Annotated in this window: 47 protein-coding genes, 1 tRNA gene and 4 pseudogenes (1 of these 52 running past the window's edge); 26 read left to right on the top strand and 26 right to left on the bottom strand. The window is 68.9% G+C overall.

What is annotated here, in order from left to right:
- From ACFYXA_RS31775 to ACFYXA_RS31760, 4 genes are all read right to left on the bottom strand, one after another.
- Positions 1 to 544, bottom strand: the 5' portion of a protein-coding gene (locus ACFYXA_RS31775) for an MBL fold metallo-hydrolase (protein ID WP_389039437.1). The gene continues 305 nt to the left of window position 1, outside the view; the window shows 544 of its 849 coding nt (coding positions 1-544); it begins with the start codon at positions 542 to 544; its stop codon lies off the left edge, out of view.
- On the bottom strand, positions 541 to 1,434 hold the full coding sequence (locus tag ACFYXA_RS31770; RefSeq protein WP_351090442.1) for an NUDIX hydrolase: 894 nt from the start codon (positions 1,432 to 1,434) through the stop codon (positions 541 to 543). The genes ACFYXA_RS31775 and ACFYXA_RS31770 overlap by 4 nt, the downstream gene beginning before the upstream one ends.
- An 83-nt stretch (positions 1,435 to 1,517) precedes the next feature.
- Positions 1,518 to 1,985 (bottom strand): RidA family protein, encoded by a 468-nt coding sequence (locus ACFYXA_RS31765; protein WP_389039433.1) that lies wholly within the window; start codon positions 1,983 to 1,985, stop codon positions 1,518 to 1,520.
- Entirely contained in the window at positions 1,982 to 2,140 is a 159-nt protein-coding gene (locus tag ACFYXA_RS31760) for a DUF4177 domain-containing protein (protein ID WP_003967454.1), read from the bottom strand. Before ACFYXA_RS31760 ends, ACFYXA_RS31765 begins: the two co-directional genes overlap by 4 nt.
- A 173-nt stretch (positions 2,141 to 2,313) precedes the next feature.
- Between ACFYXA_RS31760 and ACFYXA_RS31755 the strand changes: the two genes are divergently transcribed.
- Complete coding sequence (locus ACFYXA_RS31755) at positions 2,314 to 3,291, top strand: ArsA family ATPase (protein WP_389039430.1); 978 nt, start codon at positions 2,314 to 2,316, stop codon at positions 3,289 to 3,291.
- Complete coding sequence (locus ACFYXA_RS31750) at positions 3,288 to 4,700, top strand: ArsA family ATPase (RefSeq protein ID WP_352244819.1); 1,413 nt, start codon at positions 3,288 to 3,290, stop codon at positions 4,698 to 4,700. The genes ACFYXA_RS31755 and ACFYXA_RS31750 overlap by 4 nt, the downstream gene beginning before the upstream one ends.
- Positions 4,701 to 4,716: 16 nt before the next feature.
- On the opposite strand, the gene wblA is transcribed toward ACFYXA_RS31750, so the two are convergent.
- Positions 4,717 to 5,055: a transcriptional regulator WblA gene (gene wblA, locus ACFYXA_RS31745; protein WP_207228732.1), complete on the bottom strand. Its 339-nt coding sequence runs from the start codon at positions 5,053 to 5,055 to the stop codon at positions 4,717 to 4,719.
- A gap of 409 nt (positions 5,056 to 5,464) precedes the next feature.
- Here wblA and ACFYXA_RS31740 point away from each other — a divergent pair, with 409 nt between their 5' ends.
- Entirely contained in the window at positions 5,465 to 7,768 is a 2,304-nt protein-coding gene (locus tag ACFYXA_RS31740) for a transglycosylase domain-containing protein (protein ID WP_352244817.1), read from the top strand.
- Between the two features lie 252 nt (positions 7,769 to 8,020).
- Here the strand turns inward: ACFYXA_RS31740 and ACFYXA_RS31735 are convergent, their stop codons facing one another.
- Positions 8,021 to 8,485 (bottom strand): GatB/YqeY domain-containing protein, encoded by a 465-nt coding sequence (locus tag ACFYXA_RS31735; RefSeq protein ID WP_130438556.1) that lies wholly within the window; start codon positions 8,483 to 8,485, stop codon positions 8,021 to 8,023.
- 142 nt (positions 8,486 to 8,627) lie between these two features.
- Between ACFYXA_RS31735 and ACFYXA_RS31730 the strand changes: the two genes are divergently transcribed.
- Both ACFYXA_RS31730 and ACFYXA_RS31725 read left to right on the top strand, forming a co-directional pair.
- Positions 8,628 to 9,554, top strand: coding sequence for a metallophosphoesterase (locus ACFYXA_RS31730; protein WP_389039425.1), 927 nt, complete (start codon positions 8,628 to 8,630; stop codon positions 9,552 to 9,554).
- Positions 9,555 to 9,700: 146 nt separating this feature from the next.
- Positions 9,701 to 9,774 (top strand) — tRNA-Pro (locus tag ACFYXA_RS31725).
- A 200-nt stretch (positions 9,775 to 9,974) separates the two neighbouring features.
- On the opposite strand, the gene ACFYXA_RS31720 is transcribed toward ACFYXA_RS31725, so the two are convergent.
- The 4 genes from ACFYXA_RS31720 to ACFYXA_RS31705 all read right to left on the bottom strand — a co-directional run bounded on the left by ACFYXA_RS31720 (position 9,975) and on the right by ACFYXA_RS31705 (position 13,335).
- Positions 9,975 to 10,514, bottom strand: coding sequence for a hypothetical protein (locus ACFYXA_RS31720; protein ID WP_389039422.1), 540 nt, complete (start codon positions 10,512 to 10,514; stop codon positions 9,975 to 9,977).
- Between the two features lie 567 nt (positions 10,515 to 11,081).
- On the bottom strand, positions 11,082 to 12,599 hold the full coding sequence (locus ACFYXA_RS31715; RefSeq protein ID WP_389039418.1) for a LacI family DNA-binding transcriptional regulator: 1,518 nt from the start codon (positions 12,597 to 12,599) through the stop codon (positions 11,082 to 11,084).
- A 51-nt stretch (positions 12,600 to 12,650) separates the two neighbouring features.
- Positions 12,651 to 13,007, bottom strand: a complete 357-nt coding sequence (locus ACFYXA_RS31710; RefSeq protein ID WP_389039415.1) for a helix-turn-helix domain-containing protein — start codon at positions 13,005 to 13,007, stop codon at positions 12,651 to 12,653.
- A gap of 70 nt (positions 13,008 to 13,077) precedes the next feature.
- Positions 13,078 to 13,335: a helix-turn-helix domain-containing protein gene (locus ACFYXA_RS31705; protein WP_389039412.1), complete on the bottom strand. Its 258-nt coding sequence runs from the start codon at positions 13,333 to 13,335 to the stop codon at positions 13,078 to 13,080.
- A 513-nt stretch (positions 13,336 to 13,848) separates the two neighbouring features.
- Here ACFYXA_RS31705 and ACFYXA_RS31700 point away from each other — a divergent pair.
- The 6 genes from ACFYXA_RS31700 (at position 13,849) to ACFYXA_RS31675 (ending at position 20,022) form a co-directional block, all read left to right on the top strand.
- Complete coding sequence (locus tag ACFYXA_RS31700; RefSeq protein ID WP_389039408.1) at positions 13,849 to 14,781, top strand: hypothetical protein; 933 nt, start codon at positions 13,849 to 13,851, stop codon at positions 14,779 to 14,781.
- Positions 14,778 to 15,479 carry an ATP-binding protein gene (locus ACFYXA_RS31695; RefSeq protein WP_389039683.1) on the top strand — a complete coding sequence of 234 codons (702 nt, stop codon included), beginning with the start codon at positions 14,778 to 14,780 and terminating at the stop codon, positions 15,477 to 15,479. Before ACFYXA_RS31700 ends, ACFYXA_RS31695 begins: the two co-directional genes overlap by 4 nt.
- A gap of 230 nt (positions 15,480 to 15,709) precedes the next feature.
- Positions 15,710 to 16,996, top strand: a complete 1,287-nt coding sequence (locus tag ACFYXA_RS31690) for a hypothetical protein (protein ID WP_389039405.1) — start codon at positions 15,710 to 15,712, stop codon at positions 16,994 to 16,996.
- A gap of 182 nt (positions 16,997 to 17,178) precedes the next feature.
- On the top strand, positions 17,179 to 17,670 hold the full coding sequence (locus ACFYXA_RS31685) for a mobilization protein (protein ID WP_389039402.1): 492 nt from the start codon (positions 17,179 to 17,181) through the stop codon (positions 17,668 to 17,670).
- Positions 17,667 to 19,400 (top strand): relaxase/mobilization nuclease domain-containing protein, encoded by a 1,734-nt coding sequence (locus ACFYXA_RS31680; RefSeq protein ID WP_389039399.1) that lies wholly within the window; start codon positions 17,667 to 17,669, stop codon positions 19,398 to 19,400. Before ACFYXA_RS31685 ends, ACFYXA_RS31680 begins: the two co-directional genes overlap by 4 nt.
- A gap of 232 nt (positions 19,401 to 19,632) precedes the next feature.
- Positions 19,633 to 20,022, top strand: a complete 390-nt coding sequence (locus ACFYXA_RS31675) for a hypothetical protein (RefSeq protein WP_389039396.1) — start codon at positions 19,633 to 19,635, stop codon at positions 20,020 to 20,022.
- 91 nt (positions 20,023 to 20,113) lie between these two features.
- Here ACFYXA_RS31675 and ACFYXA_RS31670 read toward each other — a convergent pair whose 3' ends face one another.
- Entirely contained in the window at positions 20,114 to 20,935 is an 822-nt protein-coding gene (locus ACFYXA_RS31670) for a DUF317 domain-containing protein (RefSeq protein WP_389039393.1), read from the bottom strand.
- Positions 20,936 to 21,100: 165 nt separating this feature from the next.
- A complete protein-coding gene (locus ACFYXA_RS31665; RefSeq protein WP_389039390.1) occupies positions 21,101 to 21,454 on the bottom strand; it encodes a DUF317 domain-containing protein in 354 nt (117 codons plus the stop codon).
- 191 nt (positions 21,455 to 21,645) lie between these two features.
- Here ACFYXA_RS31665 and ACFYXA_RS31660 point away from each other — a divergent pair, with 191 nt between their 5' ends.
- Positions 21,646 to 22,350 carry a nucleotidyltransferase domain-containing protein gene (locus ACFYXA_RS31660; RefSeq protein WP_389039387.1) on the top strand — a complete coding sequence of 235 codons (705 nt, stop codon included), beginning with the start codon at positions 21,646 to 21,648 and terminating at the stop codon, positions 22,348 to 22,350.
- A 48-nt stretch (positions 22,351 to 22,398) separates the two neighbouring features.
- On the opposite strand, the gene ACFYXA_RS31655 is transcribed toward ACFYXA_RS31660, so the two are convergent.
- Entirely contained in the window at positions 22,399 to 23,352 is a 954-nt protein-coding gene (locus tag ACFYXA_RS31655; RefSeq protein ID WP_389039384.1) for an FAD-dependent oxidoreductase, read from the bottom strand.
- A 10-nt stretch (positions 23,353 to 23,362) separates the two neighbouring features.
- Positions 23,363 to 24,808, bottom strand: coding sequence for a carph-isopro domain-containing protein (locus tag ACFYXA_RS31650; RefSeq protein WP_389039381.1), 1,446 nt, complete (start codon positions 24,806 to 24,808; stop codon positions 23,363 to 23,365).
- Between the two features lie 204 nt (positions 24,809 to 25,012).
- On the opposite strand from ACFYXA_RS31650, the gene ACFYXA_RS31645 reads away from it, so the two are divergent.
- The 9 genes and pseudogenes from ACFYXA_RS31645 to ACFYXA_RS31605 all read left to right on the top strand — a co-directional run bounded on the left by ACFYXA_RS31645 (position 25,013) and on the right by ACFYXA_RS31605 (position 34,262).
- Entirely contained in the window at positions 25,013 to 25,537 is a 525-nt protein-coding gene (locus tag ACFYXA_RS31645) for an ATP-binding protein (RefSeq protein WP_351890740.1), read from the top strand.
- Between the two features lie 44 nt (positions 25,538 to 25,581).
- Positions 25,582 to 26,892 (top strand): glycosyltransferase family 4 protein, encoded by a 1,311-nt coding sequence (locus ACFYXA_RS31640; protein ID WP_389039377.1) that lies wholly within the window; start codon positions 25,582 to 25,584, stop codon positions 26,890 to 26,892.
- Positions 26,889 to 27,887 (top strand): annotated as a pseudogene (locus ACFYXA_RS31635) (D-2-hydroxyacid dehydrogenase). The gene ACFYXA_RS31640 and the pseudogene ACFYXA_RS31635 overlap by 4 nt, the downstream one beginning before the upstream one ends.
- A 3-nt stretch (positions 27,888 to 27,890) precedes the next feature.
- Positions 27,891 to 29,000, top strand: coding sequence for a radical SAM protein (locus ACFYXA_RS31630; RefSeq protein WP_389039374.1), 1,110 nt, complete (start codon positions 27,891 to 27,893; stop codon positions 28,998 to 29,000).
- The gene (locus ACFYXA_RS31625; protein WP_389039371.1) at positions 29,000 to 30,118 is read left to right on the top strand and encodes a hypothetical protein; all 1,119 of its coding nucleotides are present in this window, start codon (positions 29,000 to 29,002) and stop codon (positions 30,116 to 30,118) included. The genes ACFYXA_RS31630 and ACFYXA_RS31625 overlap by 1 nt, the downstream gene beginning before the upstream one ends.
- A 16-nt stretch (positions 30,119 to 30,134) precedes the next feature.
- Positions 30,135 to 30,926 (top strand): radical SAM protein, encoded by a 792-nt coding sequence (locus ACFYXA_RS31620; RefSeq protein WP_389039368.1) that lies wholly within the window; start codon positions 30,135 to 30,137, stop codon positions 30,924 to 30,926.
- 17 nt (positions 30,927 to 30,943) lie between these two features.
- Positions 30,944 to 32,659, top strand: a complete 1,716-nt coding sequence (locus ACFYXA_RS31615; RefSeq protein WP_389039365.1) for a carbamoyltransferase C-terminal domain-containing protein — start codon at positions 30,944 to 30,946, stop codon at positions 32,657 to 32,659.
- A 5-nt stretch (positions 32,660 to 32,664) separates the two neighbouring features.
- Entirely contained in the window at positions 32,665 to 33,279 is a 615-nt protein-coding gene (locus ACFYXA_RS31610) for an HD domain-containing protein (protein WP_389039362.1), read from the top strand.
- Entirely contained in the window at positions 33,276 to 34,262 is a 987-nt protein-coding gene (locus ACFYXA_RS31605) for a glycosyltransferase (protein ID WP_053212850.1), read from the top strand. The genes ACFYXA_RS31610 and ACFYXA_RS31605 overlap by 4 nt, the downstream gene beginning before the upstream one ends.
- Positions 34,263 to 34,269: 7 nt before the next feature.
- Here the strand turns inward: ACFYXA_RS31605 and gltX are convergent, their stop codons facing one another.
- The gene (gene gltX, locus ACFYXA_RS31600; protein WP_389039358.1) at positions 34,270 to 35,643 is read right to left on the bottom strand and encodes a glutamate--tRNA ligase; all 1,374 of its coding nucleotides are present in this window, start codon (positions 35,641 to 35,643) and stop codon (positions 34,270 to 34,272) included.
- Between gltX and ACFYXA_RS31595 the strand changes: the two are divergent.
- From ACFYXA_RS31595 to ACFYXA_RS31585, 3 genes and pseudogenes are all read left to right on the top strand, one after another.
- Positions 35,642 to 36,088: pseudogene (locus ACFYXA_RS31595) on the top strand (serine hydrolase domain-containing protein); the annotation flags it as partial. The gene gltX and the pseudogene ACFYXA_RS31595 sit on opposite strands and share 2 nt — an antisense overlap.
- On the top strand, positions 36,025 to 36,723 hold the full coding sequence (locus ACFYXA_RS31590; RefSeq protein WP_389039680.1) for a serine hydrolase: 699 nt from the start codon (positions 36,025 to 36,027) through the stop codon (positions 36,721 to 36,723). The pseudogene ACFYXA_RS31595 and the gene ACFYXA_RS31590, both read left to right, overlap by 64 nt.
- A gap of 271 nt (positions 36,724 to 36,994) precedes the next feature.
- On the top strand, positions 36,995 to 38,302 hold the full coding sequence (locus ACFYXA_RS31585) for a restriction endonuclease (protein WP_389039355.1): 1,308 nt from the start codon (positions 36,995 to 36,997) through the stop codon (positions 38,300 to 38,302).
- A gap of 86 nt (positions 38,303 to 38,388) precedes the next feature.
- On the opposite strand, the gene ACFYXA_RS31580 is transcribed toward ACFYXA_RS31585, so the two are convergent.
- The 6 genes from ACFYXA_RS31580 to ACFYXA_RS31555 form a co-directional block, all read right to left on the bottom strand.
- Complete coding sequence (locus tag ACFYXA_RS31580; RefSeq protein WP_351945639.1) at positions 38,389 to 39,150, bottom strand: DUF6339 family protein; 762 nt, start codon at positions 39,148 to 39,150, stop codon at positions 38,389 to 38,391.
- Complete coding sequence (locus ACFYXA_RS31575; RefSeq protein WP_389039351.1) at positions 39,150 to 40,052, bottom strand: hypothetical protein; 903 nt, start codon at positions 40,050 to 40,052, stop codon at positions 39,150 to 39,152. The genes ACFYXA_RS31580 and ACFYXA_RS31575 overlap by 1 nt, the downstream gene beginning before the upstream one ends.
- Positions 40,049 to 41,929, bottom strand: a complete 1,881-nt coding sequence (locus ACFYXA_RS31570; RefSeq protein ID WP_389039348.1) for a hypothetical protein — start codon at positions 41,927 to 41,929, stop codon at positions 40,049 to 40,051. The genes ACFYXA_RS31575 and ACFYXA_RS31570 overlap by 4 nt, the downstream gene beginning before the upstream one ends.
- Positions 41,926 to 42,942 carry a PD-(D/E)XK motif protein gene (locus ACFYXA_RS31565; protein ID WP_389039345.1) on the bottom strand — a complete coding sequence of 339 codons (1,017 nt, stop codon included), beginning with the start codon at positions 42,940 to 42,942 and terminating at the stop codon, positions 41,926 to 41,928. Before ACFYXA_RS31565 ends, ACFYXA_RS31570 begins: the two co-directional genes overlap by 4 nt.
- A complete protein-coding gene (locus tag ACFYXA_RS31560; protein WP_389039342.1) occupies positions 42,939 to 45,521 on the bottom strand; it encodes a Z1 domain-containing protein in 2,583 nt (860 codons plus the stop codon). The genes ACFYXA_RS31565 and ACFYXA_RS31560 overlap by 4 nt, the downstream gene beginning before the upstream one ends.
- A gap of 272 nt (positions 45,522 to 45,793) precedes the next feature.
- The gene (locus tag ACFYXA_RS31555) at positions 45,794 to 47,083 is read right to left on the bottom strand and encodes a DNA cytosine methyltransferase (protein ID WP_389039339.1); all 1,290 of its coding nucleotides are present in this window, start codon (positions 47,081 to 47,083) and stop codon (positions 45,794 to 45,796) included.
- Positions 47,084 to 47,321: 238 nt separating this feature from the next.
- On the opposite strand from ACFYXA_RS31555, the gene ACFYXA_RS31550 reads away from it, so the two are divergent.
- On the top strand, positions 47,322 to 48,050 hold the full coding sequence (locus tag ACFYXA_RS31550; protein WP_389039336.1) for a very short patch repair endonuclease: 729 nt from the start codon (positions 47,322 to 47,324) through the stop codon (positions 48,048 to 48,050).
- On the opposite strand, the gene ACFYXA_RS31545 is transcribed toward ACFYXA_RS31550, so the two are convergent.
- Positions 48,031 to 48,219: a hypothetical protein gene (locus ACFYXA_RS31545; protein ID WP_255137930.1), complete on the bottom strand. Its 189-nt coding sequence runs from the start codon at positions 48,217 to 48,219 to the stop codon at positions 48,031 to 48,033. The two genes, ACFYXA_RS31550 and ACFYXA_RS31545, sit on opposite strands and share 20 nt — an antisense overlap.
- 366 nt (positions 48,220 to 48,585) lie before the next feature.
- Here ACFYXA_RS31545 and ACFYXA_RS31540 point away from each other — a divergent pair, with 366 nt between their 5' ends.
- Entirely contained in the window at positions 48,586 to 51,546 is a 2,961-nt protein-coding gene (locus ACFYXA_RS31540; protein WP_389039331.1) for an ATP-dependent helicase, read from the top strand.
- 182 nt (positions 51,547 to 51,728) lie between these two features.
- Here ACFYXA_RS31540 and ACFYXA_RS31535 read toward each other — a convergent pair whose 3' ends face one another.
- The 4 genes and pseudogenes from ACFYXA_RS31535 to ACFYXA_RS31520 all read right to left on the bottom strand — a co-directional run.
- A complete protein-coding gene (locus tag ACFYXA_RS31535) occupies positions 51,729 to 52,310 on the bottom strand; it encodes a hypothetical protein (protein WP_389039328.1) in 582 nt (193 codons plus the stop codon).
- 110 nt (positions 52,311 to 52,420) lie between these two features.
- Entirely contained in the window at positions 52,421 to 56,479 is a 4,059-nt protein-coding gene (locus tag ACFYXA_RS31530; protein ID WP_389039325.1) for a CHAT domain-containing protein, read from the bottom strand.
- A 393-nt stretch (positions 56,480 to 56,872) separates the two neighbouring features.
- Positions 56,873 to 56,995, bottom strand: a pseudogene (locus tag ACFYXA_RS31525) (site-specific integrase); the annotation flags it as partial.
- A pseudogene (locus tag ACFYXA_RS31520) lies at positions 56,995 to 57,447 on the bottom strand (Scr1 family TA system antitoxin-like transcriptional regulator); the annotation flags it as partial. The pseudogenes ACFYXA_RS31525 and ACFYXA_RS31520, both read right to left, overlap by 1 nt.
- Between the last annotated feature and the right edge of the window lie 224 nt (positions 57,448 to 57,671).

Raw genomic sequence — 57,671 nt, 5'->3', positions numbered from 1 at the left:
GATAGTCGCCCAGACGGCCGTCGGGATGCGCCACGACGGTCGTGCCGCGGCCGAGGATCGTGTCCCCGGTGAGGACCGCCCGGTCGGCCGGGAGGTGGAAGCACAGCGAGTCTGCGGTGTGTCCGGGCGTCGGGACGACCCGCAGCTCCAGTCCGCCGACGGTGATCACGTCGCCGGCGGCCAGGCCCTCGTCGCCGAGCCGCAGCGCGGGGTCCAGGGCGCGCACCTTGGTGCCGGTCAGCCCGGCGAAGCGGGCGGCGCCCTCGGCGTGGTCGGGGTGGCCGTGCGTGAGCAGGGTCAGGGCGACGCGCTTGCCGGCCGCCGCGGCGGTGTCGACGACCGTGCGCAGATGGCCGTCGTCCAGCGGGCCCGGGTCGATGACGACGGCCAGGTCCGAGTCCGGCTCGGAGACGATCCAGGTGTTGGTGCCGTCCAGGGTCATCGCGGAGGGGTTGGGCGCGAGGACGTTGACCGCGCGCGCGGTGGCGGAGCCGCTCAGGACACCGCCCCGGGGCTGGCCGGGAAGGGCTGCTGCGTCCGTCATGCGGTGGCTCCACCTGTGGGGATGTGCTTGGTGAACTCGTCGTGTCCGGGCCAGGACAGCACGACCGCGCCGTCCTCCAGCCGGGCCCGCGCCAGCACGGGGGTCATGTCGCGGCCGGGAGCCGCGGCGAGCGCCTCGGCGGCCGTGGCGCACCCGGTCAGCTGGCGCAGGGTGGCGATGGTGGGCGGCATCATCAGCAGCTCGCCCCGGTCGTAGGAGGCCGCCGCGTCCTCGGGGCGGATCCACACCGTGCGGTCGGCCTCCGTGGAGGCGTTGCGGGTGCGCTGGCCCTCGGGGAGCGCCGCGACGAAGAACCAGGTGTCGTAGCGGCGTGCCTCGAACTCCGGCGTGATCCAGCGCGTCCAGGCGCCCAGGAGGTCGGAGCGCAGGACCAGGCCCCGCCGGTCAAGGAACTCCGCGAAGGACGTCTCACGGGCCACGAGGGCCGCCCGGTCGGCTTCCCAGTCGTCGCCGGTGGTGTCGCCGACGACGCAGTCGGGGGCCGGACCGGCGAGCAGGACGCCCGCCTCCTCGTACGTCTCTCGTACGGCCGCGCAGACGATCGCCTGGGCGCTCGTGACGTCGACGCCGAGCCGCTCGGCCCACCACGCGCGCGTGGGGCCCGCCCAGCGCACATGCCGGTCGTCGTCCCGTGGGTCGACGCCGCCGCCCGGATACGCGTACGCGCCTCCGGCGAAGGCCATGGAGGCGCGTCTGCGCAGCATGTGAACGTAGGGGCCGCGGTCGGTGTCCTTCAGGAGCATGACCGTGGCCGCGCGCTTGGGGGCGACGGGCGTGAGGGCTCCGTCCGCGAGCGCACGGATGCGTTCCGGCCACTCCGGGGGAAACCACTGACCGTTCGCCTGCCCACGCGCGTGCCCACTCGCCATGGCCGCGAGGCTATCCCGTGGGGAGCGAATGTTCGAGAGGTCCCGAGGTCAGCGCACGGCTTCCGCGTTCACGATGTCCGCGTTCACGAAGCGGTGAGCTCCACCTGGATCTCCACCTCGACCGGCGCGTCCAGCGGCAGCACCGCGACGCCCACCGCGCTGCGCGCGTGCACGCCCTTGTCGCCGAGGACCTCGCCGAGCAGTTCGCTGGCGCCGTTCAGGACACCCGGCTGGCCGGTGAAGTCCGAGGCCGAGGCGACGAAGCCGACGACCTTCACCACGCGCGCGACACGGTCCAGGTCGCCCGCGACCGACTTGACGGCGGCCAGGGCGTTCAGGGCGCAGACGCGGGCCAGGTCCTTGGCCTCCTCGGCGGTGACCTCCGCGCCGACCTTGCCGGTGACCGGCAGCTTGCCGTCCACCATGGGCAGCTGGCCGGCCGTGTACACGTACGGCCCGGACTGCACGGCGGGCTGGTAGGCCGCGAGGGGCGGCACGACCGCCGGCAGCGTCAGACCCAGTTCGGCGAGCTTCGCCTCGACCGCGCTCACGCCTTCTCCCGCTTCAGGTAGGCGACGAGCTGCTCGGGGTTGTTCGGCCCGGGCACGACCTGGACGAGCTCCCAGCCGTCCTCGCCCCAGGTGTCCAGAATCTGCTTCGTGGCGTGGACGAGCAGCGGCACGGTTGCGTATTCCCACTTGGTCATGGGGCGACTGTATCCGCTGCCGGGGCGCGGTCCGCCGCAGGTGCCCGCGGTGCACGGCGGGGCCCGGCGGCGCATCCGGCGGGGCGTCGCGTCCCGGGCCATGTGGCCGATTGGAGCACCGTTGTCCACAGCCTCCCGGTTGGCTCGGCCGCCGACTGGTTACGCTCGAAGACGTGAGCAGGCTCCAGGTCGTCAGCGGTAAGGGCGGGACCGGAAAGACGACGGTCGCCGCCGCCCTCGCGCTGGCCCTCGCCACGGAGGGGAAGCGGACGCTTCTCGTCGAGGTGGAGGGTCGGCAGGGCATCGCCCAGCTCTTCGAGACGGAGGCGTTGCCCTATGAGGAACGGAAGATCGCCGTCGCGCCGGGCGGGGGTGAGGTGTACGCGCTCGCCATCGATCCCGAACTGGCCCTTCTGGACTATCTCCAGATGTTCTACAAGCTCGGGAGCGCGGGGCGGGCGCTGAAGAAACTGGGCGCGATCGACTTCGCCACCACCATCGCGCCCGGCCTGAGGGACGTGCTCCTCACCGGCAAGGCGTGCGAGGCGGTGCGCAGGAAGGACCGCGGCGGCCGGTTCGTCTACGACCACGTCGTGATGGACGCCCCGCCGACCGGCCGCGTCACCCGCTTCCTGAACGTCAACGACGAGGTCGCCGGCCTCGCCAAGATCGGCCCTATACACAATCAGGCGCAGGCCGTGATGCGGGTGCTGAAGTCCTCCGAGACGGAGGTGCATCTGGTGACGCTGCTGGAGGAGATGCCCGTCCAGGAGACCGCCGACGGCATCGCCGAACTGCGCGCGGCGAAGCTCCCGGTGGGGCGGGTCGTCGTCAACATGGTCCGCCCGCAGGTGCTGGACGCGCACGGGCTGGAAGTCGTACGGACGGTGGGTCGTTCCTCTGTCGCACGGTCGTTGTCGGCCGCGGGGCTCGGCGGGGCGCGGCGCGGCGGCCATGCCGAGCGGCTGGTGGACCCGCTGCTGGAGCAGGCCGAGGAGTACGCCGAGCGGTACGCGCTGGAGCAGGAGCAGCGGGCCGTCCTCGGCGAGCTGGGCCTGCCGCTGCACGAACTGCCGCTGCTCGCCGAGGGGATGGACCTCGCGGGCCTGTACGAACTCGCCACGGAACTGCGGAAGCAGGGGATGTCATGAGTCCGGACCAGGCGCAGGCGCAGGAGGGCGGCGCGTCGCAGGAGGAGGGCTCGCCCCTGACACCGGCGCAGGAAGGCGGTTCGGCGCGGGTGTCGGAGGGCGGCGGCCGTCGGCTCGCGTACGCGCGTGTGCTGGACGTCGATCCCCTGCTCGACGATCCGAAGACCCGCATCGTGGTGTGCTGCGGATCGGGCGGGGTCGGCAAGACGACGACGGCGGCGGCGCTGGGCCTCAGGGCGGCCGAGCGGGGCCGCAAGGTGGTCGTCCTCACCATCGACCCGGCGCGCCGGCTCGCGCAGTCCATGGGCATCGACTCGCTCGACAACACCCCGCGCCGCGTCAAGGGCGTCGAGGGGGACGGCGAGCTGCACGCGATGATGCTCGACATGAAGCGCACCTTCGACGAGGTCGTCGAGGCGCACGCCGACCCCGAGCGGGCGGCCTCCATCCTGGGCAATCCCTTCTACCAGTCGCTCTCGGCGGGCTTCGCGGGCACGCAGGAGTACATGGCGATGGAGAAGCTGGGGCAGCTGCGGGCGAAGGACGAGTGGGACCTGATCGTCGTCGACACCCCGCCGTCCCGCTCCGCCCTGGACTTCCTGGACGCTCCCAAGCGGCTCGGATCGTTCCTGGACGGCCGGCTGATCCGGCTGCTGACTGCGCCGGCGAAGCTGGGCGGACGCGCGGGGATGAAGTTCCTCAACGTCGGGATGTCGATGATGACCGGCACGCTCGGCAAGCTGCTGGGCGGCCAGCTCCTCAAGGACGTCCAGACGTTCGTCGCCGCGATGGACACCACGTTCGGAGGCTTCCGCACGCGCGCGGACGCGACGTACAAGCTGCTGCAGGCGCCCGGGACGGCGTTCCTCGTGGTGGCGGCGCCCGAGCGGGACGCGCTGCGGGAGGCCGCGTACTTCGTGGAGCGACTGGCCGCCGAGAAGATGCCGTTGGCCGGCCTGGTGCTCAACCGGGTCCATGGCAGCGGGGCCGCCCAGCTGTCCGCCGAGCGGGCGCTCGCCGCCGCCGAAAATCTTGAGGAGCCCCGCATTGTGGATCAGGACGGCGGGAAAGCTGGACTTCGTAACTCTCCCGAAACGCACGGCAGTTCAGAAGCTTCCGCAGCATCCCCCACACCCGGCGGCCAGCCGGGCGGGACGCACACAACCGACGCAGATCACAGCACGGACCAGAGCGCCGATCAGCTCACCGCGGGCCTGCTGAGACTGCACGCCGACCGTATGCATCTGCTTTCCCGCGAGCAGCGCACGCGGGACCGCTTCATCGCGCGCCACCCCGAGGTGGCGGTGGCCGAAGTGGCCGCGCTGCCCGGCGACGTCCACGACCTCGCGGGACTGCGGGACATCGGCGGCCGCCTCGCGGCCGGGCGCACGGAGCTGCCCGACGCCTGAGCGGGGGGCGTCGCCCTCAGCTCACGGCCGCGTAGTGCGCGTACACCTGGTCGTCGTCGAGCGGCACGATGCCCGCTCCACGCTCGTACTCCGAGCGTGCCGTCTCCAGGAGGCGGCGCCAGGAGGTCACCGTCGGCCGCCGGCGCAGCAGTGCGCGGCGCTCGCGCTCCGTCATGCCTCCCCACACGCCGAACTCGACGCGGTTGTCGAGCGCGTCGGCCAGGCACTCGGTCCGCACCGGGCATCCGGTGCACACCGCCTTGGCCCTGTTCTGCGCTGCTCCCTGAACGAACAGTTCATCCGGATCGGTAGTGCGGCAGGCGGCCTGCGCACTCCAGTCGGTAACCCAGCCCATACCGGCGCCGTCCTCTCCCGAATCGAGGCTCCCCCACGGCGGCAGCGGCATATTCACCGCCGCCAGTTGAGGACGTTACGGAAGGCGGGCACAGCGCAACACCCCCTTCGGGCCCAATCTTGAATGGCCCGAACGGACTATGGGTAAGCGGCAGATCACCCGGGGGAGTGAGCCTGCGACATACAGGACTATCCCGAAGCAAACGGGACAGTTCTATCGAGTCACAACGGATGCCTGGTGACACACAAGGCGAATTCGGACACGCCCCCGTCAAAAAAACCGGGGAACTTCCGGAACGATTCGGGGTCGCCGGACGTATTGATACGTAGCCCTGCTGCTGTGACAGTTGAGAGCAGCTTAGGCCAACGCCTATACGCGTGTCCGGCGAATGAGAACGTAGGCTGCCCCCATGCCAAAAAAGCGCTCGGGTGGTGGCCTGACGGCGACGCAGCAGGCCGCCAAGTTCCTCGGTGTCAGTGTGCTCTCGGGAGCCGTGCTGGCCGGCATCGCGCTGCCGGCGTTCGGCGCGCTGGGCCTGGCCGCCAAGGGGACCGTGGAGTCCTTCGACGAGCTCCCGGCCAACCTCAAGACACCGCCGCTGAGCCAGCGCACCTCGATCCTCGACGCCCAGGGCAAGCCGATCGCCACGGTCTACTCCCGTGACCGCACGGTCGTCGACCTCGCGAACATCTCGCCGTACATGCAGAAGGCGATCGTCGCCATCGAGGACTCCCGCTTCTACGAGCACGGGGCGGTGGACCTCAAGGGCGTCCTGCGCGCGCTCAACAAGAACGCGCGCAGCGGAGAAGTGGCCCAGGGCGCGTCCACGCTCACCCAGCAGTACGTGAAGAACGTCTTCGTCGAGGAGGCCGGCGACGACCCGACGAAGGTCGCGCAGGCCATCCAGCAGACCATCGGCCGCAAGATCCGCGAGCTGAAGTACGCGATCCAGGTCGAGGAGGAGCTCGGCAAGAAGAAGATCCTCGAGAACTACCTGAACATCACCTTCTTCGGGCAGCAGGCCTACGGCGTGGAGGCCGCCTCCCAGCGGTACTTCTCCAAGCGCGCCAAGGACCTGACCCTCCCGGAGGCGGCCCTGCTGGCCGGCATCGTCCAGTCGCCGAGCCGCTACGACCCGGTCAACGACGAGGCCGAGGCCACCAAGCGCCGCAACACCGTGCTGCAGCGCATGGCCGAGGTCGGCGACGTCTCGGCGGCCGACGCGGCCAAGGCGCAGAAGGCCCCGCTGGGCCTGAAGGTCACCAAGCCGAAGAACGGCTGCATCACGGCCGTCCAGGGCGCCAGCTTCTTCTGCAAGTACGTGGAGCGGGTCTTCCTCAGCGACCCGGTCTTCGGAAAGACGAAGGAGGAGCGGTCCAAGGTCTGGAACCAGGGCGGCCTGACCATCCGCACGACGCTCGACCCGCAGACCCAGAAATCCGTCCAGGAGTCGCTGAAGGACCACGTCTACAAGACGGACAAGGTCGCCGCGGCCGCCACCATGGTGGAGCCCGGCACCGGCAAGATCCTCGGCATGGGCCAGTCGAAGCCGTACGGCTACGGCAAGAACGAGACCGAGTACAACTACTCGGTCAACAAGGCGATGGGCGGTTCGAACTTCGGCTTCCCGACGGGTTCGACGTTCAAGCCGTTCGTGGCCGCGGCCGCGCTGGAGCAGGGCCGGCCCGTCAACCAGGCCTACCCCGCGCCGTACGAGATGCCGTACCCGGACACCGTCCAGACGTGCAGCGGCAGGCCCTGGGTCAACGACGGCAGGCCGAAGTACAAGCTGGAGAACGAGTCGGAGACCGAGGTCGGCCCGTTCGAGTTGAAGAAGGCGATGGAGCTCTCGGTCAACACCTACTTCGTGCAGATGCTCGCCGACATCGGCATGTGCCCGGTGGTGAAGATGACCAACGCCCTCGGTGTGGTCCAGGGCAACGGCGACAAGGTGCCCGAGGTGCCGTCGTCGATGACGCTCGGTTCGACCGGCCTCTCGCCGCTGACGATGGCGAGCGCGTACGCCGCGTTCGCCTCGCGCGGCATGTACTGCACGCCGATCGCCATCGAGTCCATCACCCAGACCGTGGGCGGCCAGAAGAAGTCGCTCGAGGTCCCGAAGTCGACCTGCTCGCGCGCGATGAGCGAGAAGACCGCGGACAGCATCAACACGCTGCTCAGTGGTGTGACGGACTCCGGCACGGGCCGTCAGGCAGGTCTGTCCGGCCGTGACAACGCCGGCAAGACGGGTACGACGGACGAGCGCAAGAACGCCTGGTTCGTCGGCTACACCCCGAACCTCTCGGGCGCCGTCTGGGTCGGCAGCGCCACCCAGAAGGTCAAGATGACCAACATCACCATCGGCGGCCGCTACCACTCCCAGGTCTACGGCGGCGACACCCCCGGCCCCATCTGGCGGGACGCCATGACCGGCGCGCTGGAGGGCAAGGAGGCCGGGCAGTTCACCATGGTCGACATCCCGGACCCCGCCCCCGAGCGGAAGGGCGACGGGAACGGCGACGGCCGCGGCAACGACGGGAACAAGGGGAACAACGGCGGCAACGGCAACGAGGGCTTCATCGGAGGCCTCTTCAACGGCGGCGCGTCGAACGGCGGTGCCGCGAACGGCGGCATCACCCTCCCGGACAACCTGTTCCAGGGACAGGGCAACGGCGGGAACCACGGACGCAACGGCTCCGGCGGACGCCGGTGAGGACACCGCCGCGCCCGGCTGAGCGGGCGGGCGGCTCCTGAGCCGCGGACCTGCTCACGCGTGACGAACGGCCCCTGCTTCCCTTACGGGAGGCGGGGGCCGTCGGTTTGGGCGGGGCGGGTGGCGTGCACCGGCTGGGCCGCACGGGCAGCCTGGTTGCCTACGGACGCACGGGCAGGCAGGTGGCCTAGGGCCCCAAGGACGGGCAGGTGGCCTACTGACGCACGGACAGGCTGGTGGCCTACGGACCCGTCAGCCGGCGAGAAGCTTCTTGACCGCGGCGGCGACACGACCGCCCTCGGCCAGGCCGGCCACCTTCGGGTTCACGATCTTCATGACGGCGCCCATGGCCCGCGGACCCTCGGCCCCGGCGGCCTTCGCCTCCTGGACGGCCTGGGCGACGATGCCGTCCAGCTCCTCGTCGCTGAGCTGCTTGGGCAGGTACTCGGCGAGGACCTCGCCCTCCGCCTTCTCCCGCTCGGCCGACTCGGCGCGACCACCCTGCGCGAAGGCCTCGGCGGCCTCCCGCCGCTTCTTCGCCTCGCGGGTGATCACCTTCTGCACCTCGTCGTCGGAGAGCTCGCGCTTCTCCTTGCCCGCGACCTCCTCCTTGGTGATCGCGGCGAGCGTCAGCCGGAGCGTCGAGGAGCGGAGCTCGTCGCGCTCCTTGATCGCGGCGTTGAGGTCTTCCTGCAGCTTCGACTTGAGCGTGGTCATAGGTGAGATTGTCGCAGGTGCGCACGGCGCGGCGCCCGTACATTTAAGGGGCGGCGACTCAGGGGCACTTGGGGGACGACCGAGGGAGGTCTCAGGGGGCCGCGAGGTCGGAACCACGTCCTCCGTCTGACACGATGGACGTATGCGCGCGCGATACGGAGTACCACTGTCCCTCGCGGCGGCAGGCGCCGCCGGTCTGGTGTACGCGGCGGGTTTCGAGGCCCGCTCCTTCCGCCTGCGGAGGGTGACGGTCCCCGTCCTGCCCTCCGGGATGCGCCCCCTGCGCGTGTTGCAGGTCTCCGACATCCACATGGTGAGCGGGCAGCGCAAGAAGCAGCGCTGGCTGCGCTCGCTGGCCGGCCTGCGCCCCGACTTCGTGATCAACACGGGCGACAACCTGTCCGACCCGGAGGGCGTCCCGGAGGTCCTGGACGCGCTCGGCCCGCTGATGGAGTTCCCCGGCGCGTACGTCTTCGGCTCCAACGACTACTACGGCCCGAAGCTGCGCAACCCCGCCCGGTACCTGCTGGAGAAGGCCCAGGGCCGTCACGGCCTGAACGGCAACCCGCCGGCCGTCGACGTCGTCCACAACCCGTGGGAGGACCTGCGCGACGCTTTCGACGGCGCGGGCTGGCTGAACCTGACGAACGCGCGCGGCACGCTGAAGACCGAGGGCGCGTCGGTGGAGCTGACGGGACTGGACGACCCGCACATCAAGCGGGACCGGTACGCGCGGGTGGCCGGCGGACCGTCGAGCGGCGTGGACTTCTCGATGGGCGTGGTGCACGCCCCGTACCTGCGGACGCTGGACGCGTTCACGGCGGACGACTACCCGCTGATCCTCGCCGGCCACACTCACGGCGGCCAGCTGTGCATCCCGTTCTACGGCGCCCTCGTCACCAACTGCGACCTGGACACCGACCGCGTGAAGGGGCTGTCCACGCACACGGCGGAGGGCCGCACGTCGTACCTGCACGTCTCGGCCGGCTGCGGCACGAGCCGCTACACCCCGGTACGTTTCGCCTGCCCGCCGGAGGCGACGCTGCTGACGCTGATCGAAAAGGAGTAGCGGAGGCCCGAACCGGGACGCAGAGCGCCCCGCCCCCGCCCCGCCGGCAACGTCCCCGGCCCCCTGCGGCACCACCGCAAAACCGGATTTCGTCTCCGGCCACCAGTGGGCTAAAGTAAACGACGTCACCGCGACAGCAGTGACATCGGGGTGTAGCGCAGCTTGGCAGCGCGCTTCGTTCGGGACGAAGAGGTCGTGGGTTCAAATCCCGCCACCCCGACGCCGTAGTACCAGGTCAGGGGCCTGATCCGCTTAGCGGGTCGGGCCCCTGAGTGGTTCCGGGGGCTTTTTTGGGAGCCGTTTGGGAGCCAACGTCGGAACCCGGCTCCCCTGGTCGCTCCCCTTCCTCCCCACCATGGCAGCGCCTGACATGTCACGGAGAAACCGTTGACGCGTTCTACCGCGACAGCGGACTCAGGCTTACGGCTCGGCGTCGTTGTCCGACGGGTCCTGCCGCTTCAGTCGCTTCAGCACGCGCGATGTCGCGGGCACGGCAGTTTCAGACCACCAGCGTCGCGCGTGCGGAGCCGCGATCTGCGCAGCCTTCGCCCCGACCAGCAGCGCAGCAGTGATCGCAACCGTTCGCAGATCGACATGCATACCAGTGCTACCGGGTGCACCCTGGTCAGTGGCACCGACCGGCTCGGCTTCGGCGACGGTCACGTCGTCGTCAGGGAACGACTCGGCGGGCTCGGGCGGAGTTGGCGCATTGGCCATGTCGTTCAGCAGAGCCGCGAGAGTCTCATCGCTCCATGTCGTTGTGGTCCACTGGCGGTAATAGTGCAGGGACCTGACGTTGCCCCTGTAATGATCCTCTTGGCTGCCGTACTTCTCTCCCTTGTCGGTTAGGGAGTACGCACCTGGCTCGCCTGTCAGGTAGCCATACCTGTGCAGCAGCACGTTCATCTCCCGCCCGGTTCTGCCGATCTCCCGGCCGAGCACAGTTGCCGATTTACCCACCGCTCCCGCACCTCCCCGCTCGGCCGGGCGCAGACAGGCTCCCGGCATCCCCAAGACAGGGAAAGCTACCCGGTGCCACGGCCTAGTGCAGGGCAATTGCGGCATTCGTTTGCACGGCTCACGTGCGAGGGTGGGCGTCGCGCACAGGTCTTCTGAGATCCGGTAACGCGATCATGATCCATGGGGCAGGGTTGCCGGGCAGTGTCCTGGTACAGGACATACAAGATGCCCTGCAGGCACAGCTGGCCATCCACCAGCTTCGGCCCCGGTGACCGCTTGGGCCAGAGTGAGCAGCGGTTCAATCCGCCCACAAGTCGTCGTCCACGATCCACGGCCGAGTCGTCACACGGCACGAGCGGTCGAATCATCACATCGGTCAAGACTGACCAGGGCACCTCAGCAAGATTACGAGCTCTGAGGAGCGAGCCTTGACGGCGATCACCGCGCCGACGCCATGTCTCCCCTAACGGCGAGCCCCAAAGGTCGCGGGCTGAAACAGGGGCGTCCGGACGCCGCTCCCCGAGGCAAAGACACTGCCCCGCAGGCATGCTGCGGGGCAGCCTAGCGCTACCGAAGGGCGACCGCGCGGGCGCGCAGGAGATCATTCAGCAGGCGCACTGGTGACGTCGGGCGCAGTGCCAGTCTGACTTCAAGCGCCGACTCCCATTGCTCGGTCAGCCCCAGCTTGAGGCGCTGCCGCATTCCTGGGGTGACGTGGGCATAGCGCGCCGAGACCGAGCCGTCGATGTGGCCCATGCGTTCGTCCATGAGCACCTTCTCGGTTCCCAGGTCCTCCATCATCGTCCGGTGGGTGTGGCGAAGGCCGTGGGGCGTGAGCCCCTTGGCTATCGGGAGCCAGCAGGCGTCGGCCCGATCGCTGGCACCCCGCCCCCGTGCTGGGACACCGGGCCACGGCTCGCCGAGCAAGGACACCGGCCGTGGCTCCTGTGGTGCCTTCTTCGGGTACCAGCCGGAGACCGCCGGCGTGAACAGCCAGGTCGCGAAACCGTTCCTGCGCCAGTGAGCGGCATGCTCCGGTACGACGCCGCCCCGGACGAACCGGAGGTCCGTGATGGTCTGCTCGACCTTCGTTCGCGTGGCCTCGGTGACCCGTTCGGGGTGGTTGAGGACGTTGGACACCGTGCCATTCGAAACGCCGGCACGACGGGCGACGTCGACGAGCTTCGCGCCCTGGTGGCCCCCGGTACGGGCCGCACCCTGTCCTCGGAAGACGTAGGTCTTGCCGTGGCAGGGGCACGGCTTGGGCTTTATGCGGGCGATGTGGTTGGCGACCAGCGCGGACAGCCAGTCCATCGAGTCGATGGTGCGGTAGCTGTCGTCCTTCGGCGGGCAGCGCACCAGCTCCCCTGTGTCGAGCTCGTACAGCTGCCACTCGACCCGGACGGCTCCAGGGCGGACGAACGCGGTCTCCAGGCCGACGATCTCGCCCCAGCGCATGCCGGTGTACCCCTTGAGGACCACGGCGACGAACTCGTCGTCGCGGCCGGAGAGCAGGGCGGCGCGCTCGGCGGTCAGCAGGATGCCGAGCGCGTCGGTGACCACCTTCTCCGGACCACGGTCCCGGGAGCGGCCGGCGCGCTTGCCCCTTCCGCGCCGCCGGGCGGCTGGGTTGGACGTGATCAGGCCCTCGTCGATCGCGTCTTCGAAGATCAGGTGGAGCGTCGAGCGCCAAGTCTTGACGCTGGAGGCGGCATAGAGGGCCTTCTCCTTCTTCTCCCACAGGTCGACGTCCGTGCGCAGGATGCCGGCGAGCGCCTTGTCCTCGAACTCGGGGAGGAGGTGCTCTTCGATGTGGCGCTTGTAGTTCTGCATGGTGGAGGCGGCCAGGTCCTGGGCCTCGTACCAACGGTTCGCGTACTCGCCGAAGGTCTCATGGCCGAGGGCTGGGTCGCGCCAGTCGCCGCGACGGTACTTGTTCTCAGCCTCAGCCGCTGCCCGCTGGGCCTCGCCCTTGGTGGCGAACCTGATCGCCTTGCCGTTCTCGTCGACGACCGTGTTGTGCTTGCCGGGCGCGACCTTGTACCGGCCGCGCCAGTAGTTTCCGCGCTTCTCCGCGAAACCCAAGTCTCGCTGTCCCCCTCTTCCTTGTCCTCGGCTACAGCAGATTGGATCGGGTCACGCGACAGTGCCGTACTGCTGCTGTCGACGCGGCGGGCGGGCCCGCAGGCGGGTCGCTGGCGCCACGGCAGGGCGGCGAGGTTGCGCGGAGCCGGTCTGCGTACCGGGCTCGGAGAGCGGCTCGGTCGCCCGTGCGGCTGTCTGCGCGGGCTGGGCCGGGCGCTCCTCGTAGAGACGGATGATCTCGGCGAGATGCCCGGCGGTGAAGCGGTAGGCGCGGCCAACCCGGGTGTGCGGTATCAGGCGCCGTCGCGCGCGGTCCTTGACCCACCAGGCCGAGCAGCCGAGGGTGTCGGCGATCTCCTCGGGGCGGTAGAGGCGGGGCGGAGGGGCGTCGGACGGCCTGTGGGGCACGGGCGCGGGCGTGGATCGGTGCAAGGGGGCGGCTCCTGGTCGGGAGGTCGGGGAGGGCTGCGTGGGCAGGTCAGGCGGCGCCCGGCCCCTGGAGGAGGGCGGCGGGTGACACCTGCAGGGCTGCGGCGATGGCGACGAGGTCGTCGATATCGCATCGCCGCTTGGCGAGTTCGATGCGGGACAGCATCGTGTTGGACATAGGGCCGCCCAAAGCGGTACAGCGCGCGGCGAGTTGGCGCTGCCCAAGGCCGCGTTCGATGCGGAGGTTTTCGATGGTGCGGGCCACCGTCAATCCTGCGGGTCCTATTTCCAGAGATCGTGCTGCCATAGCTCCCAGTTGTAGCGTGCATTCGGCGGTTTGGATAACCGCAGATCGTCGGCTATGTTGCGCCGCACTCAATCGGTGAGCGAGGCGGTCGGGGTGCTGCGCAAGGCCGGATCCCCGAACGGGACCCGGCATCAGAGACCCTCTCTGACGTGGGGTGTTGTGTTGTAGCTTCGTCACTCGCAGGACGTCAACGGCTTCCCGATGTGATCCTTCTGGCTCGGGATGCGGGGCAACTATTTGGTCAACCGCCGATCGTGCCCTACCGTTTTCGCACCGCCCTCGCCGACTCGATTTCCAGCGGCATTTCTGCCGTGAGAGATTGCGCCGGATAGGGCTGGACTTGCGCGACCTAGGTGTGGCTATGTTGACGACACCCCGGAAAGCGCGAGCGTCCATCAACGCTCCCAGCGTCAACGGCCAGACACTCCACGCCTCTTCACGCCCGACCCGCCCCCAACCGACGGTGAACCGTGGGCACCCAGCCCACCGGCCACCGAGTGAGGACCGCCCCTCTTGGCACGAATCCGCACCATCAAGCCGGAAGCCTTCGTCTCCGAGTCCCTGGCCGCCGTCTCCCTGACCGCCGAGCGCACCTTCTTCGGCCTTCTCACCCAGGCTGACGACCAGGGCCGGCACCGCGACCACGCCGCGATCATCGCCGGGCAGCTGTGGGTACTGCGCCCGGAACACACGCCTGGCGCTGTCGAGCAGGACCTCGCCCAGCTCGCCGACGCCGGGCTGATATGCCGGTACAAGGGCCCGGGCGACAAGCGCTACCTGCACATCGTCACCTGGCGGCAGCATCAGAAGATCAATCGCCCCAGCGCGAGCCGCCTTCCCGCCTGCCCGCACCACGACACGCAGGCTCGCACCGCGCCCGGCGTCGATGCGCCGACTGCGGGAGCCGGCATCACGGAGCCCGCACCGCAGCCTCACGGAGCCCTCCGTGAGGGCTCCGGGCGAATACGCGAGCCTGCGGTGAATCCGGGCACCGATGACGAAATAGCAGGTCAGGGCGATTTCAGTGAGCTCTCCGTGAGACAGCGGGGAGAGCTCAGTGAGGGAGCGGTGACGCCTCAGCGTCCGGATCTAGGACCTAGGATCATGGATCTAGGAAATACCCCTTCGGGGGGCGCGAGCGCCCCCGCACCCCACGCCGTCTCGGCCAGCGAGCTCATCGCCGAGTACGCCGCCGCTTGCACACACCGTCCGCCCAAGGACGTCCTGGGCCATCTCGCTCGCGAGGTGCGCAAGCTGCTCGGCGAGGGCATCGCCCCCGCCCACATCCGGGCCGGCCTGGAACGGCACCGCGCCAAGGGCCTGCACCCCAGCACTCTGCCGAGCCTCGTGCACGAGGCCATGAACGCGGCCCCCGCCGCGCCGGTTGTCCACAGGGCGTGGACAAACCCCGCCGATGTCGAAGCCGCCTACGGAGGTGACCTCTGACCGCCACCCTCACCCGCGAGCCCCACCGGGTCGGCCCGCTCGCCGACCGGCTCAACGGCATCCTTGCCAGTCGCGGCATCGACCTCGCCACCGCCGCCGTCGAGGAAGGGCACGTCGAGCCCGTCACCGCGCTGGAACTCGCCGACGCCAGGATCCCCGCCCGCTACCGCCCCGCCCTGGCCGACCACCCGAAGGTCACCGCCTGGGCCGACGAGATCGCCCGCGCCGGACGCCCCGGCCCCGGTGGGCCGGGCATCGCTGAGGGCCCGTCGCTGCTGATCGCCGGCCCCACGGGCACGGGCAAGACATACCAGGCGTACGGCGCCATCCGCACCCTGCTCGCCCGAGGGGTCCGTCTGCGCTGGGAAGCGACCACCACCGCCGACTTCCACGCGCGCCTGCGCCCCCGCGCCGGCCACGACGCCGAACGGGAGCTGCAGACCCTGGCGCGCTGCCCGCTGCTGTTCCTGGACGACCTCGGCGCGGCCAAGACCAGCGAATGGACCGAGGAGCTGACCTACCGGCTCATCAACCACCGGTACGAGCACATGCTCCCCACCCTCATCACCACCAACCTTCCGATGGAGCAGCTGCGCGTCACCCTCGGTGACCGCGTCGCCTCCCGCCTCGCCGAGATGACGGAGCGCGTCATCCTCGACGGCCCCGACCGACGACGCCGCACAGCGCCCGCCGCCTGACTGGCCGCCTCAGCGCCCTCTCCTGGCCGACCCCGCCGCATCACCTGCTCTCACACCAGCCCTGCCCGCGCCAGCCACTCGCGTAGGCGCTTGCAGCGCTCCGTCGATTCGCCCTTCGCCCTCAATCCTCGACGCCTTGGAGCCCCCTCCTGCCTCCTCTCAGCCCCGTCCCCCTCGCCATACGGATCAGCGGCACGCCGCTCCTCCCTGACTGGGCCACCTCTCCGGTGATGACCGTGGCGCTCCTCATCCCGCCTGTGCTGCTCGGCCTGCTCGCCGGGTGGCTGATCCGCCAGCAACGCCGCCGGCGGCATCACACCAACCGCTGGCGTGGAACCGCCGCGGTGCCGGTCGCGGCCGTGGCTGCGCTCGGCTGCACCGCGTACAGCGCGGACACCAGCTGGCGGTTCGCCGCCGACTACCTCGACATGGGTGGCACCACCGAACGCGTCGCGATGTTCGCCGCCGCCGAGCTGGCCCTGTTCGCCACCGCCCTGATGGCCCGGCAGAACCTCAACGGCCCGAAGCAGGCACCGGGCCTGCCCGGCACCCTCACCTGGGTCATCACCGCAGTCCAGGTTCTGCCCGCCTACGCCGAGTCCGGGCCGGTCGGTGGCACCGTGCGAGCCTTCGTCGGCCCCGTCATGGCCGCGATGCTGTGGCACCTGGCCATGGGCATCGAGCTGCGCCACCGCACCCCCGACGCCGCCTCACGCGGCCTGGCCGCCGTCCTCGTCCGCCAGGCCCGCGAACGCCTCCTGGCTCGACTCGGCATCGCCGACCAGGACGCCGATGCCGCCCGCCTCATCCGCGACCGCGCACTGAGCGAAGCCGTCGCCCTCATCCTGCGCGCCGAGTCGATGACCGACCGCCAGCGCGGAAAGCGGCGGCAACGACGCCTGGCAGAGCGCCTGCACGAGGCCCTGGAGCGGGCCGGCGTCGACGGGGACCCGGTCCAGGACGAGCTGCTGCTGCGCAAGCTCGCCACCCGCAAGCAGGCCCTCAGCCTCGCCACCATCACGCTGCCTCCGCGCTGGCACATCCCGGCCTCGTCTCCCGCACCTGAATCCGGGCACAGCCGCCCGCGTTCCGCACGCCGGGAACCGCAGCCGCGGGCAGAGGACGCTGCTCGCCCACACCCATCAGACCCGGGTGATGACGAGGTGCCTCCGGCTGCCCGCCCGCAGCACTCACACTCGGGGCCCGGGCTGCCCGCACGGGCAGAAGCCGAAGAAAACCCGGCGCCGACGGGCAGCAGCTCGGGCAGCGTGTCGGGCAGGCGCGAGCGGAAGGCGGCTGCCCGGAAGAAACGCGACGCGGGGAGATCCCGTGCCTCCGACGAGGTCATCCTCAAGCACACCCGCCGCATCTACGAGGAGACCAGCAGCGTCGGACGCGACCGGGTCGAGGACGCTCTGCGCGCCGCCGGCTACACCGTCTCCAGCGACGGCGTCGGACGAGTCGTCCGCGAGTTCAAAACCCAGCTCAAAACCGCAGCCGGCGATCCACCCCGCTGATCCCGCCTGCACCAGAGTTCTCAACCAGACCCCGACCGAAAGGCCCCATGCACACCCCGCACCACGAAGACCCCATGCCCCATGAGGAATCCCTGCCGACCACCCCCGCCCCGAGCACAGCAAGTTGGAGGTCCGGACACTCCCCCGCAGGGGGAGCGCCCGAACCCGACCCCGCCCCAGGGGTGGCGGGGCCCGTCCGGCACCAGGGGGCGCCGGACGGGAAGGCTGCGACCGAGGGCGGACCGCAGCCAGGCAAGGCCAGCCGCAAGGGCAAGGCCAGGAAGGGGAAGTCGCGTCCGCGCGACAAGAAGCAGCGCCCCGCTCACAGCGTCCGCCTCAACGAGCTAGAACTCGCCGTCATCCAGTCCGGTGCCGACCACGTCGGCATGAGCGTGGCCGGGTTCCTGGCCCACTCCGCCCTGGCCGCTGCCCGCGACCAGTCCCGCACCGCAGCGGCCATCGCCACCGAGCGGGACATCCTGACTGCCCTGTTCGGTGTGCGCCGTCAGCTCGGCTGGGCGGGCGGCAACGTCAACCAGATCGCCAAGGCTCTCAACTCGGGTGCCGATGTACCGCACTTCGCCGCTGCCCTCGCTGACCTGCAGCGTGCCGCGCAGGCTGTCCAGCGAGCAGCCGACAGGGTTGCCAACGGGCAGGAGGGCGAGGCGGCTTGATCCCCCGGATCCATCAGCAGGGCAGCAACACCCTCGGGCTCCTGCACTACCTGTACGGCAAGGGCACCCACGAGGAGCACATCGACCCGCACCTGGTCGCTTCCTTCGACGGCATGGCGCCCGACCCCGGCCGCGACCCTTCGGTCACGAAGAAGGACCTCCAGCACCTCCTCGACCAGCCCCTGTCCCTGCTCGACGCGGGCCAGCGTCCCGGCAAGCACGTCTGGCACTGCTCGGTGCGCGCCGCGCCCGACGACCCGATCCTGTCCGACGAGCAGTGGGGCGACATCGCCCGCCGCATGGTCGCCGCCACCGGCATCGACCCCGGCGATGGCGCCGGCTGCCGCTGGGCAGCCGTCCGCCATGCCGACGACCACATCCACATCATCGCCACCCTCGTCCGCGAGGACGGTCGCCGCCCTAACCACCACCGATCCGGTAAACGCGCCCAGGCCGAGTGCCGGCTGATCGAAAAGGAACTCGGCCTGCACCAGATCGCGCCCGGGGACGGCACCGCCGCCAAGCGGGCCACCAGCGCCGAGCGGCACAAGGCCGAACGCACCGGCAGGGAGCACCCGGCGCGCGAGGAGCTGCGGGAGACCGTACGGCGCACGGTGGCCGGCACCGACAGCGAGGAGGAGTTCTTCGACCGGCTCGCCTCCGCCGGTCTGCTGATCCGCAAGCGCGTCGCGCCCTCAGGTGACCTGCTCGGCTACAAGGTCGCGCTGCCCGATGACCGCAACGGTGAGACGGAGCCGGTGTTCTACGCGGGCTCCACGCTCGCCCCCGATCTGTCCCTGCCCCGCATCCGCGAACGCTGGTCGCTTCCCGCAGAGGCCACTTCGGCGGACGGCTCTGGGCGGGAGCAGCCGGCCCTGCCGGACGTGACAGGTCCGGCGTTCGCGCGGCGTCGGGCCAGCGCCGCCACCTGGCAGGCTTTGTTGATCATCGACCAGGGCGACGATGGCACGGCAGCGGCGCAGATCGCCGCGGCGGGGGAGATCCTGGACGCGCTGGCCAAGACCTCCGCCGCCCACACCCGCAAGGAGCTGCGCGAAGCAGCCTTCGCATTCGAGCGGGCCAGCCGCTCCCACATCAGGGCCGTACGCGGGCACGACCGCGCCCTGCGCCAGGCCGCCCGCGACCTCATCCACAGCGGGACCGCCCTCGGCCGCGGGGAAGACGGCGCCACCACCGCCATGCTCATCGACATGGCCTTCTTCCTCGCCATCGCCGCGGCGAACTGGCACGCGAAGAAGGAGCACGCGCAGCAGGCCGCCGCAGCTCAGCAGGCAGCCGAACACCTCCGCGCCGCCTACCAAGCCGCAGCAGCCCAGCCGATGGCTGTCCTGCGGCAGCGAGGCCAGCGTCTGACGCCGCGTGTTCGGCAACGGCACGCCGCCCTGCTCCAGCAAGTGCTGCCGGAGCTGGCCGAGCGGATCCGCGCCGAGGCCGGCTGGGCCGCCTTGGCCGCCACCCTCGACGACGTCCGGAAGGCCGGCCACGACCCGGCCGTTCTGCTGGCCGACGCCTCCCGACGACGTGAGCTAGACACCGCCGACTCCATCAGCAACGTCCTGGTGTGGCGCCTGCGCCGCAGTGCCCACCTGCTGGCCCTACCCGCAAGCCCCGACGCAACGGCCACCATGGGCACTCGGCGCACCGCATCCCCGGCGCCCGTCACGCAACCGGCCACCAGCGCCGTGAACGACCCCAGCCGACGGCGCTGACCAGCGAAAAAGAGGCGAAACATAGCCGACGATCGGCGGTTGGCCAAACCGGCGATCCTCCGGACCATTGGTGCCCAGAAGCCTCCCAACATGCCCTTGGCACCCTCGTCCCCACCGCAGCCAAGCGCGCGGCACCCCCGCCGCCGGCCCACGCTCAGCAACCACCCTTCCGCGAGCACCCTGCTTCTCGCCAGCACAAACCGATCTCACGACACCACACAAGGAACCACCCATGCCCTCCTCCGTTCGGCCCGAAGTCGTCCTCCTCCTCACCACGTTGGACCTCAACCACCCCGACATCCGGACGCGCCCCTACCACCGCGACGGACGCCCGTTCACCCGCGCCGAGCGCGACCTGCTGATCACCTTCACCCCGGAGGAAAAGGCCGCCGCGATTGCGCAGATACAGCTCGAAGACGAATGGCAGCGTGAACTCGACGAAATGAAGGACGCCTTCGTCGACCTGCTCATGAAGTACTTCGCCAAGCTCCCCAAGGGATCCGTGGTCAGCGACGCCGTCGCCATCATGACCGACGAGGACTACGCGGAGTTCGAACACCTGGCCGAAATTGTCACCGCGGAAGACACGCTCGAATTCCGCGCCCTGTACGAAGAGAAGTAACAGGCCGCACACCCACGGCGGCCCACTTGGCGGGTACACGAAGCCGGGCCTCCCCGAGGGGAGGCCCGGCGCTCATGCGTTGGACGGGCCCTCAGCGGGCCGGAGCGCGCAGGAGCCGGTCGCGTGTGCTCTCCGGCAGCACCCGGCGCAGGACCGGTGCGCTGGAGCTGAGGGAGTCGGCGAACGCGGCGACGAGGTCGTGCGGCACGCTGCTGCTGAACGACGCGGCCCACATGTAGCCCGCTCCGAGCACCGGCTCGGCCCACGCCTGCCACCCGGCCAGGGCCGCCTCGTCCGCCTCAGCCACCAGCGCGAGTGGGTCGCCATCCTGGATGAGGGGCGGTACCTCACCGAGGCGAACGTGCGAGGCGAACGTCGGATCCACCGCGCCCATGCCGTGCTGGTCGACCTCGCGCAGCCACCCGTGTGCCGTTACCGCGTCGAGGACCAGTTCGGGGCCACCGAACGGCAGGGCGGGCTGGTCGCGGGCGTCGAGCGCGGCGAGGAAGCCGGCCAGGATCTCCCCCGGGACATCGGGGGTGAAGTAGGCCGACCACTGGGCGAGCGGGCTGCTCGGGTCCGTACGGGCGGAGACTTGCCAGGCGATCGGCAGGTTGCCCAGGTGGAACGGATCGTCCGGCAGGACCCACTGCGCCCACCGCAGGGAGTCGGGGCCGATGTGAAGGACGGTGCTGCGCAGGACCTGACGCTCCTCCGGCGCCTCATCCGGCTCCTGGCGCCCGCGGACGATCGTCAGGCTCGTCCAGCCCAGACCAGCGAGCGTGTCAGCGACGGCGTCGTAGAGGCGTCTGTCGTCACCGGCCAGGTGCCGGGGCCCGACCCAGTACGCGGACGGGACGCAGGCCGGAGCGGGTGGATCGATCGGGAAATCGGGATGCAGGTGCGTCTCCAAGGGCCTGGGGGACTGGGGGGCTTGATGCCGCCAGCGGTGCGTAAAGCTGGATGGGGGTACCGGGCCGGCTTCGCGGCGGCCTCGAGTGGCAGATGGCCGGGCTATCCCTTCTCGCCCTCACCAGGCGGAGACAGGTTCCCCAGGGCGCCGACTCGAGCATCACTGTCACACACGCTGGGAGGTCTCCAGCACGCACGCGACTGCGGCAGCGACAACATCTGCCGGCGTCTCGGTGTCGAAGGACATCTGGTAGCCGCGCACCTTGGCCGTACCGGTGACGGCGATCTTCCAGCCCTCGCCGTCGGTACCAGGACGGCCGGACGGAAACCATCCGAGATAGAAGGATCCATCCTTCGAGTTGACGTGCACGTCCGCGCGGTCGTCGACGACCAGGACGAAGTCGTCGGCGGAGAACTGATCCATCACAAGCGTGGCCTGGCCCGGTCCGAGCAACCACTCACGCAGCCGCAGGGTCTCGACGGTGGTGGAGAATCCGGGACCCTGGGGTGCCGCAGTCACGGTCAATCACCTCTCTGACCTGGTGTTTTACGAGAAGGTCGTCCAGGTTCACATGCCCTTGCGGCGCTGACCAGCTATTCGTGGATCTTTGCTGTCTGCCCCCGGCGAACTGACACCCAGAGCGCGAGACATCGCGGTCCCACTGCGGAAAACGGCGTGCGCGCGGTGCAGGCAGTGCTGATAGTTGCCGCATGGACGCGATCGAGACCGCACGCGCCGTCGTAGACGAACAGCACCCCGAAGCGCGCGCCGCGTTCCTGGGCGGCAGCGTCGTGACGGGCCACCGAACGACCACGTCCGACCTCGACATCGTGGTCCTGCTCCACGGAGCCCCAGCCCCGTACCGCGCGAGCCTGCAGTACGCCGACTGGCCGGTGGAGATGTTCGTACACACCGAGGCGACGTGGCACGCCTACGTCGAGCGGGAACTACGCAAGCGCCGGTCACCGCTGCTGTGGATGTGTACCGACGGGCTGCTGCTCTTCGACACCGACGGACTCGGAGCGCGTCTCGCCGCACAGGCCCGGAGGTTGACCGCCGCAGGCCCTCCCCCGATGTCGTCGGAAGAGATCGACGACCGCCGCTACGCGATCACCGACCTCCTCGACGACCTCGCGGGAAGCAACGGCCAGAGCGAGCGTCTCTTCATCGCGACCGAACTGGTCCGACGCACCGGTGAGCTGGCACTGGCCGTTGCCGGTTCGTGGGGTGGCGGTGGGAAGTGGCTGGCACGCCGTCTTGAAACGACCGCGCCAGGGCTCAGCACACGCCTCCACCACGGCCTACAGGAGGCACTGGGCGGGCGAGTCGAGCCCCTCGTGGCCGTCGTGGACGAGGTGCTCGGGCAGACCGGTGGCCGGTTGTGGGTCGGCTACAAGCGTGTCGGGGCGCCCTGAGCGATCCCGCGCTGCGGACGTCGCAACGTCTGTTCTTCCACGTGCAGATCACTTGACGGAGAGCAACGCCCGAGCCTCATCGGCGCACCCCCACGACAACGTGACGCCAGCACCTCCGTGGCCGTAGTTGTGCACGACCACGGTGCCGTCCTCCCCCACCTCTTCCTCCACACGGACCGTGGCGCGGGTCGGTCGCGCGCCGATCCGGTGCTCTAGGACACGGGCCTCGGCGAGGCGGGGCTCGACCTCGGCACAGCGGGCGAGGATGCCGGCCGCCGCCTTGTCGTCAGGGGCCAGATCGCCTTCGCCGTCGATCGCCGTGCCGCCCAGGACGACGGTGTCGCCGTGAGGATAGAAGCACAGCAGATCGGGCGAGAGGCCGGTGTCCTCGGAGAAGAACTCGGTCAGCCCGGGGTTGGTGACGACGACGTGCTGGCCGCGGATGGGCCGGAGGTCAGGGTCCGGAACCAGGTCGCGCGCCCCGAGGCCCGCGCAGTTGACGATCGCCGAAGCCGGACCGGCGTCCGAGAGCGAAGTCAGCATGCGCTGCTCGACCACACCGCCGGCATCACGGAGTCGGCGCAGGAGGTAGTCGAGGTAGGTGGGCATGTCGATCAGTGGCACGGTGAACCGGTAGCCCGCCGTGAACCCGGCCGGGAGTTCGGCCCGCTCGCACGGTCGGAAGCCAGGCAAAGTGGTGGCCCAGTCCGGCGCGGCTTCGGCCGTGCGGGATGCTTCGATGCCACTGGTGAGCCGGACGCCCGTCGTCGGGTCCTGGGCCAGCTCCCGGAAGATCTCCAGGGACCGTTGTCCCCACTGGTCGACCTTGTCCTTCGGTTCGACCAGGTAAGGCCCCCACATCGCCCCGGCCGCCAGCGACGTGGCCCCCGGCACCTGCTCGGCGATCACGTGCACCGAAGCCCCGGCCTCGGCGAGAACGACGGCCGTGGTGAGTCCAGCCACCCCAGCCCCGACAACGACAACGCGCTCCCCTGCGGTCATGAACCTGACCCTAACGGCCGGGTTGCGTCGATGGGGCGTGTTGGGCGAGGGCGTTCTCCAGGGCTGGCAGGAAGCCGCGCACGTGAGGGTTGCGCTGTCGGCGACGGAGGTCGGCGGCAAGTTGGTGGAGCAGCGCCGCGCTGCGAGGCGAGCGGACGACATCGAGGCGGTCGGCGGCAATCTGGCCGATCTCGCAGGCTGCCTCCAGGTCTCCGTGCGCGCTGTGTCCCAGGGCCAGCCAGGCTCCCTCGAACATGGCTCGGCGCTGGCTTGGGTCGCCGCGCGGCACGTCGTGCGCCCCGGATCTGAGCATCTCGGTCCCCTGGGCGAGGAAGCGCTGGCCCTTCTTTCCGCTCTCCGCCTTCTGCTGTGCACGACCCATCTGGATGAGGCCGTAACCAGCTTGACAGTCCAGGTGGTTGTCGGTGAGGAAGTACATCCAGCGGGGCTCTTCTTGGCGGCCGTCTCGGCTTGCGATCAGTTCGCGGGCAGCGCCACGAGTGTGGGCGAAGTCGTTGTCGCGGCCGGCGGCGGCGTACGCGTAGGCGAGCCGGGACAGGACGGACGCCCGGACGGCCAGCGGGGCGGCGTCGCTCGCACGGCGGGCGGCCTCCCCGAGGGCGATGGCGTCCGCGGGGTGTCCGCGACTCGCCGCCTGGAAGGACAGGTCGCCCAGGATGTGGGCACACAGGGGAAGATCATTGACCTGATGCGCGGCCCGAAGCGCCGTGACGAAGTAGCGCTGCGCCAGTCCGTGGTCGGCCGCGTCGAAGGCCATCCAGCCGGCCAACTGGCCGATCTCCGCCAGCGCGCGGATCAGACGGCTCGCGACAGCCGGAGAGTGGCCGCCTTCGCGAATCAGCAGCCCGACAGCCCGGAACTGGGCTCCAACGTAAGGCAGATGACGTGCCCCTCCGTGCTCGTCATCGAGCAACTGGAGCATGGGAAGATGCTGCTCGACCTGGTCCACGAGCGGATCGGTGCCGAGCGACGACGTCATCCGAGGCGTGTACTGACCGCGTCCCGCGGTGCCGTCGAGGTACTGGGCGACGATCGCGAGGAGTCCCGCGCCCGAGATCGCGAGGAACCGGCGACGGTCGACAAGCCCTCCCATCACCCAGTCCTCCACGATCGCCTCCATGCCCTGCGCGGTCCAAGGCCGCGCGAGATCCGTGTCCGCGGGGACCAGCGCTGACGAGTCGCCCACACGCCCCTGCCACAGTTCGGCCACCGAGACATTCCTACCCAACTCCTGGGAGAGCACGTAGGCGGCCATCATCGGCAACGGCGAGCGCGGCAGGGAGCCGGCGTCCCGCCAGTGGTACGGCGCCGACTCGGCCACCGTCCCCGCGCCGAACACCCGGTTGAGCTTGCGAGCGAGCGCCTTCGGGCTCCACCCGAGTTCGTCGAGGCACCCCGCCAGTACGACGTTGGGCTCGCCTGTCTGCGGCGCCACGTGCGACCACCCTTCGCTCCAGTGGTTCGTCCCATCACTTCGCGAGCCCCATGGTGATGCCCCTGGACGGACGATTCACCACCGCCGCATGGAAGTTGACCGAGTTGACCCACTGATCGGGTCCTGCCTGACCGTCCCCCTCCTGTGTTCTTGGATCCCGGCGGAGGCGCCCGTCTTCCGAGCCGACGGAGAAAGAGGTGGGCCTTGAGACAGCACACGAGCACCTCCCCAGGCCGACCGGGCGATGTGCTGGACCGTGATGCCGGACGACCAACCTCCGCCCCCGAACGCGGGCTCGCCGCTGGCGGCGGCACGACCACCCTGATCACGGATCTGCCGTACGGACCGGAAGCGGCCGAGGTCGCCCGGGGCGCCGTGACGCTGGCGCTGCGTGGCAGTGAGACGGACGTACTCGCTGACGCCCGCCTGATCGGGTCGGAGCTCGCGACGAACGCCTTCGTCTCGGGCAGTCCTCCGTTGGTTCTGTGCGTCGACCGCAGGAGTCTGGCCAGCGGCGGCCTGGAGATCGAGATCACCGTCACCGACGGCGGCTGTTCCCGCCCGGCACCCGCTTCTCCTACCGCGCCCGACGAGCAGGCCGAATCAGGACGGGGACTGGCCATCGTCGATGCCTTGGCCGATGCCTGGTCGCTGACGACTGGCACCAGCGGCTCTCGTGCCTGGTGCCGACTCACCCACAGGCCGTGCTCCTCGTCCGCCGGCGCCTGATGTCCACGCCTGCCCAAACCCGTCCTCCAAGGAGGCACCACACAGTGCGCATCGACCATGCGACTTCCCCACCCTCACGCACGGCTGTGCTGGAGGCCGCTCGTCAGCCCAGGGTCGTCGTCGCTCTCCACGAGGGCTTCTACGGCGCGGAGTCGGGCACCGGCTTCAGCAACCGCGCCTTCCTCACGGCGCTGGCCCGGCTCCTGCCGACAGGCCGCCTCTCGGTGATCACCCCACACGTGCCCGAGACCGCGGGAGCGCACAATCAGCGGTGGGCCCGCGAGGTGCGGCAGATGCTGCGGCAGGCCGCGGCCGAGGTCATCACGATCCCGAAGGTCAACGCGCCGCCGGACTCGGTCCGCGGCTCGGTTCAGCTGTGCGACCTGGCGGGCGAGGCGGCCATGCGCATCTCCGCGCTGGCGAGCCGGTGCCTCATCGTCGGCCTCGACATCCCGTTCCTGGGGCTCGCGCCCTACACGTCGCCGACCACGGACCTGCTGCTCGTGCCCCGCTCCACGACCGCGCTGACGCGGCCCAAGGATGTCTCCCGCGTCCACTGGGAGCGGGACGCCCTGCGAGCGGCGACGCTCCGAGGTGCGCGCGTCGGGGCTATCTCCTCCCACATGCGAGGCCACCTCGTCGTCAACTACGCCGTCCCTCGGTCGAGCATCGTGAGCATCCCGAACGGGCTGATCCGTGAGGAGATGGTCAGGCCAGCCACGGCTCTGCCGCTGCCTTTCAAGGCCCGCGCCGGATTCCTTCTCGCCATGGGCCGCGCAGTCCCGACGAAAGGCTTCGAAGACCTCCTGGAGGCGTTGCGTCTGCTGAAGGAACGCGGTGTCCCCGTTCCTCACCTGCTGCTGGCTGCCGTGACCTCGGAGGAACACAAGCACCTCTCCTCGTACCAGCAGGACCTGGCGGCACACATCCGCACGCACGATCTGGACGCGACTCTGATCACTCGCTTCACCCCCGCGATCCGTGCCTGGCTGCACAGCCCGGCCCTGCGCGCGGTCATCGTTCCCTCTCGCGAGGAACCCTTCGGCCGGATACCCCTGGAGGCGTTCGCAGCCGGTGCGGGCCCGGTGGTCGCGACCACGGCCGGCGGCCTGGCTCAGACCGTCATCGAGGGCGAGACCGGCTTCACGGCCGCACCGCAGGACCCCACGTCCCTGGCATCCGCCCTGCACCGGGCCCTGACCATCCTGCCCCGCGAACGCGATCGACTCCGGAGCGCCGGGGCGGCCCTGGTGCGCTCCCGCCACGACTACGAGGCCAGCGTAGGTTCCGTCATGGACCGCATCGCCCCTTGGGCGCTGGCCCAGTCAGCCACCGCGGAGGGCCGCGCGCGATGAACCAGCCGGTGGTGCTGATCAGCCTGGAGTCCCCGCACTCCTTCTGGCGACTGTCCTCCGAGCACGAGCGTGCGCTGTCCGCCTCATTCCCCGGCATCGAGTTCCGCAGGGCGACCGAGGAGGCCGTGCCGCACCAGCTGGCCGACGCACACGTCTACTTCGGGTGACGATTCGCGCCCTCGTGGCTGTTCGCCGCGCCACATCTGAAGTGGATCGCTTCCCCGGCCGCCGGCACCGACCATCTGCCCGTCGCCGAGGCGCACTCCGTCGGGGTGGCCCTGACCCGCTCGTACGGCTTCCACGGCAGCCCCATGGCCGAGCACGCCATGGGCCTGATCCTGGGCTTCTCCCGCGGGCTGTTCATCAGCCAGCGCGTCCAACGGAACCGCGCCTGGTGGAAGGACGACCTGGTCGAGGAGTTCTTCGACCTGGCGGGGGCGACGATGACCATCGTCGGCTGCGGCAGCGTCGGACGCCATCTCGCCCAGGCCGCCCGTGCCTTCGGCATGAACGTCATCGGAGTGCGCCGGACACCACCTGCGGCTTCCGAGGACGGGATCACGTGGGTGCACACGACGGCAGTGCACCAGGCGGTGTCCGTCGCCGACGTCGTGGTCAATCTGCTGCCCGCGACCCCTGACACGCACCGCTACTTCGACCACGACCTCTTCTCGGCGTGCAAGCCCCGCTCTCTCTTCCTCAACCTCGGCCGCGCGGCAACCGTCGACCAGCCGGCCCTCCTGGCCTCCCTCGACACCGGCCACCTGCGCGGCGCGGCCCTGGACGTATTCGATCCGAAACCGCTGCCCGCCCGCCATCCGCTGCGGCTCCACCCCCGGGTCGTACTCACCCCGAAAAGCTCGGTGTTCTGCCGCGCGTACATGGACGAGGCGGTGGCGTTCTTCGCCGACAACCTGCACTGCTACCTCTCGGGCCAGCCCCTCAACGGCCTGGCCGAGGCGCCCGCCACCCGCTCTCCGCTCGTAGGAGGCTGACCAATGCCCACCCCAGACCACGACGACCTGGCCGCCGCCTTCGCCACCGCAGGCCGCAACCACCCCTACCTGGCCTTCACCCTCAACTCGCTGTGCAACCTGGACTGCGTGTTCTGCAAGCCCCGGTGCATGCCGGACTACGGACACAAGGACCGGCCCCTGACCGCCTCCGACTACGCGGCCATCGCCACCGAGGCCGGGACCTGGAAGATCAGGAAGGCACACTGCTCCGGCGGTGAACCGACCCTCCGAGCCGACATCCTCGACGTCATCGCGGGCCTCGCCGACGGCCTCGGGCCCGACGCCGCGATCGGCATGACCAGCCACGGCAACCTGCGCCGGGGGCTGAGCGTCGAACAGCTCCACCACGCCGGCCTGACCTACCTCAACCTCAGCCTCCACAGCCTCGACCCGGCGCGGTCCGCCGCAATCATGGGCGGCGGCGACCCGCACACCACCCGGAACACCCTCGACGCCGCCCTCTCCCTCGGCCTGCGAGTGAAGATCAACTGCGTTCTTCAGCGCACCTACCTGGACGACGCCTTCGCCGTGGCCGAACTCACCCGCGACCTGCCCGTCGCCGTCCGCCTGATCGAACTCCAGAACATCGGCCCCGCCCAGGCGCTCTTCGACACCGAGTTCATCACCGAGGCAGAGGTCCGCGACCGCCTCCACGAGTGGTTCGCCAACGCCGGCGAAGTCCCCCGGGACCAGCTGGGCGTCCGCAGCCCCGGGCAGTACCTCCGTCCCGACGGCTGGGCAGGATCGATCGGCTTCATCTCCAACTCCAGCTGCGCCACCTGCTCCGACGCCAACCGAATCAAGATCACACCCACCGGAGTGGCGCGACCCTGCATCCTGCACAACCGCGACATCCCCCTGAAGCCCCACCTCGCCGACGGCACCCTCGGCGACGCATTCGCCCACCTCTTCCAGGCCATGCTCGACCGCAACACCAACGACGCCTGGCAGGGCTTCCACTACGTCGACTACGACCTGCGCTGGGACCGAATGGAGCGCCCCGAAGGCACACCGGTCCTACCCCTGCTCCCCGTCCTCCCAACGGAAGCGGCCGGCCCCTCCTGCGCCCGCGCCACCACCGGGGAGCGGTGATGATCGTGGTCGACGCGCCGCCTCTCTACCAGGAGCTCGGCGCTCTGTACGAACGCGAGCTGGACGCCCACGGCGTCGGGGCCGTGATGCTCACCCACAAGTGGCAACCGGCTGACCTCCTGGCACCGCACTCCGACATCGACGTACGCGTCCTCCTGCGCCAGGTCCCCGCCGACTGGGAAGAGTGGAACCACCGGCTGGCCGCTGCACACGCCGCCGCAGTCGACCGGGAAGTCTTCCATCGACGTCTCCTGGAGCACCCGCCCGGCTTCGCGTTCACCGTGACTGAAGCGGACGGGCGACTCGTCTCTGCGCCCGAACTCGCGACCTGGTCACTGATCAGCGGCAGCGCGCGGGACTTCCAGCGCTGGAAGTCCCGGGCCCAGATGGCGCCCTGGTGCGAGGTCGATGAGCGGTTCTACCGGGGAATCCTCCAGGCCCGGATGGGCGGTCGATACCAGCTGGCTGCGGACAGCACGGACAACGTGGTCGAGGACGTCGCCGCGTACCGGCGCCACTGCGTGGCGTGGCACTACCTCGCCCCGTGCTGGTTCGCTGCCGCCGCACTCGCGACACGGACGCGCTGCCCCGGAAAGACGGCGGCCCTCACCCAGTGGCGGCCGGAGGGACTGGACGGATACGCCGAGCTGTTCCTCCGGCACTCAGAGAACCGCTCCGATGCCCGACCACGGAGTCCGCGCCACCTGCTCCGCGCGGCCCATATAGCCCTGGAGGCGGCCATGCGCCGCGTTCCTGACGGGGACCGCCCAGACGGCCAGGGGCATGAGCACGCTCGTACTGACTGGGTGATGACGGTCGGCATGCTCCGTGTACGCGTCGCCCGCTGGCTGTACTACCTCGATCCGCCGCCCGGTGTGGCGACCGAGTACTTGATCCGGCGGGAGGCGAAGGAACTCCGCTCCGCCACGCAAACGCTGACCGTGCTCGCGGCAAACGAGGCGACTGCCGCCCAGCGGCTGGCCGCCCGAATGGCGGCGCTGATCCCCACTGGACCCACCACCGCCGACACCCTGCGCGCAGCCCTCACGCGCTGGCACCAGCAGAAGACCACCGTCCAGGACTTCCTCAGCTTCACCCCCGACGACGTCCGCCTCTGACCCAAGGAGTCTCGCAATGACCCCGCGTGCGCCGGTACCCCGCACCCTGAAAACGGCGAAGGTCAAGATCACCACGAAGTGCAACCGGCACTGCGACTTCTGTATCTTCGCCGACGGCGCCCAGGGCGAGAACATGTCCCAGGAGCTGTTCTCCACCGTCCTGACCCGGCTGGAGACCATCCCCTTCCAGCAATTGCACATCAACGGCGGCGAACCCACCGTGCACCGGGACTTCCCGGCGCTCAGCGACGCCGCCCGCACGCGGCTGCCGGACAAGGTCATGGTCCTGGGCACGAACGCCATCACCCTGGCCCGCAATCAGCCGATCATGGACGCGGCCCTCCGCTCCTACGACCAGATCCTCATCGGTTGCGACGACGAACACGGGAACTACGACGAGGTGCATGCCGTCGTGCCCCGCCTCCGCGAAGCCAGCAAGACCGTGGTCGTCAACAGCGTCCTGGAAGGCATCAGTTCCACGCGGCTCACGCAGCTCGGGACGCTGTGCGAGAAGTACGGCGCCATCCATGTCACCAACCACGTGCACCACGTCGACGTCGGCCAGCCCGCGAACGTGCTGCGCGGGCTCTGCGACCGCTACCTCGACCAGCACCTGATGATCGAGATGGACGGGTCCTGCTACCGCTGCTTCAACGCCATGGCGAAGGACGACAGCGAGTTCAGCATCTGGGACGAGGACTTCGCGGCCAAGGTGTTCGCGCCCCGGAGGCACCACTTCCGGTTCTGCCTGCGCTGCCACGAGTACACCGACTCCGGCGCCGCACTCGTCCCCGCCCTCACCGTCTGATCGGGAGGTACACCACCATGCCCGCAGTCCTCGGACTGAACTTCCACCACGACACGGCCGCCGCGTTAGTCGTCGACGGCCGCATCTACGCGGCTGAAGAGGAGCGCTGGAGCGGCGTCAAGCACAACCACCCCACCCGCAAGGGCACACTCACCACCCCTACCCGCGCACTCCAGTGGTGCCTGGAGGCCGCCGGCATCGAACCGAAGGACGTGGACGCCGTCTGGGCGGCCTCCATGCGTCCCAACCCCGCGGCCGGCTGGTGGCTGGCCGAGGAGCGGGAGGAACTCGCCGCCCTCCTGCCCGCCCCGCTCGGCGAAAACCTCCGCCTCCTCTCCCACCACACGGCCCACGTGCTCTCCGGCTACCTGCTCTCCGGGCACGAGCACGCCGCGGGCCTCGTCATCGACGCCGGCGGCTCCTCCCTGGGATCGGACTTCGGCCCTGGCCGGGAGCGCATCACGGGGTACGACCTGTGGCCTGATCGCATCGACCGCCTCCACCAGGGCATGCCGGCCGTCGTGCCGGGCCCGGTCGGGCCGCGGCGCGTCCACTCCTCCTTCGGGCACTTCTACCGGAACCTCGCCCGGAGGGTGATCCCACCCGGCGACGAGCCCGAGGGCAGCATGATGGCGCTCGCCGCTTTCGGCGATCCCCAGCGCTACGGCGCACACGTCCGCGAACTGGTCCGGCTCGGAGACGAGGGCGAGGTCCGCATCGATCATCCGTGGGGTTCGGCGGACAGCAGCACACCGCTGCTGCTCGATGGCCGGGCCTGGACCGCCGACAACGTCGCGGAACAGCCGGAACACAAGCGTGCCGACCTGGCCGCCGCCGTCCAGGAGATCTTCGCCGAATCGGTCGTCCACATCGCCCGCCACCTGCAACGACTCACTCGGGCCTCAACGTTGGTGTTCTCCGGCGGATGCGCCCTGAACTCCCACCTCAACGGCCAGCTGGCCGCCGACAGCGGCTTCGACACCCTCTTCGTCGCACCCGCCCCGCACGACGCCGGCACAGCCCTGGGCGCCGCGCTCTACGGCTGGCACTACCAACTCGGGCAGCAGCGCGTTCCGGTGCCGACCGACGCGGCCTGGGGCCCCGACCCGGGTGCGCTGCCGACGACAACGGTGCCGACCGGCTACTACGCCTTGCCGCATCTCGGGCTCGGGCTGGCACCCACAGTGGCGGCACTGCTCGCCGATCACCGCATCGTCGGCTGGGTGCAGGGACAGCTCGAATTCGGGCCGCGTGCCCTCGGCCATCGCTCGATCCTCGCCCACCCCGGTCACGCCGCCACGCGGGACCGGCTCAACGCGATCAAGAAGCGAGCCGCGTACCGCCCGTTCGCGCCGGCCGTCCTCGCCGAGAACGCCACGGAATGGTTCATGTCGGCGGGCGACCCCTTCATGAACCGTGTCGCCACCGTCCGACGGTGCCGAGCCGACCGAGTCGCGGCGGTCACCCACCGCGACGGCACCGCCCGCGTCCAATCCGTCGCCGCCGACCACCAGGGCCTGCGCCACCTCCTTGAGCAGTTCCGCGACCTCACCGGACTGCCGCTGCTGCTGAACACATCCTTCAACCGCAAAGGCGCCCCGATCCTGCGGACCGCTGAGCAAGCCGTGGCAGCGGCGGTGGACCTGCGCCTCGACGCCCTCGCCGTCGGGGACACCCTGCTGCTCGCCGACCACGCCCCCGATCCCCGTGCCGCGTCCGCTGGTACGAGGTGAGGCGGATGGACCCCATCGATCTCGACCACGTCCTGACCGTGCTCGGTGCCGCCGCGTGGAGCCCGGACGAGCAGTCTCGCGCCCGCGTGGCCGCCGGCCTCGCTCTCACGGTCTACGACGGCTACACCCGAGACCAGGGCACCCCATACCTGGAGCACCCGCTGGCCGTCGTCAGGCTCTTGCGAACGGAGATCGGCGTCCGGCGCCCCGAGCACCTCCTCCTCGCCCTCCTGCACGACGCCTTGGAGGTAGCGCCCGAGTCGGAAGCACTGCTCGTCCACCACCTCGGTGGCCCGTTCACCGCCCGCCTGCGTGCCATGACGGCCGACCACCGCCTCGAACAGCGCCCGAAGTCCGTCGGCGACGAGACCCGCTGGCGCGCCAAGCAAGCCGCGCTCCCGCCCGAGGACCTCCTCGTCCGGCTCGCCGACCGCCTGCACAACCTGCGCGACCTCGCCGCGTCCCCGAACCCCGACCGGCGCCGACGGTTCCTCCAGACCCTGGGCGATTTCCACCTTCCCCTCGCCGACGCCGCCCGCGGCCTAGGCCCCCATCTGGAGACCATGCACGCGCGCCTGCACGCCGAGTACGTCCACCACATACAGGAGGTACGTCCGTGAAACGGGTCGTCTACTCGATGGAGCCGGTCGGCCGGACCGGCGGCCGGGTCTACCTGCGGATGCTCCACGAAGTGACGGCCGACGACGTGGAGTGGCGCACCGTCCCGGACCACAAGCGGACCTACCGGGTCCGCCGCTGGCGCAAGCTCCGCCACCTCGCCCGCCTGGCACCTTCCATACGGGCGCTGCACGGCACCACCGGCACCTTTGTGTGGGACGACCTCAGCCTGCTGCTGTTCACGCCCGAGATGCGCGCCCGCACGGTGTTCCTCCTGCACCACTACGAGCCGCTCCAACATGACTCCGCCCCCATCGAGGCCATGCTCTGGGAGCGGCTGTTCCGCGTTCTGCCGCAGTGCGCCGCCGTCGTGTGCGTCGCCCCGTACTGGGCCGACCAGCTCCGCGCCCGAGGCGTCCGCAACGTACGGGTGATCTACAACGCCTTCGACATGGCCGAAGTAGAGCAGGCACGCGGTTACGACCGGGCCGAGTGCCGCGCCGAGTTCGGCCTACAACCCGACGTGATCGGCGTCTACGCGGGCAAGGCCGTGCACTGGAAGGGGACCGAGGAGGTCTCCGCAGCACTGGCCGGCGTTCCCGGACTGCGGGTGATCACCAGCGGCAGCAACACCATCGGCCTCGACAGCGCGCACTACGACGTCGAACGCGAGCGGTACCTGCGTCTGCTGCGCGCCTGTGACGTCGGTGTCTTCCTCCCACGGATGCGGGAGGGCTGGAGCCGTTGCGCCGCCGAGGCTTTACTCCTCGGCCTGCCCTGCCTCATCCGTCCGGTGGCCGGCCTGGGCGACCTCGCCGCACTGGCTGGCCAGCCGGCCCCGGACCTCCGCCGTCTCCCGGCACAGGTCCGGGAGCGTGCGGCGGCACGCCACACCGAGGCCAAGGCGGGGTACGAGGCCCTGGCCCGGTTCGACCTGAACTACTTCGGTGACGCCTGGGGCAACCTCCTGACGCAGGTCGCCTGAGCAGCGGCTAAGCCTGCGCGGCCAGCTTCTTGCTGGCAGCTTCCAGACGGGCCAGCACGCGGTCCCGGCCGAGCAGCTCCATGGACTCGAACAGCGGGAGTCCGATCGTCCGGCCGGTGACCGCGACCCGGATGGGCGCCTGGGCCTTGCCCAGCTTCAGCCCGTGCTTCTCCCCGACGGCGAGCAGGACGGCCTTCAGGTCGTCCGCCTTCCAGTCCGCGACGTCGGCCAGCTCGGCGCGGGCGTCCGACAGGATGTCGCCGGCGCCTGCCTTCATCGCCTTGTTCCACGACGCCTCGTCCTCGACCGGCTCGTCGAGGAACAGGAAGTCCACATAGCTGGTGATCTCGGAAAGCAGCGCCAGCCGGGTCTGGGCCAGGGAAGCCGCCGCCTCGAAGACGTCCTTGTCGAACGCCTCCGGCCGCCACGGCGCGTACGGGGCGACGAGCCACGGCGCACAGGCGGCGGCGAACTGCTCCGGCGACAGGGCGCGGATGTACTCGCCGTTGAACGCCGTCAGCTTCTTCACGTCGAAGAAGGCCGGCGCGGTGTTGACGTCCTCGATCCGGAAGAGCTGCTCCAGCTCCTCGTACGGCCTGATCTCCCGGTCGTCACCCGGGCCCCAGCCGAGCAGCATGAGGTAGTTCACCATCGCCTCGGGCAGGAACCCCTCGGCGAGGTAGTCCTCCAGCGCCACCTTGTCCCGGCGCTTGGACAGCTTCTGCCGTTTCTCGTTCACGATCACCGGCAGATGCGCCCACACAGGCGGCTTGGCACCGAGCGCCTCCCACAGCAGCTGCTGCTTCGGCGTGTTCGACAGGTGTTCCTCGCCTCGGATGACCTGCGTGATTCCCTCGTCCAGGTCGTCCACGACGTTGGCGATCAGAAAGACCGGGGATCCGTCGCCCCGGGCGATCACGAAGTCCTCGATCGCGCTGTTCGGGAACGCCGGCTCCCCGCGGACCAAATCGACCACGATGGTCTCCCCCTCGTCCGGCGTCCGGAACCGCAGCGCCCGCCCCTCCTCGAAGGCCAGCCCCCGGTCCCGGCAGAACCCGTCGTACCCGAGGTGCTCCGACCCCGTGCGCTCCTTCAGCTGCTCCCGGCTGCAGTCGCAGTAGTACGCCCGGCCGGCCGCGAAGAGCTGCTGAGCCGCTTCCCGGTGCCGCTCGGCATTGTGCGACTGGAAGTACGGCCCCTCGAAAGCCGGGTCCTCGCCATGGATGCCGATCGCCGCGAGCGCGCTGATGATGCCCTCGGTCCACTCCGGCTTGTTCCGGGCCGCGTCGGTGTCCTCGATCCGCAGGACGAACCTGCCGCCGGACTGTCGTGCCACCGCCCAGTTGTAGAGAGCGGACCGTGCACCACCGACATGGAACATGCCGGTCGGGGACGGGGCGAAACGAACGCGAACCGGGGCAGTAGACATGCGCTCCAGGGTACCGACGCGGGGCCTACGCCCCGGACCACTCGCCCTACCCCGACACCAACGTTTTTCGGCCGTCCCCGCCATGACAACCCAGGCCGGCTTGGTCGCGCTGGATCGGCCAGTGCCGTTGGAGGAGGCGTTGGCCTGGCACCCGATGGCAGCAGCGTTGGCCGCTCAGCGCCCCCTGTGGACGCCGGGCACAGCGCACGGGTACCACGTCCGGACCTGGGGCTGGGTGGTCGGTGAGGTGATCCGCCGGGTGTCCGGCCGCTCGCAGGGCCGCTTCTTCACCGACGAGATCGCGGCCCCCCTCGGGCTGGACTTCTTCATCGGATCGCCGGCAAGCGAGCGCGACCGGGTCAGCCGCATGGTGTACCGGCGGCCGTACGTCGACCTCACCACCGTGCCCGCCGAGTCGCTTCCCGAGGAACTCCGCGAGCAGGTCGCTGCCTGGCGCGACCCGGACTCCTTCAGCAACAGGGCCTACGCGGTCACCGATCCGGCGGAGATCGACTTCAACTCTCCCCCGAGGTGCAGACCGCGGAACTCTCGGCCTCCAACGGCATCGGCACCGCACGCGCGCTTGCGCGCATGTACGCCGCGCTGATCGGCGAGGTGGACGGCGTGCGTCTGCTCGCCCCGGAGACCCTGGCGTCGGCGACCAGAGAGCAGGCCGGCGGGAAGGACCAGGTGATGCTGGCCCCGAGCCGCTTCAGTGCCGGATACATGCTGCCCACCGAGGCCAATCCGATGACCGGTCGCGCCTTCGGCCACACGGGCCGAAGGCAGCTCACTCGGCTTCGCCGACCCGGAGCACGGCATCGCCTTCGGCTACGTGATGGACCACATCGTCGGAGGGACCGACGATGTGCGTGCGGCGTCGCTGGTCGACGCAGTGCGGAGATCTCTGGCGAAATCTCGTTGGCGTCTCATCGCGTCGTCGAGGACGACCGCGGCGGCAGGCCCCTCGAAAACCGCCAGCCCCGGTTTCCGAGGGTGAAGGCGTCGAAATGCCGCACGACGGCTCCTTGATCGTGCGCGTTCGGCTCCTGCCGTGTGTAGGCGGCGGAAGCGGCGAGGGCCACCGTGGATTCGCCGATCTCCGTGCGCCACACCGGCGCTTGCGGTCGGGAACGCCGACCGCTCCAGGGCGCGGCCGAGCCTCGGTCGTCAGTGCCCTTCCCCCTGCCGACAGGAACATCGGCTCGCGGGATCTCGAGATCGGCGCGCCTCAATCTGTCGGTACCCGCCGCTACTGTCGTGGTGAAGCATCGGGGGAGCGACTTCGGGGAGAGGGCCGGCTGTGGGCGGGAAGCTGCGGGTGGGGCAGGTGTATCGCTATGCGAGCGGCAAAGATCCGAAACCGGCGTTGCTCGACGGCCTCCCGAACTTCCACCACGTGACCCACTCGTCGGGTCACAAGCGCGCCCTGTTGGAGGCCGGCATCAACGGGATGGCCAAGGTGGCCACCCCCGACGGCGTCCGACGCCCGGCGATCCTCATCCGGTCCAGTCCTTGGAAGGCCGGCACCGAGCAGACGCCTTGGCACGACGTCTTCGACATGGACAACGGCCACGTCCGTTACTTCGGCGACCACAAAGCCGGTTTGAGCGTCCCGCCCGGCGCCACCACCGGCAACGCCGCCCTGCTCGACGCCTTCACAGACCACCAGGGCCACACTCCCGACGAACGGGCCGCCGCCACCCCTCTACTGCTGTTCCGCGCCGTTCCCCGGAACGGCAAGCCCAAGGGCCATGTGGCGTTCTGCGGGCTCGGCGTCATCGAGCGGACCGAGCGGTTGGTGCAATGGGGAGGTCGCGAGCACACGCCGTTCGTGAACTACGTCTACGACATCGCCCTCATCGACCTGACCTCCGAGGACGACACGGTCGATTGGGAATGGATCGAAGCCCGCAGGAACAAGGGCGTGTCCCATACTCAAGCCCTCGACCTCGCGCCACGGGCATGGCGGGAGTGGGTCAAGCACGGTTCCTCGGCCCTGCCCGGACTTCGTCGCCGGGTCGCCCGGGCGCAGGTCGCCAAAGTGCGCGATCAGCGTCCGAAGCCCGGCAGTGGTGAAGCCGCGGACCTGGAAATGGTCTACAAGTACTTCGACGGCCGCAAACACGACTTCGAGGCGTTGGCCGCCGCGGTGGCGGCCCGCGTACTGCGTGGGGCGGGCCACGGGTATGTCGAAGGCTGGCTCACACGTCGGTCGGGTGACGGCGGAGCCGATTTCGTCGGACGTCTCGACCTCGGCGGCGGAAGCGGTCTGGCGGGCACGAGTCTCGTCGTACTGGGACAGGCGAAGTGCGTCAAACCCGACACCCTCATCAGCGCGGAGCAGATCGCCAGGGTGGTCGCCCGGCTGCGGCGCGGATGGATCGGGGTCTACGTGACCACCGGCGCCTACTCCGAGTCGGCACAGACGGAGATGGTGGAGGATCAATACCCGATCGTCCTCCTCAACGGCCAACGGCTGGTCGCGGAACTGCGGAGCATGGCCAGAGACGACCACGGCGGCGATCTGGCAGCGTGCATCGAGCACGTCCTCGCCGGTCGGGAGACCGCGATCACGAACCGACGCCCCGAGGAAATCCTGCTGCAGTAGTCGTTCGCCGGCCGACCCATTCCCACTGACGGTGACCCCCGGCTGCTTCCCTTCCCAGGGCAGACGCCCTCAGTCGGCTCGAGGCTTTACGCTCCGACCACCACGGACAGCGACTCCCGGAAAACCCCTTCCAACTCCTCGTCGAGCACTTCCGCCGGCAGCGAGTCGAAGGAGATGAAGGCGTTGAGCCTGAGCACCCGCATGAGGAAATCGCGGAGTACCCGTCTCTCCGCGTCGGGCGGGATGTCGAGCGTCTGCCAGACCCGGACGATCGCCCGCACAAGATGCGGGCTGCCGCCGATCGAAGTGCGTCGGGCATAGATCTGATCGAAGGCCGACTCGTTGAGGACGGACAGTGAAGCGTAGAGATCCTCCCTCCCGCCGTCCTCGTCGTGCAAGAGATGCGCTCGCCACCACAACCGACCGAAGATGTGGCGTGTGACGTCGGTCCCCAGCACCCGGTCACGGTGCAGATCCGCGAATCTCCACGCGGACACGTCCGGCAGGACGACGAGGGAGAGAAAGGCCCAGAGATCACCCGCGACCGCCTCCGCCGGAACGATGCCCGAGTCCCGGTGAAGGATCGTCGCCACAGCGATGTCGAAACCCGCCGCCTGCTTCCTGCCGGGCTTGGCGGGATAGCCGCGCTCGGTGGCGCATGCGAGCACCGCCTCGCGCAGGGAGCCGAGACTCCGCTCGGGAAGACGAGCCCCGCCGGTGGCCGCGTAGAACATGGCCGGATGGGAGAGAGCCGAGCGATCACGCAGGTACTCGACCGACCGGTGCAGATACTCCTCCCGGAGGCCGGTCGCGGCCGCGGGCAGAAGACGCGGATGCAGGTAGACCATCACGTCTCCTTGGAGAAGAGGCCGACGGCGTGCTGGATCTTCGCCGAGAAAAGCGCCGGATCCGTGCGACGTGTCATGCGCAGGGAGGTGAGGGATGTACCGGGAAGGAAGGTGTGCAGAAGGCCGAGCAGCGTGTGACCGAGCGTGTCCGGCTCGAACCGGGACGTATCCGTTAGTTCCTCGTCCGCCACGGCCCGCTCGATCATCAGGCGGACGACGTCCTGTCGGACGGCGGACTGGATGAGCCGTTCCGCGTACGACGCCTTCTCCGCGCGGCGAAGCGCGTTGAGCACGATCGGCGTGCCGCTGTTCACGAGAAGCACGACGGCGCCCATCGTCGCCGCCTCCAGGTTCGGACCGATGTCGAGGTACCAGGGGGCCTTCTCCGGGTAGCCGGCGCTCTTGAAGTCGACCACCGCCATGGGGAACTGCGACGCGTCGCCCTGCAGCCGTACCCCGGCCCGGTGATGCCAGAGCACGGATCCCGCGCGCCGGGGGCCGGTCGGATCCGGGTTGTCCAGAGCCTTCGCGAGGACCAGCTGGGTGTCGACGGACAGCTGGCCGCCGCTGTCGCGTCCGATCACGGTAAACGAAAGCTGTGCCGAGCGGGTGCCCCCGCCGTGCAGTGTGATCCGGTCGGCCAGTCGTCGAAGGCCGCTGCCAGTGGAACTCCAGATCACGGAGAGGGCGAGCTCGGCCTCGTACGGGAGTCCGGCCGAAGCCCTAACCGCGTCGAGGTCGACCTCGACCACCGTCTCGAGGGACAGGTCCCTCTGGAAGTCCCAGTCGGGTATGAAGGCGGGCAACGGCGCGGCTTCCCCGTCCTCGGACTTGAGGGACCACTCGGCCATCGTCACCGATCCGACGGCCGCCCTGCGATAGGGGTAGGCGCGACGATTCACCGGTCGCCACCCCCCGCCTCCGCCACGACCGTCAACTCGGTCATGGTGTCGGGGGCCGGCCTGACGATCAGGGACCAGACCGTGCCGTCACCGCCGACCGCATGCAACGAGGACCCGTTCGTCATGGGCCCGTTCCCCGCACGCCATCCCAACACCGTGGGGATCGACGCCCCGATGGGTGGCTCCGTCTCGACACCGCGGTCGTCGCCCAACGCGACGACGGGACGACCGTGTACGACGCAGAAACCCGCGTCGGGCAGGGTGAATCGCTGGACGAGGACGGCTTCACCGTCGACGACGTCGTGTTCGGGGGCCCCGTCGTACAGAACGCGCCGGCGACCGGAGGGGGCGCTCGATCCTCCTCTGGGGCCGGGGATCCCGCCGGGTCCGGCCGTACCCGCGGATCCCCGCCCGGTACCCGCGGCCCCTCCGGGGGACGCCGTGCCCGTGGCGAAAACGGCCTCCGCGCCCTCTCCCGCCGTACCCGCCATGAGCCCCGCCATGAGTCGGCTCATCCCCGCAAGGGAGACGCCTTCGCCCGCCTCGTTCGCCACCGGGGCGGGTCCGGAAGCCTCCTTCATGGCGTCGCTGATTTTGCGGAGGGCGTGCTTAGCCAGGCGATGTTCGTCCCCGCTGAGTTTGTCCACCAACCAGGCGTCGTGCGATGCGGGCTCCGCCGCCGCGAAGACCCGGTCCATGCCGGCGTCGGCGCGGAAGACCGCGGCGTAGCCCCCGCTCTCCTCGAAGAAGGGGGGTCCCTCGAGGTACTTCACAACCAGATCGACCGGTCGCATGAGGCACGTGTGGTGAAGCCGCTCCCCGATCCCCGCCTCCTGCGCCACCCGAGGGGGTCTTCCTTGGGGTGAGATGAACTTCCGCATGCCGAGTCTGCCGAGGATGCGTCCCAGAGACTTGTGTTCGACGAGGCGATTCATGTCGTCGTAGGCCCAGACGAACGGGCGCAGGTGGGGTACCTCCGACGGCCTGGGAACGGGAACGGTCCGGCCCTCATGACTGGCGGAGAAGCGCATGGGCGCGTCGCCCCCCTCCGGGAGCATCTTCGGCCAAAGGTTCCAGACCATCGCGTCGACGATCCACCGCATGGCCTCGGCGTCGTCGCGTTCGCCGAAGACGGGGTCGAGGATCACGACGGAGGTCCCGGTCTCGCCGTCGGGGAGGGAGTCCAAGCCGAGACTTCCGGCGACCTCGTCCGCCTCCTCCCCGACCAGCGGCTCGACGTAACCGTGCCGGACCCTTCCCCAGAAATGGCGGCCGGTGAACGTCTTCGCACCGTCGTCGCCTTCCACGGTGTAGCTCTCGTGCACCGCCCACCCGATGAGTCGGGTCTCCAGCCGGTCGTCCACCCGACAGCGCGTGTGCACGACCACCGTGTGCGAGGCGGAGAGGAGGTGGAACACCGCCTTTCCGAAACCGTAGGTGCCACCACGACCGGTGATCTTGCTCGAGCTGCCTGTCTTACGGACGAACGACGCGAAGTCGGACTGCCCGGGAACCGCGACGTCGGCGCGGGTGGGTCCACCCAGTCCCCTCGTCCCCGTGTCGGTCACGGTCAGGATGCGCAGGGAGGGACGTGCCAGCGAGGCACGAAGTTTGAGGTGTCGAAGCTGGGGTGCGCCCGCGGCGAAGAGATCGCGCCATACCGGCGCCTCGCTGGGACCGAGAGTGCGCAGTTCCACTCGGTAGTCCACGGGGCCGTTCCCGGTCCGCGCGTCCCAGCTGTTCTGGGCCGACTCCCTCACGAGAAGCGTCAGCGGGTCGAGCTCGGTGCCGTCGAGGTTCTTCAAGGCGCCCTCGGCCGTCCCTCCGCCGCCGGGGGCATAGGGTTCGGACGACCAACGCGGGGATTCCGCGGTCATGAAGTCCGTCCCATCTCGTCCAGGAAAGCGTCCACGGCCGGATCGTCCAGCATCGGCGAGTGGACGCCCGCCAGATCGACGGTGTAGCGAACGTCCAGAAGTCCGTCGGGTACCGGCTCCATCAGAGAAGCCGCCGTGAGACGGGGGAAGGCCCCGTCGACCTCGTACCAACGTTCTTCAACTGGTGACACACGCAGCGCGCCTTCGTCGTCCGCCCGTCCGTGCCGGTAGCCGAGACGTGCAAGTCGAAGCCACAGTTCCGACTCGTCGATGCACAATCGCGCCGCCTCCGCGGCGAGCTCGCCGACGGTCCGTCCCCGCGGAGTCCGTTCGAACCGATGCCAGGCCAACACCAGACGACCGTCCTGCGGCACCTCCAGCTGGTCGAGTCCGTGGACGTCGAAAGTCCTGCGCTCCGACGTCGTGTGGGTGCTCTTCACCTCTACCGTGTGGAGGCCGTCGGAGAAGTCGTGCCGTCCGCCCTCGGGACCGGTCCACAACCTCACGGCGCCCGGGTCCTTGTCGAGCAGGCGGAGCAGGACCGACAACTCGCCGGCGAGGCCGATCTCCTGCGCCTCGGTGAGCGTGCGGGGTACGCCGCTGAAGAGCTGGCGCCAGCGGTTCACCACCGCCAACGTCGTGCGGTAAGGCTGCCGTCCGTCCGCCTCCAGGGCCACGAGGACGTCGGCGCACAGACCCGTGAAGACGTCGTCGAGATCCCTCCGGGTGCAGACGACGTCTGCGAAACGGCCGTAGGTCTCGTCGTCCTCCAGCGCCCGCTCTGTGACGCGGAGTGTTCCACCGATCCGTCCGGTGGGGATCCGCCGGCGTCCCCGGAGGGGGATCAGCAGGTGGCGCAACGAGTTACCGTCGGTCGCCGCGGAGACCGGCCCGTGCTCTGTGACGACGGGAAGCGGGGAAGTCCTGAGAGCGGCTCCGGGGCCGAGCGGGGTCAGGTCCAACTCGGCCCAGTGCCGATCGAGCACGCGTCGCAGATCGGCGCCCCCGCTCAACTGTCGTCCTCCTCGAAGAGCAACGACAGGTCCTCCTCCTCGTCGTCCTGTACGCGGGACAGGTCGGCGCTGTAGTACTCCACCTCGCTGTCTTCCCCCCGAGGCATCGGGAAGACCAGACCGACGCCGATGACGTGGTCGACGGCGTCGAGCGGGGCACGGCTTTTGCGATTCGTCGGTGAAGGCGACAGGGCGTCGATCGGGTAGAGGGTCAACAGCGCGGTGTCCGGTGCCTGCTCACGTCTGGCGTTCTTGAGCGCCTCCTCGTTGATCTCCGCCACCGCACCGAGGTCGAGGTCGACGCCGGCGTCACGACGGCTCATCAGGGTCTTGATGTCAGCGGCGTCGCTCCCGCTCTCGCCGAGCTTCGCTCGGATGACGCGGTCGACGGCGAGCCCGGGGGCGAACTCGTACCGCTTGTCCGGGTCGCCGCTGAGCGGATTGCCGATGATCGCCACGTTCCAACGCTTGAGCGCACCGCCGCCCCCGGATCGCACCCGGCGCTCGACGTAGCTGCGCAACAGATCCGCGTCGCACTCCAGCGACTTGCCGTGGAAGCGGTATTCGTCGAGGAAGTCCAGGACGATGTCGTAGGGCACACCTCGGAGGATGTGGCGACCCTGCGTCCCTCTGTCCTCGTGCCGGGCTCCCGCCAGTCGCAGGGAGCGGTCGACGAGGTCGTGGGCGGCCTGCCGGTTGGCCTGCAACCACTCGGCGTCCCGCGTACGGAAGTAACGGGTCTGCACCCGCTGCCCTCCGTACGCCGCGCTCGCCTTGACCGCGTCCCGCATCTTGCCCGCAGCCGTGATACGGAGCGACGGGTGGGTTCGCATGCGGACGGCGAAGGTCCTGGGCGTCTTGTCTTCGATCATGTACACATCGATGTCTCGACGCATCTCCGACTCGACGGTGGCGATGTGCCGGAACCAGTCGCGCATCCCGTCCGTCATCCAGATGCGCGGCAGGTCCGCGTACCCTTCGCGGAATCCGAACCAACGGCCCATCTGCAGCAGCGAGTCGTACGTCGTGGCGTTTCGCACGAAGTAGCTGACGGCGAGCCCTTCGAGGGTCAGGCCACGCGACAGGGTGTTGCCGCCCACGGCGATGGCGACGACCGGACCGGCCTCGTAGTCCAGTCGCTTCACACTCTTCGAGTTGTCCAGGATGATGCGGCAGTCGTCCACCACACCGGCCAGCAACGGCAGGAGGGCGTCGAAGGGGACGGGCGTCTCCCCGAGATCCGGCTCGTTACCGGGGACGCGCGCGACCTCGGCCTCCCAGAGCCGCCTCAGCTCGTCGAGAAGCTCCCCGTCGGCGGTATCGAGATACCCGGCCGTCCGCTTGCGGAACGCCTCCAAGGGCCCTTCGAAGCTTTCGTGGACCAGGGTGCTGACACTGGTGTGAATCAGCATCGTGGAATGGGGCACCCCCGTTCCGCGCACTCGTCGGGCGGCGGTGACGAGCCAGAAGTACAGGATGGCCGTCCTCAAGGCACCGCTGATCTCGGGTACAAATCCCTCGATCTCGTCTCGCCCCGGTCGAACGAGGGGCACCTCCTCGTCGGGGACCGTGCGGATCATGTCGTACCCGTCCGGTACTTCCTGCGGGTCCTCACCGTCCAACGCGTCCCGCCCGAAGAGCACTTCGGTTCCGAAGTGCCCCCGCGGTTTCGGCAGGTTGACGACGAAGTCCTCCGGATAGAGGTCCTTGGCGGCGGGGTCGATCAACAGGTTGGCGAAGGGCGTGGCGGTGTAACCGACGTATCCCCCACGGGGGAACAGGTCGATGATCTCCCGAATCAGAGGGTTGGTGCTGCGTGAGGCGACACTCGCCTGGTCGGCTTCGTCGTCGATGATCAGTGTCGGGCAGTTACGCAGGTAGTCGGGCGCCTTCTCCAACCACGCCTTGAGCTTCCGCAGTCTGGGCACGTTCTTCTTGACCACGCAGAGGACGTGCTGCTGGCTCTTGTCACCGAAGAAGGCGGCCGGGTTGCCTGCGGGAGGTTCGAAGTCTCCGACGCGTCCGGTGAGTGTGTGCCATTGGTCTATCACCGGCTCCACCAGCTGCCGCTCGAGGCGGAGCTGGGTCTGCAGCCGCAGACCATTGTGGATGCCTGCGAGGACGATAAAGAACTTGTATCCGGCGTCCGCCGCCTTCGCGATGAGCGCGGTGAAGTTGCTGGTCTTACCCGACTGCACGTACCCGACCACCAATCCCCTGGTCGAGAAGGCGCTCTCCAACGGGTGGTCGAGCATGGAGACGACCTTGGTCGACGCGGAGTCGAGGCCGCGCAGGCTGTCCTCGTTCCAAGCCTGTTTCACCAACAGGTTCCTGAGAGCGGGCCAGCACCGGTCGTCGTCCTGAGGACCTACGTACCAGGTCTCGCGGTTGTTTCGAACGACGGAGCCGGGCTCACGCTTCTCGCGGATGGCGATGGTCTCCTGCTGATGACGTTCCGCGATCCGTTTGGCGAGCTCGTCGGACATGCCGAAGAGCTTGATCGTCGCCAGCGCCTGCTCCGGCGTGTGAGTCTTGATGAGACGCTTGAACGCCTCGTACTGATCTTCGAACTCGTTCAATCCCCACCCCTTGGAATCGCGTCGTTCCGCGATCGTGGGGCCGACGGCCCGGTCGCCGTGCGGTGGGCGTCGGTACCGCCGTCTTGTACGGCCGCGGACGTCGGCTAGGCCGAGGCGCCACCACCTCGCGCCCTCCCCAGGGCACGGGCTGACAGCGGGGCACCCCGACGTCGTTGTCCAGCGAAACAACCTTATATCTGGTTGCTACGCCGACAGGGCCCCAGCGCAGAAAGAGCGCTACCCGATCACAGCCGCACGAGCACGTTCACCGCTCACGCGGCTGTCTTCAGCCTGCGCCGCGGCTTCCGGACGCGGGGCACCCTCGGTGTGCGGGAGTCGTGGAGATCCCTCTGGGCCAGAAGCAGCGGTGCCAGATGCTCGGCGATGGCCCGTCCCAATCCGACGGGCACGGCGTTGCCGATCTGTCGCGCGATCTGGGTCCTGCTCCCACACCACTGGAAGGTCTCGGGGAAGCCTTGCAAGCGGGCCGCTTCCAGATGTGTGATGGGACGGTGCAACCACGGGTGGAGGTAGCGCCCCTTCTCCGGTTTGAAGAATTCCGTACGGATGGTGACCGAGGGCTTGTCTCGATGCAGTCGACCCATGACGTCCGCGGAGCCGGTCTTGTGGTTCTTCCAGCAACGAGAGAGGAGCTCGAAGGGAATGTCGAACCTATTCCCCCCCTCCGGGATGGACCGATAACGCGCCATCGAAATTGGCTTTATGCCATTTCGGCTCAGGTGAATTTCGTCCATGAAGAAAGGACCAGCGACCTCTTGTCCGTTCACGATTTTCCGTCGAGCGGGAAGCTCCGGGGACAACTTGCGCAGGACAAGATCCGAGATCGCCTGCCAAACCGTCCGCTGAGGCCCGTCGGCAGGCCCCGGAATCAATCGGGACTGCAGTTCCATATCCGAGACTTCGTCGACACGACTGGGGGCCCCGGAATCCGAAGGCAACAACAGATCCTTACGGATACCGATTGCAATGGTCCGGAAGCGTCGCTGCGGGACGCCGTGATCGGCGGAGTTGAGAAGGTCATCAAAAATGCGGTACTCGGAGAGAGCTCCCCCAGCAAGCGTTTCACTGATCAGATGTCGAAATTCGGGCGACTTCCTGAATGCGTCGACGTTCTCCATCACAAACACCATCGGCCGGACCGTCGAAACCACTTTCAGGTAGTGACGCCAGAGCTGATTACGCTCATCGTTCGGATCCTGATTACCGAGTCGCGAGAATCCCTGGCACGGTGGGCCACCCAACACGATGTCGGCTTCGGGGAGCGCTCCAGGCCGGCCCACCCACTGTGCGATGTCCCCTTGGTGGATGTGCGCCCCGAAGCGTTCGGAGAAGTTCACGGCGTAGGTAGCCGCCGCAGCAGGATCAAGCTCTACGGCGGCGACCGGGCGGTACACCGCCCGGCCCTCATGGAGGGCCTCCACGAAGCCCTGTGTCAGCCCCCCACACCCGGCGAATAGGTCGATCGTCCGTAGCGGCGGGAGATCGGCGTCGCCGCTGGCCGCCTTCCGGGAGACGCCGACTTCGGGATGTGGTTGGGTCATTGGCGCACTGTAGCCGGCTAGCCGGCTAAAGGACAACCTTGTCACCTTACAGCTCATCGGTGTTCTACGCCGGCCCCCAATCCGGTCACCCACACGGATCCTTTTGGGCGCAAACCACTACGCTCGAAGCGTGGTCCACGTACACACGGCCGCCAAAACCCCCGCTGTCGCTGAAAAGGGCGGGCGCGCCGCCCCAGTCGAGCATCCTCCGCCCCGTGCCTGGCGTCCCCGGGCTGGGATGACAAGAAGCGACCGCGTACGCGAGCAGGATCGGGCCGCTGGCGGTGCGTCCAAGCGGTTCGTCACCGGCGATGACGGCAACAGGGTGCCGGCCACCGTCGTGCTGACCCCTGTACGGAGGACAGATCGCGTCATCGCCCGGCTCCAGTGGACGTCCGCCGGGCGAAAGCAGCGACTTCTTCTCGGTGAGGTCGATCACCCCACCCGCAGCGCCAATCTCCGAGCCGCCTGGCGCCTCGCCGAGGAGACCGGTCTCCTGGTGGAGGAGGACGTAAGGGGGTCATGGGCCACATCCGCAGGCACACGGGCCTCCATGCGCTCGAACAGGGGACGGGACACCAAACCCGAGCGCAGGCTACGGTCGGCATTGCATCGGCAGGGGCTGCGCTACAGAGTGTCGGTCAGACCGGTGCCGACTCTTCGCCGAACCGCAGACGTCCTGTTCACCAAGTACAAGGTGGCGGTTTTCGTGGACGGTTGCTACTGGCATGGCTGTCCCACACACGGTTCGATCCCTTCAAGCAACAGGGATTTCTGGGTCGCGAAGATCGAGGGCAACAAAAGGAGGGACGCGGAGACGGACAGACTCCTGGTGGAACAGGGTTGGTTCGTCGTCCGCGTTTGGGAGCACACGGCGATCGATGATGCGGTGACGCTCGTGCGGCTAGCGCTCGAAGAGTCGAAGAGCCACTTCAGCCCGCGGGCGGTCAGAGGGGACGTCCGTTGATCAGGTCGTCCAAGGCGTCGGCTTCCCTCCGCAGGACGATCCGCCCGTCGCCATCGCTATAGGCGAGGAGGCGTGCGCCGACCGATAGGCCAGCCTCGACGAGAAGCCCCATAGGCAGCTCTACCGAACCGTCCTCGCGCACGACGATCTCAGCCGGTTCTCTGATCATTGAGCCATGATGGCACGTCGCCATGCCTATGAAAGGGCCGCCAGCGCGTCTTCGGGATTTCACAAGGTCCAAAACGCTCAGGAAGCACACCGAGGCAGTTCGCCTTCGCCACTGCTACCGATTCGCCTCTCGGACCGCTGGCCGAAGCCGGACTCGAGCCGGCCATCTCTTCCCCCTCTTGCGAGGGCGACTTGCCACATCGCCCTCCGTCGAGCCGGGGACTGGCTGCGAGACCGTCTGAGATGCGGTCGCTCATGGTGGGTCCGTAGGACGCCTCAGAGCACGAACTCGCAGCTCACCCCGCGTTGTCAGACCCCGCCGGCACGATGAAGGTATCAACGGCCTTCACGAAGGGGTGGACGAGCGGTGGACGTTGAGCAGGCGCTCAAGGGGTGGCTCACTCAGGAGCAGTACGAGGCGGCCGTGGCGCCGGAGCGGGAGGTCCTGGCGATCGCCGGCGCTGGTTCGGGCAAGTCCCGGACCCTTGCGGGCCGCGTCGCCCATCTCGTGGCCTCGGGGGCCCCGCCCGAGTCGGTGGTCGCCTTCACCTTCTCCGACAAGGCGGGGGAACAGATCAAGGTCAGGGTCGCGCAGGCTCTCGAGGTATGCGGTCTGGACCCCCACCTGGTCGGCGGCATGTACATCGGCACCATCCACGCCTGGTGCCGTCGGGTACTCGGTGAGATGGACGCGAACTACCGTCAGTTCGACGTGCTGGACGAGATGCGATATCAGCTCTACCTGATCTCGCGTTACCCGAAGCTGGGGATCGCATCGCTGAGGGATGCCCACCCTACGTCCGGGGGCTTCCGGCACGGGTACTACAAGACCCTGCGGCAGCTTGGCCGAGCCTGGCAGATGATGAACGACGAGCTGCTCGACTCCCGAGAGGTCGCGGCGGAGGACCCCGAACTGGGTGAGGCCCTCGAGCGTCTGCGCAGCCACCTGGAGAAGGACCACTTCATCGACTTCTCGCTGATGCAGCGACTCGTGGTGGAGGCACTCGAGAGTAAGGACCCTGGCGCCGCGCGTGCGCTGGCCTCACTGCGACACGTGCTGGTCGACGAGTACCAGGACGTCAACGTGGTGCAGGAGCGCCTGATCGGGCTTATGCACGCGCATTCGCAGACCCTCTTCGTCGTCGGCGACGACGACCAGGCGATCTACGGCTGGCGTGGCGCCGACGTCACGAACATCCTGGAGTTCACTCGCAGATACCCTCGCGCCTCCGAGCACCGGCTGCTCACCAACTTCCGTTCCACTACGGCGATCGTGGAGGCGGCCGGTGACTTCGCCGCCCAGGAGCTCGGTGCCGTCCGCCTGCCGAAGCGCCTCAAGGCGGCCGCCGATCGAGAGCCCCGTGAATTCGCCGTCCAGCACTTCCCGGACCGGCCCTCGGAGGCGGAGTTCGTGGCGGATCGTATCCAGGAACTCCTCGGCACCGAATACGAGGAGTCCGACGGCACCGTCCGAGGGCTGACTCCGGCGGACTTCGCCGTCCTGATGCGGTCGACGGAGACGTCGGAGTCTGACGGTTCCAAGCGTCACAGGGCTTTCGTAGAGGCGCTGAGCGCCCGGGGCATCCCGTACGCGCTGAACGCCGGCAGTCAGCTGTTCGATCGGGCGCAGCCCGCAGCGATCCGCAGCGCTTTCGGCCTGCTTCGTGACGGTTCCCCCGACCGTGACGAGGTCGAGCGCCTTTTCCGCTCGGATCTCCTGCCGGCGTTCCCGAAGGCGGACCTGAAGCGGGTGAGGGAGGTCTTCGCCGACTGGGGGCGACGGATCCATGCGCCTGTGGCCCAGGGTGCGCCGCGGCAGCGTCTCTTCCCGCAGGAACTCCTGCACGAGTTGTTGCACGCCCTCAACGTCGCTGACAGCGGGTTCGACGACGGGATCATGGCGGACCTCGGCACCTTCAGCCGCATCCTGCAGGACGTCGAGTCGGTCTACGTTTCCATCGACGGAAGCAACCGCTTCGGAGACCTTCTCAACTTCCTGGAAAACGTCGCTGGTGACGGCTACGAGACCGACAATCAGATGGTGAGCCGCCCCGACGCCGTGTCGGTGTCCACGGTGCATCGTGCCAAGGGGCTCGAATTCCCCGTCGTGTTCGTGGTGGACGTGGAGGCCAACCGGTTCCCGGCGAAGCGGCGGAGCTACGACGGGTGGATGCCTACGTCACTCATCCAGCAGGCCCTCGACAACGGTTCCTACCAGACCGGGGATGCGGACCAGGCACGCCTGTTCTATACGGCCATCACTCGGGCCGAGCGCTACCTGTACGTCACGGGGGCGTCGATGCTTCCCGGTGGCAAGCGGGTGTCCCGCGTCTCGCGCTTCGCGGCCCGCTTGTCCCACCCCGAGATCAGACGCGACCTGCTTGACCCCGGCGCCTCGCCCTGCGTGACGCCGCACTCGACTACTCTGCGCCGCCGGGGAGACGAATCGGTCCTACCCACCACTTACTCTCAGATCCGCTCCTACATGCGGTGCCCGTACTCGTACAAGCTGGGCGAGGTCAACGGCTTCTCTCCCGCCATCCCGGAGCTCTTCGGGTTCGGCCGAGCCGTGCACGCCGCCGTGGGCAAGCTCCATGAGATCTACAAGGATCGCCCGCCGACACCTGAAGCCGCCCGTGCCGTCGCCGAGGACCTCTTCCACCTGAAGCACGTCGCGCCCAGCACCGACCCGGTCAACCGCCCGGGCGCCTACGAGCGGGCGAAGCAGAAGTCTTCGGACGTCGTCGCCGGCTACGCCGCCGAGTACGGGCAGGACTTCGAACGGCGGCGCCAGGTCGAGCTGCCTTTCGAGGTGCCGATCGAGGGAGCCGTCATCTCGGGCGCGATCGATCTGCTCCTCTGTGTCGACGAGGCGGAGGAGATCCAGGACGCCAAGGTGATCGACTTCAAGACGATGGAAGGCGGCGAGGACCCGGTCCAGAACGAGGACCTGCACTGGGAGGACTTGTCCCTCCAGGTACAGCTCTATGGCCGGGGGGCCGAAGTCGTCCGAGGCATGAACGCGCGCACGGGCGCCGTACACCTCCTCAAGGACGGCAAGCGCGTCGACGTTCCCGTCGACGTCGATGCTATGAGGGACGCGGTCACCAACGTCGAGTGGGCCGTCGAGCGGATCGTCGAAGGCGACTTCCCGCGGCGCGGTTCGGCAGGCAAGTGCGCTGGCTGTGACTTCAGGCGGCTGTGCTCCCAGAAGGTCGAGCCGTTCGCCACCGATGTCGAGCCGCCTGCCCTCCACTTGCCGGACGGGAACCGCGGGAAGAGGTTCCTGCAGATCGCTGCGTTCTCCCGTACGGGGCCTGGGAAGTGAATCGCCAGCCACCGCTGCCGGACACGCGCTCACGTCCGGCAGCGGTGGCTGCACCGTTCCCATCGGGCGCGACACTTTGCCCGGCTTCGCAGGGCGGCGTGAACTACTGAAGCAACCGAGACCGCGTGAATGCAGTGGTGACTGGGATCACCTGCTTCGGCGCACGAATCTTTCCGTCACGATCACCGAAAGTCTATTGTCCGAAGTGCGGGAGGTAGTACGGCTCGGTATGGGATCAGACCGAGACGGCGCTGTTTGACAGTCGCCGCCATCGTGATGTGGGCCCGTGCTGGCACGCCGGCGGGGACCCGGACGATGAGGGCGAGCGACTCGTCGCCGACCAACGGCGTGCCTGCGGTGGCGCTGAACCGCCACTCAGGGTCGCTGTCGCGTTCTCCCATGCCGACCACGAACAGTTCCTCACGGCCGCCCTGTTCCGGTGCGTACTCGACACCGGCCTCCACGAGCATGAGCTTGGCTGTCAACTTCAGTTGGGCGGAGGGCGAGACAGGTGCGGCTCGCTTCTTCGGCGAGATGGACCATGCGATCGGCTGCCGATCGGCCGGCTCGTCGGGAGCCTCCAGCCGGATACCGATGCCCGCATCCACGAAGGGGGACCCGTCATGAGCAGGGCGGAACGAACAAACCAGGCTGAGGAGCAGGTAGTCGTACTGGTCAGCCTGCGACTCCAGGAAATCTTGCCAGTCCTCGTCGCCCTCGGCGGCCTGCGCGGCGGTGAGGGGACGTACGACGGGGGTACCCAACGAAACCCGTCCTGTCAGAGGGGGCAAGGGGGTGGGCGTCCGAAGGAGGAGCGTCGGCACAAGGTCAACGTCGTAGGCCGGCGCTGCCGCTTCGGTCGTCTGAGGGGGCGTCATGCGGTGGCTCCATCGCGGGAATCGGTGGTCCTGCGCCAATCCCCGATGAAGCAAAAGGCTCCCCAGTCACGGTAGGCGGGATGGCGGGCGCGAGTCATGGACTGGGCGGTGCGGAACGCGGTGCGCCGGTCCGGGTCGATGGCGAGCTGTTCGTACAACGTGCTGAAGAATCCTGTGGCCACGTCCGGAGCCACTGGCCAGAGACACCCGATTATGGCGGTGGCACCGGCTGAGAGGAAAGCAGCGGGTAGGCCGTGCAGGTTGTCGTTGATGTCGAAGCGGCCAAGAGCCGACTCGCATGCGCTCATGGTGACGAGCTCGACGCCGCGCAGGTCGGTTTTGAGGATGTCGTGGGCGAAGACCCGGCCGTCATCGCCGGTCTCCGGATCCGGCGCCAGGTACAGGCACTGGTACCAGGGTGCCCACTCGTTGTGCGACCCGTGGGCCGCCACATGGACGTAGCGGGCTCCGGGTAGGGCTTCGAGGAAACGGCGAGAGGTGGCGGCCGCCCCCAGAACAGGGTCGGCATCCCCCATCGAAGCGGCGATTCGTGTGGTGTGCCCCTCTAAGGATTCGGTGCCGCCGCTGTCGAACGCGAAGGCGACCAGCGTCTGGCGTGGTGCGGGTGGTGCGGGCCGGTCTGGACGACTGAGGAAGGAGAGGCTGGGCGCCTGGGTGACGGTCCAGTCGTCTGCCACCGTGCGGCCGTCGGCGGAGAGAAGGTGAAACGGAAGGTAGTGGAGCGGGCCGTTCGGCCAGACACAGAGATGGGTCTTGCCCTGGGTGAGCCAGGAGGGCAGGGATTCAGTGAATCCGGCCAGATACGAGCGAGAATCATCGGCGAGGAACTGTTGGGCGATGCGGGTTACGTTGCGGTGCAATGGGTCGACGGTGATCTCACGGCGCAGTGCCGCAATCTGAATCGCTGCGGGCGACACGTTGAGGGAGTGGCCGGCCTTCCACACTCGAACCAACCCACCCTCGACGTCCGGAAACATCATCGTGCGATGAGCGAACCCCTCGCGGGTCACCGCGAGACCCTGCAGGGCCATGATGGGGTTGACCGATCCCTGGTGGTGAACCTGGCTGAGGAAGAGCGAGAGCAACACCGTCTCCTCGGGCAGCAGGGTCTGGATTTCGTCGAGCTCGAGCAGCGGGAGCCGTGTCGGCTCCCGCGCTGTGCGTAGTTCTCGGCTGATCCGGCGATCGGCGGCACGCTGCAGGTTGCGCACCTCGGCCTCGGCGCCACTGTCAGGTTCTGCCTCGCCGGAACCCAGGTAGAAGAGCATTGCCGTCTCCGCCCCGCCGGGGAGTTCGAAGTCGGGGAGCGGGTCGGGTAGCCCTGCTTCGACGAGTCGTGCGTGGTGGAGCATCCGATCCAGACCTGTGGAGAACTCCAGTGGACCCGGGCGCTCCGCCACAATGGTGAAGTCCATTCCTTTTGCGGCCTGGTGCACTCTCGAAATCGCCGAGAGATCGACGGTATCGCCGGTCAGCTTGAAGGTCAGCGACTGGTAGAGGTCACGCAGTTTCCAGTCCACTGTCTCGTCCGTCCCATGCCGCAGGAACACGGATGCCGGAATAAGCGCGTGAGCCGCCCGGATCGCTGACAACCCCTCGCAGGCATGTGCGCACTCCAGCCCGGCGTTAAGGGCCGCCAGCGCGAGATCGATCTGTTGGCACGCTCCGAGATGGAATACGGCCGAGGCAAAGTTACGGGCGGCAAGCTCCGGTTCATGTTCGGCCTCGGCACGCACGCCTAAATCATGGGCGAGTACGGCGTCGAGATAGTGAAAAGCGTCGTTGTGCCGCCAGAACAGCTCGGGGTCTAACTGCCGTGCCTCTTCGATGAGGTCGCGACCGACCTCACCGGTCTCCGCTGGGTCGGCATGGGCTGCGAGATGAACGAGTGTTGCCGCGCGTTCTGCGGCGGACCACCCCTCGGCTTCTGCGAGAGCCCGCACGTGGCAAGCGACTGCTTCCACAGGCGCCGATTCCGGGTAGCAGGCCAACCGGTCGTCGATGAGGCAGTGCACCTCACTCGCCCAGCGTAGTCGGCGGTGGGAGTCTCGTGCGAGATCAGGCAGCTCGCGGTCGGCCGTGTCGAGAAGCTGGGCCTGAAGGTCGAGGCGGTGGGCTTCAGCGGCGAGCGTGAGTGCCTCCGCGAAGACACAGGATGCCTCGTGCTCCCCCTGCCGCGCCCGGATGACCGAGAGGGTCACGGGAAGCAAACCGGATAGGGCGTCTGGCAGGGCCAGTTCGCCGAACCGGTACAGGATGCGGAGTACGTACAGACGGCTCAGCGGATCGCGCCGTGGATCCAGGACATCGAATGCCTCGCGGGCGGCAAGCAGGATTTCTCGGTCGTGAGACTGCTGCCGCATCCCGGCGCGGAAGGACAGCGCCTCGGCCAGAGAGCTGAGGACTCGCCCCAGCGCATGTCCCGACGACAGGGCCGCGGCATCCCGGAGGTACCCGACCGCCGCATCTGCCGCTTCCGCAGCGGACGGCATGTCGGGGCCTGCGGTGGGGTCGTCCGAGTGGAGGGACCGGTACCGAATCTGACGGTCCTGCCAGAGGCTGAGCGCGCTGCTAAAGGTCAGCCCTGGCAGTTCGCCGAGGTATGGGCTGAGGTGTAGCAGTCCGGCGGCGAAGAGGGTCTCGGCGAGCTCACCGGTCTCGTTGCGTTCGCGCAGGACTTCGATCTGGGCCCGGACGACGTCGTGGGCGCGGCGGAACAGCATTCCGTCGGGACGTCTGACCAGGCTCAGACGCACGGCTTCGACATACGCGTCGGCCGCCTGCCACCAAGGGCTCTCGGGCCCTGTTCCCCAACGCGCGGTTGCGGCCTCCAGCGCAAGGGTGAGTGTAGGCACAACATCCTCCGGCGCCCCGGAGCCGACGAGGCCCATGGCACCGGTCACAACGGAGCCGACTGCCTCCTTGGAAAGCGGGAAGGCCGGGGCCACTACACGGTGGACCGCTTCATCCTCCGTAATGACCCGTGCGACGATTTTAGAACCGAGTCCGGCGAGGTCTCTTGCTTGGCGCGCGCTGTCCGACGCAAGCGGTGCAGCCGCTTCCTCCTTCTCCCTTTCCTGCTCTTCCTCGGGGCCCAGAACCGTACGGTCGAGAAGCAGGCCCATTGCCTTGCACAGGTATATGCGGTGCTCCGACTCTCGCCCCGAGGCCGTCTCAAGATCGACGGCCAAGCGCAGCCATGGGACAGCTTCCTGCAGCAGAGAGACGGCTTCCGGTAAGGGCTCGCGCTCAGCGCGGCGGCCGAGGGTTACTCCAATGCTTGCCGCCGCGTCCGCCTGTTCGGCGGAGCCTTCCGGGGCCTCGGCGAACGCCGTGCGCGCCGCGGACTCGGCCACAGCGAGATCGGCGAGGTCGGCGGAGAGCCCGTGTCGCTGTATGTGGACGCTTGCGAGGGTCAATCGGCGACGGGCACGCCGGGCGGGCGACTCCTCGGGGAGCGCGGCCACGGCAGCGAGCAGTTCGACGGCGGAGTCGGCATCGACCATACGATCGGCGAGCGCGCGGTCGGCGACCGCCGCCCGGTCGCGCAGGGCGATGCCCAGCGTGGTGTCGCGGTAGGGGGTGCTGGCGGAACCGTGGAGTAGGGCTATCGCCTCGTCGAGCGCCGACGGCTCGCCGCTCTCCTCGGCGTCCTGTACGAGATCGCTTGCGTGGTCGACGGGGTCCTGCCACGGATTGTGACCGGTTTCCTCGGTGAGCTGAGACCACAACTCACGGGGCACGCGCCGATGATCTACCAGGTACAGCAGGCCGAAGACATGCATCGCCCTGGTGTGGTCGGCGGCCGACAGCGCAACGTCATCGTGTGCGAGAGACCGTGCCCAGTGATATGCGGCGACCGTGTACAGGATGTCGGCGTCCACCGCCCCTCGCTGCTCCAGGCCCCCGCCTGCGACCGCCATCAATTCTGCGGCGGCTTTGACCCCTGCGTCGTCGAGTACCGCATCCGGCACCCCGCCGCTACGGAAGGCCCTGACTCTGTCGGCCAGCTCTCTGAGCAGCGCATCCCTCACCCCGTAACCTCCTGAGCGCCCAGGGTAGGCGATCGCTCCATCAACCGCTGGCACCGGCAAGAGTCGGTGCTGCGTCCGACGCATTGACAGATCCGCCTGTTTGAGCGGACGGCGCAGCATCTGTTGGACCTGGGAGCCATCTGGGAGCCGACCCGCTCCCCGAGCCCCTTCCAGGCCACGCGACACCACTACAGCCCAACGCTTTGATCAGCGCAAATACCAACCGCACTGGCGAGAACACCAACCGAACCTCATTCGGGACGAAGAGGTCGTGGGTTCAAATCCCGCCACCCCGACAGCCGAAACAGCAGGTAGACCACCTAGGAACGTTCCTAGGTGGTCTTCTTGTTCTTGCCTGCGTGTCTATCTGAGTGACTACCGCTTTCTGCGTGCCTACGAGCGCCGTTCCTGCGTGCCGAAGATGCCGTCCATGACCACGGCGCCGGTCTGGATCACGGGCCGGATCTGCTTCCGATAGACCTCCTCGGTCACAGCCGTCCCCGAGTGCCCGACGAGACACGGGCAGCGACCGCACGACCGACGCCTTCAGGAGTGGAGTCCGGTGCACTGCCGAAGACGTGCCGGGCGTACTCAGCACTCTGGAGCATGGCCGGCAGGACGACGCATTGGAAGGAGCGGACCAGCCGAGCGGACCGCACCGCTTCATCGAGCGGCGACCCGGCAGTTGCCTCAGCACCGGCCAACTCCACAGTGCCGGGAGCGGCCTCCACGGCGACCAGGAGGTCACGCACCTCCCGAGTGGTCGACTCGTCGAGACCGAGAGCGCGAGTCAAGCGGCCCAAGACGTCGACGCTGGGGACCATGCGTCCGTTCTCCACCTTGGACACGGTGGGCTGACCAACTCCGGCCCTCTGAGCCAGCACGGCCCCAGTCAGACCAGCCTCACCACGAAGCCCCTTCAGGCGCGCTCCGAGCGCCTTCATCCGCTGCTGCCGCTCACTCCCCATGACCAGGGTTCTACACCACGAGGCAGCCAAGCTCAGAAGCCTGATTCGCGACGATCAACGATTCCGATGACCCAGCATGATCACCTGTTACAGGTTTCCCTACCTCATCAAGGCGGCTCGCTCCGCTCCCCGCGCGCGGCCCGGCCCCCGGCCGGGCCTGCGCTCCTAATGGCGCCGTAAGACGCTTGGCGGTGTCTCATGGCCGGGTGTCCTTGGGCGGGTGG

The sequence above is a fragment of the Streptomyces sp. NPDC002566 genome (assembly GCF_042889585.1).
Taxonomy (GTDB): Bacteria; Actinomycetota; Actinomycetes; order Streptomycetales; family Streptomycetaceae; genus Streptomyces.
The sequence above is the reverse complement of the archived record's forward strand: the minus strand, read 5'-3'. Positions and strand labels throughout refer to the sequence as shown.

Coding starts and splice junctions, on each gene's coding strand:
- ACFYXA_RS31740 (WP_352244817.1), top strand. CDS start 5,465: ATGCCAAAAAAGCGCTCGGGTGGTGGCCTGACGGCGACGCAGCAGGCC.
- ACFYXA_RS31655 (WP_389039384.1), bottom strand. CDS start 23,352: ATGACCGCAGGGGAGCGCGTTGTCGTTGTCGGGGCTGGGGTGGCTGGA.
- gltX (WP_389039358.1), bottom strand. CDS start 35,643: ATGTTCCATGTCGGTGGTGCACGGTCCGCTCTCTACAACTGGGCGGTG.
- ACFYXA_RS31730 (WP_389039425.1), top strand. CDS start 8,628: ATGCGCGCGCGATACGGAGTACCACTGTCCCTCGCGGCGGCAGGCGCC.
- ACFYXA_RS31625 (WP_389039371.1), top strand. CDS start 29,000: ATGATCGTGGTCGACGCGCCGCCTCTCTACCAGGAGCTCGGCGCTCTG.
- ACFYXA_RS31690 (WP_389039405.1), top strand. CDS start 15,710: ATGACCGTGGCGCTCCTCATCCCGCCTGTGCTGCTCGGCCTGCTCGCC.
- ACFYXA_RS31555 (WP_389039339.1), bottom strand. CDS start 47,083: ATGACCCAACCACATCCCGAAGTCGGCGTCTCCCGGAAGGCGGCCAGC.
- wblA (WP_207228732.1), bottom strand. CDS start 5,055: ATGGGCTGGGTTACCGACTGGAGTGCGCAGGCCGCCTGCCGCACTACC.
- ACFYXA_RS31705 (WP_389039412.1), bottom strand. CDS start 13,335: ATGGCAGCACGATCTCTGGAAATAGGACCCGCAGGATTGACGGTGGCC.
- ACFYXA_RS31550 (WP_389039336.1), top strand. CDS start 47,322: ATGACAAGAAGCGACCGCGTACGCGAGCAGGATCGGGCCGCTGGCGGT.
- ACFYXA_RS31630 (WP_389039374.1), top strand. CDS start 27,891: ATGCCCACCCCAGACCACGACGACCTGGCCGCCGCCTTCGCCACCGCA.
- ACFYXA_RS31620 (WP_389039368.1), top strand. CDS start 30,135: ATGACCCCGCGTGCGCCGGTACCCCGCACCCTGAAAACGGCGAAGGTC.
- ACFYXA_RS31610 (WP_389039362.1), top strand. CDS start 32,665: ATGGACCCCATCGATCTCGACCACGTCCTGACCGTGCTCGGTGCCGCC.
- ACFYXA_RS31660 (WP_389039387.1), top strand. CDS start 21,646: ATGGACGCGATCGAGACCGCACGCGCCGTCGTAGACGAACAGCACCCC.
- ACFYXA_RS31760 (WP_003967454.1), bottom strand. CDS start 2,140: ATGACCAAGTGGGAATACGCAACCGTGCCGCTGCTCGTCCACGCCACG.
- ACFYXA_RS31735 (WP_130438556.1), bottom strand. CDS start 8,485: ATGACCACGCTCAAGTCGAAGCTGCAGGAAGACCTCAACGCCGCGATC.
- ACFYXA_RS31580 (WP_351945639.1), bottom strand. CDS start 39,150: ATGGTCTACCTGCATCCGCGTCTTCTGCCCGCGGCCGCGACCGGCCTC.
- ACFYXA_RS31570 (WP_389039348.1), bottom strand. CDS start 41,929: ATGACCGCGGAATCCCCGCGTTGGTCGTCCGAACCCTATGCCCCCGGC.
- ACFYXA_RS31770 (WP_351090442.1), bottom strand. CDS start 1,434: ATGGCGAGTGGGCACGCGCGTGGGCAGGCGAACGGTCAGTGGTTTCCC.
- ACFYXA_RS31675 (WP_389039396.1), top strand. CDS start 19,633: ATGCCCTCCTCCGTTCGGCCCGAAGTCGTCCTCCTCCTCACCACGTTG.
- ACFYXA_RS31750 (WP_352244819.1), top strand. CDS start 3,288: ATGAGTCCGGACCAGGCGCAGGCGCAGGAGGGCGGCGCGTCGCAGGAG.
- ACFYXA_RS31545 (WP_255137930.1), bottom strand. CDS start 48,219: ATGATCAGAGAACCGGCTGAGATCGTCGTGCGCGAGGACGGTTCGGTA.
- ACFYXA_RS31615 (WP_389039365.1), top strand. CDS start 30,944: ATGCCCGCAGTCCTCGGACTGAACTTCCACCACGACACGGCCGCCGCG.